Source organism: Microbacterium sp. ACRRU (assembly GCF_022346945.1).
In the GTDB taxonomy this organism is placed as follows: Bacteria; Actinomycetota; Actinomycetes; order Actinomycetales; family Microbacteriaceae; genus Microbacterium; species Microbacterium mcarthurae.
In genome coordinates, this window is sequence record NZ_JAKRNI010000001.1 from 112,481 (window position 1) to 170,151 (window position 57,671).

At 69.6% G+C, this 57,671-nt stretch carries 50 protein-coding genes and 1 riboswitch (2 of these 51 running past the window's edge); of the genes, 31 read left to right on the plus strand and 19 right to left on the minus strand.

Annotation, left to right across the window (positions count from 1 at the left end; translation table 11 throughout):
- Positions 1-44, minus strand: the 5' end (the start) of a protein-coding gene (locus MHY30_RS00540) for an NUDIX domain-containing protein (protein ID WP_374204579.1). The gene continues 682 nt to the left of window position 1, outside the view; the window shows 44 of its 726 coding nt (coding positions 1-44); its start codon is at positions 42-44; the stop codon falls past the left edge of the window.
- Positions 45-151: 107 nt separating this feature from the next.
- Between MHY30_RS00540 and MHY30_RS00545 the strand changes: the two genes are divergently transcribed.
- The 4 genes from MHY30_RS00545 to gcvP all read left to right on the plus strand — a co-directional run bounded on the left by MHY30_RS00545 (position 152) and on the right by gcvP (position 6,076).
- Positions 152-1,327, plus strand: a complete 1,176-nt coding sequence (locus MHY30_RS00545) for a MarP family serine protease (protein WP_239273417.1) — start codon at positions 152-154, stop codon at positions 1,325-1,327.
- Between the two features lie 63 nt (positions 1,328-1,390).
- A riboswitch (glycine riboswitch) is annotated at positions 1,391-1,485 on the plus strand.
- Between the two features lie 156 nt (positions 1,486-1,641).
- Positions 1,642-2,829 carry a glycine cleavage system aminomethyltransferase GcvT gene (locus MHY30_RS00550; protein WP_239273428.1) on the plus strand — a complete coding sequence of 396 codons (1,188 nt, stop codon included), beginning with the start codon at positions 1,642-1,644 and terminating at the stop codon, positions 2,827-2,829.
- Positions 2,826-3,200 carry a glycine cleavage system protein GcvH gene (gene gcvH, locus MHY30_RS00555; protein WP_239273430.1) on the plus strand — a complete coding sequence of 125 codons (375 nt, stop codon included), beginning with the start codon at positions 2,826-2,828 and terminating at the stop codon, positions 3,198-3,200. The genes MHY30_RS00550 and gcvH overlap by 4 nt, the downstream gene beginning before the upstream one ends.
- Entirely contained in the window at positions 3,197-6,076 is a 2,880-nt protein-coding gene (gene gcvP / locus MHY30_RS00560) for an aminomethyl-transferring glycine dehydrogenase (protein WP_239273440.1), read from the plus strand. The genes gcvH and gcvP overlap by 4 nt, the downstream gene beginning before the upstream one ends.
- 110 nt (positions 6,077-6,186) lie before the next feature.
- Here gcvP and MHY30_RS00565 read toward each other — a convergent pair whose 3' ends face one another.
- Positions 6,187-7,152 carry a hypothetical protein gene (locus tag MHY30_RS00565; RefSeq protein WP_239273442.1) on the minus strand — a complete coding sequence of 322 codons (966 nt, stop codon included), beginning with the start codon at positions 7,150-7,152 and terminating at the stop codon, positions 6,187-6,189.
- Positions 7,153-7,401: 249 nt separating this feature from the next.
- Here MHY30_RS00565 and MHY30_RS00570 point away from each other — a divergent pair, with 249 nt between their 5' ends.
- Entirely contained in the window at positions 7,402-9,138 is a 1,737-nt protein-coding gene (locus tag MHY30_RS00570) for an ABC transporter substrate-binding protein (protein ID WP_239273459.1), read from the plus strand.
- 19 nt (positions 9,139-9,157) lie between these two features.
- On the opposite strand, the gene MHY30_RS00575 is transcribed toward MHY30_RS00570, so the two are convergent.
- A complete protein-coding gene (locus MHY30_RS00575; RefSeq protein ID WP_239273469.1) occupies positions 9,158-10,015 on the minus strand; it encodes a type II CAAX endopeptidase family protein in 858 nt (285 codons plus the stop codon).
- Positions 10,016-10,178: 163 nt separating this feature from the next.
- On the opposite strand from MHY30_RS00575, the gene MHY30_RS00580 reads away from it, so the two are divergent.
- The 10 genes from MHY30_RS00580 to typA all read left to right on the plus strand — a co-directional run bounded on the left by MHY30_RS00580 (position 10,179) and on the right by typA (position 24,130).
- Positions 10,179-11,801 (plus strand): ABC transporter substrate-binding protein, encoded by a 1,623-nt coding sequence (locus MHY30_RS00580; protein ID WP_239273471.1) that lies wholly within the window; start codon positions 10,179-10,181, stop codon positions 11,799-11,801.
- 149 nt (positions 11,802-11,950) lie between these two features.
- The gene (locus tag MHY30_RS00585; protein WP_239273473.1) at positions 11,951-12,880 is read left to right on the plus strand and encodes an ABC transporter permease; all 930 of its coding nucleotides are present in this window, start codon (positions 11,951-11,953) and stop codon (positions 12,878-12,880) included.
- Positions 12,870-13,820 carry an ABC transporter permease gene (locus MHY30_RS00590; protein ID WP_239273475.1) on the plus strand — a complete coding sequence of 317 codons (951 nt, stop codon included), beginning with the start codon at positions 12,870-12,872 and terminating at the stop codon, positions 13,818-13,820. The genes MHY30_RS00585 and MHY30_RS00590 overlap by 11 nt, the downstream gene beginning before the upstream one ends.
- Positions 13,817-15,481 (plus strand): ABC transporter ATP-binding protein, encoded by a 1,665-nt coding sequence (locus MHY30_RS00595; protein WP_239273483.1) that lies wholly within the window; start codon positions 13,817-13,819, stop codon positions 15,479-15,481. The genes MHY30_RS00590 and MHY30_RS00595 overlap by 4 nt, the downstream gene beginning before the upstream one ends.
- Positions 15,482-15,519: 38 nt before the next feature.
- Complete coding sequence (locus MHY30_RS00600) at positions 15,520-16,065, plus strand: hypothetical protein (protein WP_239273492.1); 546 nt, start codon at positions 15,520-15,522, stop codon at positions 16,063-16,065.
- 225 nt (positions 16,066-16,290) lie between these two features.
- Complete coding sequence (locus MHY30_RS00605) at positions 16,291-17,271, plus strand: ABC transporter permease (protein ID WP_239273503.1); 981 nt, start codon at positions 16,291-16,293, stop codon at positions 17,269-17,271.
- Between the two features lies 1 nt (position 17,272).
- Positions 17,273-18,196, plus strand: a complete 924-nt coding sequence (locus MHY30_RS00610) for an ABC transporter permease (protein ID WP_239273512.1) — start codon at positions 17,273-17,275, stop codon at positions 18,194-18,196.
- Positions 18,189-20,372: an ABC transporter ATP-binding protein gene (locus MHY30_RS00615; protein ID WP_239273522.1), complete on the plus strand. Its 2,184-nt coding sequence runs from the start codon at positions 18,189-18,191 to the stop codon at positions 20,370-20,372. The genes MHY30_RS00610 and MHY30_RS00615 overlap by 8 nt, the downstream gene beginning before the upstream one ends.
- A 13-nt stretch (positions 20,373-20,385) precedes the next feature.
- On the plus strand, positions 20,386-22,065 hold the full coding sequence (locus MHY30_RS00620; RefSeq protein ID WP_239273533.1) for an ABC transporter family substrate-binding protein: 1,680 nt from the start codon (positions 20,386-20,388) through the stop codon (positions 22,063-22,065).
- 151 nt (positions 22,066-22,216) lie between these two features.
- Positions 22,217-24,130, plus strand: a complete 1,914-nt coding sequence (gene typA, locus MHY30_RS00625) for a translational GTPase TypA (RefSeq protein ID WP_239273543.1) — start codon at positions 22,217-22,219, stop codon at positions 24,128-24,130.
- Between the two features lie 150 nt (positions 24,131-24,280).
- Here the strand turns inward: typA and MHY30_RS00630 are convergent, their stop codons facing one another.
- Positions 24,281-24,832 carry a helix-turn-helix domain-containing protein gene (locus tag MHY30_RS00630; RefSeq protein ID WP_239273555.1) on the minus strand — a complete coding sequence of 184 codons (552 nt, stop codon included), beginning with the start codon at positions 24,830-24,832 and terminating at the stop codon, positions 24,281-24,283.
- Positions 24,833-24,896: 64 nt separating this feature from the next.
- Between MHY30_RS00630 and MHY30_RS00635 the strand changes: the two genes are divergently transcribed.
- From MHY30_RS00635 to MHY30_RS00660, 6 genes are all read left to right on the plus strand, one after another.
- The gene (locus MHY30_RS00635; protein ID WP_239273580.1) at positions 24,897-25,607 is read left to right on the plus strand and encodes an AzlC family ABC transporter permease; all 711 of its coding nucleotides are present in this window, start codon (positions 24,897-24,899) and stop codon (positions 25,605-25,607) included.
- Positions 25,604-25,918, plus strand: coding sequence for an AzlD domain-containing protein (locus MHY30_RS00640; protein ID WP_239273582.1), 315 nt, complete (start codon positions 25,604-25,606; stop codon positions 25,916-25,918). The genes MHY30_RS00635 and MHY30_RS00640 overlap by 4 nt, the downstream gene beginning before the upstream one ends.
- A 21-nt stretch (positions 25,919-25,939) precedes the next feature.
- Positions 25,940-26,332: a histidinol dehydrogenase gene (locus MHY30_RS00645; protein ID WP_239273584.1), complete on the plus strand. Its 393-nt coding sequence runs from the start codon at positions 25,940-25,942 to the stop codon at positions 26,330-26,332.
- 51 nt (positions 26,333-26,383) lie between these two features.
- Positions 26,384-26,704: a ferredoxin gene (fdxA, locus tag MHY30_RS00650; RefSeq protein ID WP_022878250.1), complete on the plus strand. Its 321-nt coding sequence runs from the start codon at positions 26,384-26,386 to the stop codon at positions 26,702-26,704.
- 3 nt (positions 26,705-26,707) lie between these two features.
- Positions 26,708-27,811, plus strand: coding sequence for a succinyldiaminopimelate transaminase (gene dapC / locus MHY30_RS00655; RefSeq protein WP_239273594.1), 1,104 nt, complete (start codon positions 26,708-26,710; stop codon positions 27,809-27,811).
- A gap of 221 nt (positions 27,812-28,032) precedes the next feature.
- Positions 28,033-29,331 (plus strand): citrate synthase, encoded by a 1,299-nt coding sequence (locus MHY30_RS00660; protein ID WP_239273603.1) that lies wholly within the window; start codon positions 28,033-28,035, stop codon positions 29,329-29,331.
- A gap of 250 nt (positions 29,332-29,581) precedes the next feature.
- On the opposite strand, the gene dapD is transcribed toward MHY30_RS00660, so the two are convergent.
- Entirely contained in the window at positions 29,582-30,493 is a 912-nt protein-coding gene (dapD, locus tag MHY30_RS00665; RefSeq protein ID WP_239273613.1) for a 2,3,4,5-tetrahydropyridine-2,6-dicarboxylate N-succinyltransferase, read from the minus strand.
- Between the two features lie 40 nt (positions 30,494-30,533).
- Here dapD and dapE point away from each other — a divergent pair, with 40 nt between their 5' ends.
- From dapE to MHY30_RS00680, 3 genes are all read left to right on the plus strand, one after another.
- Complete coding sequence (dapE, locus tag MHY30_RS00670) at positions 30,534-31,610, plus strand: succinyl-diaminopimelate desuccinylase (protein WP_239273623.1); 1,077 nt, start codon at positions 30,534-30,536, stop codon at positions 31,608-31,610.
- The gene (locus MHY30_RS00675; protein WP_239273625.1) at positions 31,607-32,830 is read left to right on the plus strand and encodes a hypothetical protein; all 1,224 of its coding nucleotides are present in this window, start codon (positions 31,607-31,609) and stop codon (positions 32,828-32,830) included. The genes dapE and MHY30_RS00675 overlap by 4 nt, the downstream gene beginning before the upstream one ends.
- Before the next feature lie 94 nt (positions 32,831-32,924).
- Complete coding sequence (locus MHY30_RS00680) at positions 32,925-33,098, plus strand: DUF3117 domain-containing protein (protein WP_076490128.1); 174 nt, start codon at positions 32,925-32,927, stop codon at positions 33,096-33,098.
- Positions 33,099-33,173: 75 nt separating this feature from the next.
- Here the strand turns inward: MHY30_RS00680 and MHY30_RS00685 are convergent, their stop codons facing one another.
- The gene (locus MHY30_RS00685) at positions 33,174-33,812 is read right to left on the minus strand and encodes a class I SAM-dependent methyltransferase (RefSeq protein ID WP_239273643.1); all 639 of its coding nucleotides are present in this window, start codon (positions 33,810-33,812) and stop codon (positions 33,174-33,176) included.
- Between the two features lie 71 nt (positions 33,813-33,883).
- Here MHY30_RS00685 and MHY30_RS00690 point away from each other — a divergent pair, with 71 nt between their 5' ends.
- Positions 33,884-34,258 (plus strand): twin-arginine translocase TatA/TatE family subunit, encoded by a 375-nt coding sequence (locus MHY30_RS00690; RefSeq protein WP_239273661.1) that lies wholly within the window; start codon positions 33,884-33,886, stop codon positions 34,256-34,258.
- Between the two features lie 3 nt (positions 34,259-34,261).
- Here the strand turns inward: MHY30_RS00690 and MHY30_RS00695 are convergent, their stop codons facing one another.
- Genes MHY30_RS00695 through MHY30_RS00705 form a run of 3 tightly spaced genes read right to left on the minus strand, consistent with a single transcriptional unit; the run spans position 34,262 to position 37,262 of the window.
- The gene (locus MHY30_RS00695) at positions 34,262-35,413 is read right to left on the minus strand and encodes an Mrp/NBP35 family ATP-binding protein (RefSeq protein WP_239273671.1); all 1,152 of its coding nucleotides are present in this window, start codon (positions 35,411-35,413) and stop codon (positions 34,262-34,264) included.
- A complete protein-coding gene (locus MHY30_RS00700; RefSeq protein WP_239273680.1) occupies positions 35,410-35,943 on the minus strand; it encodes a DUF1003 domain-containing protein in 534 nt (177 codons plus the stop codon). The genes MHY30_RS00695 and MHY30_RS00700 overlap by 4 nt, the downstream gene beginning before the upstream one ends.
- Positions 35,943-37,262: a magnesium transporter MgtE N-terminal domain-containing protein gene (locus MHY30_RS00705; protein ID WP_239273690.1), complete on the minus strand. Its 1,320-nt coding sequence runs from the start codon at positions 37,260-37,262 to the stop codon at positions 35,943-35,945. Before MHY30_RS00705 ends, MHY30_RS00700 begins: the two co-directional genes overlap by 1 nt.
- Positions 37,263-37,333: 71 nt before the next feature.
- On the opposite strand from MHY30_RS00705, the gene MHY30_RS00710 reads away from it, so the two are divergent.
- Positions 37,334-38,074, plus strand: coding sequence for a general stress protein (locus tag MHY30_RS00710; protein WP_239273692.1), 741 nt, complete (start codon positions 37,334-37,336; stop codon positions 38,072-38,074).
- Positions 38,071-38,748 (plus strand): alpha/beta family hydrolase, encoded by a 678-nt coding sequence (locus MHY30_RS00715; RefSeq protein ID WP_239273703.1) that lies wholly within the window; start codon positions 38,071-38,073, stop codon positions 38,746-38,748. The genes MHY30_RS00710 and MHY30_RS00715 overlap by 4 nt, the downstream gene beginning before the upstream one ends.
- Here MHY30_RS00715 and MHY30_RS00720 read toward each other — a convergent pair.
- From MHY30_RS00720 to MHY30_RS00745, 6 genes are all read right to left on the minus strand, one after another.
- Positions 38,742-39,149, minus strand: coding sequence for a hypothetical protein (locus MHY30_RS00720; RefSeq protein WP_239273714.1), 408 nt, complete (start codon positions 39,147-39,149; stop codon positions 38,742-38,744). The two genes, MHY30_RS00715 and MHY30_RS00720, sit on opposite strands and share 7 nt — an antisense overlap.
- 86 nt (positions 39,150-39,235) lie before the next feature.
- Positions 39,236-40,972, minus strand: coding sequence for a hypothetical protein (locus MHY30_RS00725; protein ID WP_239273725.1), 1,737 nt, complete (start codon positions 40,970-40,972; stop codon positions 39,236-39,238).
- On the minus strand, positions 40,969-41,331 hold the full coding sequence (locus MHY30_RS00730; protein WP_239273728.1) for a DUF6507 family protein: 363 nt from the start codon (positions 41,329-41,331) through the stop codon (positions 40,969-40,971). The genes MHY30_RS00725 and MHY30_RS00730 overlap by 4 nt, the downstream gene beginning before the upstream one ends.
- Positions 41,332-41,389: 58 nt before the next feature.
- Positions 41,390-43,171 carry a gamma-glutamyltransferase family protein gene (locus tag MHY30_RS00735; RefSeq protein WP_239273731.1) on the minus strand — a complete coding sequence of 594 codons (1,782 nt, stop codon included), beginning with the start codon at positions 43,169-43,171 and terminating at the stop codon, positions 41,390-41,392.
- Positions 43,168-44,586, minus strand: coding sequence for an aminopeptidase P family protein (locus MHY30_RS00740; RefSeq protein WP_239273740.1), 1,419 nt, complete (start codon positions 44,584-44,586; stop codon positions 43,168-43,170). Before MHY30_RS00740 ends, MHY30_RS00735 begins: the two co-directional genes overlap by 4 nt.
- 37 nt (positions 44,587-44,623) lie before the next feature.
- A complete protein-coding gene (locus MHY30_RS00745; protein ID WP_239273748.1) occupies positions 44,624-45,655 on the minus strand; it encodes an endonuclease/exonuclease/phosphatase family protein in 1,032 nt (343 codons plus the stop codon).
- A 103-nt stretch (positions 45,656-45,758) separates the two neighbouring features.
- Here MHY30_RS00745 and MHY30_RS00750 point away from each other — a divergent pair, with 103 nt between their 5' ends.
- Positions 45,759-46,619 (plus strand): PHP domain-containing protein, encoded by an 861-nt coding sequence (locus MHY30_RS00750; RefSeq protein WP_239273758.1) that lies wholly within the window; start codon positions 45,759-45,761, stop codon positions 46,617-46,619.
- Between the two features lie 49 nt (positions 46,620-46,668).
- On the opposite strand, the gene MHY30_RS00755 is transcribed toward MHY30_RS00750, so the two are convergent.
- Entirely contained in the window at positions 46,669-48,129 is a 1,461-nt protein-coding gene (locus MHY30_RS00755; protein WP_239273760.1) for a DEAD/DEAH box helicase, read from the minus strand.
- A gap of 152 nt (positions 48,130-48,281) precedes the next feature.
- On the opposite strand from MHY30_RS00755, the gene MHY30_RS00760 reads away from it, so the two are divergent.
- Positions 48,282-48,995, plus strand: a complete 714-nt coding sequence (locus MHY30_RS00760) for a ferritin-like fold-containing protein (RefSeq protein ID WP_239273787.1) — start codon at positions 48,282-48,284, stop codon at positions 48,993-48,995.
- Between the two features lie 30 nt (positions 48,996-49,025).
- Here the strand turns inward: MHY30_RS00760 and MHY30_RS00765 are convergent, their stop codons facing one another.
- Together MHY30_RS00765 and MHY30_RS15260 are read right to left on the minus strand one after the other, a co-directional pair.
- The gene (locus MHY30_RS00765) at positions 49,026-49,313 is read right to left on the minus strand and encodes a hypothetical protein (RefSeq protein WP_239273797.1); all 288 of its coding nucleotides are present in this window, start codon (positions 49,311-49,313) and stop codon (positions 49,026-49,028) included.
- A 9-nt stretch (positions 49,314-49,322) separates the two neighbouring features.
- Entirely contained in the window at positions 49,323-49,547 is a 225-nt protein-coding gene (locus tag MHY30_RS15260) for a DUF3107 domain-containing protein (RefSeq protein WP_239273799.1), read from the minus strand.
- 159 nt (positions 49,548-49,706) lie between these two features.
- Here MHY30_RS15260 and MHY30_RS00775 point away from each other — a divergent pair, with 159 nt between their 5' ends.
- The gene (locus tag MHY30_RS00775) at positions 49,707-52,931 is read left to right on the plus strand and encodes an ATP-dependent DNA helicase (RefSeq protein ID WP_239273809.1); all 3,225 of its coding nucleotides are present in this window, start codon (positions 49,707-49,709) and stop codon (positions 52,929-52,931) included.
- Positions 52,928-56,218, plus strand: coding sequence for an ATP-dependent DNA helicase (locus MHY30_RS15040; RefSeq protein WP_308192637.1), 3,291 nt, complete (start codon positions 52,928-52,930; stop codon positions 56,216-56,218). Before MHY30_RS00775 ends, MHY30_RS15040 begins: the two co-directional genes overlap by 4 nt.
- Positions 56,219-56,243: 25 nt before the next feature.
- On the opposite strand, the gene MHY30_RS00795 is transcribed toward MHY30_RS15040, so the two are convergent.
- Positions 56,244-57,671: the 3' portion of a phosphotransferase gene (locus MHY30_RS00795; protein ID WP_239273820.1), read on the minus strand. 21 nt of this gene lie beyond the right edge of the window; the window shows 1,428 of its 1,449 coding nt (coding positions 22-1,449); its start codon lies off the right edge, out of view; it ends in the stop codon at positions 56,244-56,246.

The window sequence follows — 57,671 nt, forward strand, 5'->3', positions numbered from 1 at the left end:
CGTACGTCCGCGTCACGGGATTCGGGTTCCGGGGTTCGTGTCATAGTGACCATATCTCCGGGATCGATCTTAGTGTCACCGTGACCCGAAGGGCAAAACGGCACTCTCTCAGCGGCTCCCCGTACCCTGAGGCGAGACCCAGGAGGTAGGGATGCCGCTCGTCGACATCGTGCTGATCGTGCTGCTCGCACTCGCGCTCATCGTGGGCATCGCCCGCGGATTCCTCGCCACGATCGGCTTCTTCGCGGGACTCGCGCTGGGCGGGATCGCCGCGTACTGGCTCATCCCTTACGTCGGGCAGTGGGTCACCGACCCCCTGTGGCGCGGTGCGGCCATCGTCGCGGCGGGCGTGCTTCTGCTGATGCTCGGCGCGGCCCTCGGGACCGCCGTGGGCAACGTCCTGCGCAGCGGCGTCGACCGCATCAAGCTGCGCGTGCCCGAGCGCCTGTTGGGCGGTGTCGTCAACCTGGCCGCGGCGGCGCTGGCCCTGTCGTTCTTCGCCGGTACCCTCACCACCGCCGGCGTACCGATCGTGTCGGCCGCCCTGGCGTCGTCGAACGTCGTCCGCACGATCGACCGGGTCACTCCCGACCCCGTCCGCGCCGCACTCGCCGAGCTGCGGGGAACGGTCTTCGCCGACGGGATCCCCCGCCTCGGCCAACTCATCCAGATCGGTCCGGTGCCCAGCGCGCCCGACATCGCGCTCGACGACCCCGCGCTCACCCGTGCCGCCCAGTCGGTCGCGCGCATCACGGGCACGGCGTACGCGTGCGGAGTTACGGCGAGCGGCTCCGGATTCGTCGTCGCGGACGATCGTGTCGTCACCAACGCCCACGTCGTCGCCGGTGTGGACGCCCCGCTCGTCGAGCTGCCGGGACGGGAAGCCATCGAGGGCCGCGTCGTGTACTTCGACCCGGTCGACGACCTCGCCGTCATCGCCGTCGACGGGTTGGATGCCGCTGCCCTCCCGGTCGTGCCCGCGCTGTCCGTCGGGTCCGCCGCCGTCGTGCAGGGCTATCCCTACGGCGGCCCGTTCACGTCGGGAAACGCGCAGGTCCTCTCCACCGGTACCGTGCCGGTGCCGGACATCTACGGGGATCAGTCGGCACCGCGCGACATCTACGCGCTCGGCGCCGTCGTGCGCCCGGGCAATTCGGGCGGCCCCCTGCTGACCCCGGCAGGCGAGGTCGCCGGAGTGGTGTTCGCCCGTTCCGAGACCGACGACGAGGTGGGCTACGCGATGACGCCCGCCGAACTCGACCCCGTACTGGCCCAACTGGGGTCGCTGTCGGCCCCCGTGGCATCCGGGAGCTGCACGCCGCGCTGACGCCCTGGGCTGTGCGGGCGCGTCGCCTCGGTTATGCTGGCGCCACAAGTCCACACCGGCCCCATGATCGATGCGGGAGAGCTCCGGCGAACGCAGCCGGGCACCGAAGGAGCAAGCCTCCCCGCCAATCTCTCAGGTACGCGTACCGCCTCGATCGGGCCACTCTGGAAAGAGACCCGGATGCCAATGGCCGGGTCCGCCGACGGTGAAAGCCCGCGTCTTCCGACGCCCGGGTGAAACTCTCAGGTCCATGACAGAGGGGGAGTTCTCAGGCGCCGTCCGGCGTCTGTCCGTCCTCGCGAACGGCAGAACTCATGACCGCTACCCCCGCTCCACCGCGCTCGTCGCCCTTGCACGATCGACACGAGGCCCTGGGCGCCTCGTTCACCGACTTCGGTGGTTGGAACATGCCCGTGCGCTACTCCAGCGATCTCGCGGAGCATCGCGCGGTGCGCGAGGCGGCCGGTCTGTTCGACATCTCCCACATGGCCGAGTTCTGGGTGCACGACGGGCGGGCGGCCGACTTCCTCGACTACGTGCTTGCCGGCCGCGTCTCCGCGATGAAGATCGGTAAGGCGAAGTACTCGCTCGTGCTGGCCGACAGCGGCGGGATCGTCGACGACGTCATCGTCTACCGCACGGGAGAGCAGTACTTCCTCGTGGTGGCCAACGCCGGCAACCGCGAGGCCGTCGCCGCCGCGTTCGACCGGGCGCGCGAGACCTGGCCCATCACGCAGGCCTTCCTCGATGGGCGCCCCGACGACGGCGACGATGCCGTGGTGCTCGGCGGGAGCCTCCCGCACGTCGAGGACGTCACCGACCAGATGGCCCTCATCGCCCTGCAGGGGCCGCGGGCGCGTGGCATCCTGTCGACGACCCCCGGCGTCGAGATCCTCGCCACGCCCCTCGACGAGCTCGGGTACTACGCGTGGACCGAGGGCACCTTCGAAGGCGCATCGCTGTTCGTCGCGCGGACCGGGTACACCGGCGAAGACGGGTATGAGCTGCTCGTGCCGCTCGAGAAGGCCGGCGCCCTGTGGGACGCCCTGCTCGTCCGCGGTGCGGATGAGGGTCTCGTGCCGTGCGGGCTCGCGGCTCGCGACACGCTGCGGCTGGAAGCCGGCATGCCGCTCTACGGACACGAGCTCTCGCGCGACATCACCCCGGCGCAGGCCGGTCTCGGTCGTGTCGTCGCCGTCGACAAACCGGCGTTCGTCGGCAAGGACGGGCTGTCGTCGGGTCCCGCCGACGCCCCCGTTCTCGTGGGGCTCGCCTCCGAAGGCAAGCGCGCGGGCCGCGCCGGCTACGCGGTGCTGCGCAGCGACGAGGTCGTCGGCGAGATCACCAGCGGCGCCCTCAGCCCGACCCTCGGCCATCCCGTGGCGATGGCCTATGTCTCCCCGGCTGCGGCCGCGCCCGGCACCACCCTGACCATCGACGTACGCGGCACACGCATTCCCGCGACCGTCACCGCCCTTCCCTTCTACCGGAGGAACGTATGACCGACCTGAACGCCCTCAGCTACACCTCCGAGCACGAGTGGATCGCCGTCGACGGCGACGTGGCCACCGTGGGGATCACCGACTTCGCGGCCGAGAAGCTCGGCGACGTCGTGTTCGTCGACCTTCCCGCCGCAGACTCCGCGGTCACCGCGGGAGACGTCTGCGGCGAGATCGAATCCACCAAGTCGGTCGGTGAGCTTTACGCCCCGCTCGACGGCACCGTCGTCGAGGTCAACGACGCCGTCGTCGACGACCCCTCCCTCGTCAACGCCGACCCGTTCGGCGAAGGCTGGCTCGTGAAGATCCGCCTCGGCGGCGACCTTCCCGGCGACCTCCTCGACCGCGCTGCGTACGAGGACCTCACCGCATGAGCCTGAGCACCGCCCCCCGAACGGATGCCACGGCGCCCGCCGCCTTCGCCGACCGCCACATCGGCATCGGCGCCTCGGACCGCGCCCGCATGCTCGAGGTCGTCGGCTACGACAGCGTCGAGCACCTCGTCGAGACCGCCGTTCCGGCATCCATCCACGTCCGTCCCCGCGCGACCAGCGATCTGCCGCCCGCCGCCACCGAGGCCGAGGCGCTCGCGGAACTGCGCGAGCTCGCCTCCGCGAACCGGTCGGCGCGACCCATGATCGGTCTGGGCTACTACGACACGTTCACGCCGTCGGTGATCCAACGCAACGTCCTCGAGAACCCCTCCTGGTACACCGCGTACACGCCGTATCAGCCCGAGATCTCCCAGGGGCGGCTCGAAGCGCTGATCAACTTCCAGACGATGGTCACCGACCTCACGGGACTCGCGACCGCCAACGCCTCGATGCTCGACGAGTCCACGGCGGTGGTCGAGGGCATGCTCGTCGCGCGCCGCGCCTCCAGGGCCAAGACCGACGTCTTCCTCGTCGACGCCGACGCGCTCCCGCAGACCAAAGCGCTGCTCGTCCACCGCGCCGCCGCCGTCGGTATCCGGATCGTCGAGACCTCTTTCGAGGGGGAGGTGCCCGAGTGCTTCGGCGCCTTCGTGCAGTACCCCGGGGCGACGGGGCGCGTCTGGGACTTCTCGGATGTCGCCACGGCCGTGCACGCCCACGGCGGACTGGTCGTCGCCGCGGCCGACCTCCTGGCGCTCACGCTGTTGCGCTCGCCGGGCGCCCTCGGCGCCGACGTGGCCGTGGGCACGACTCAGCGCTTCGGCGTACCCCTGGGCTTCGGGGGGCCGCACGCCGGTTACATGGCCGTGCGCGGAGGGCTCGAGCGCCAGCTGCCGGGGCGCCTCGTCGGAGTGTCGGTGGATGCCGCGGGCAACCCCGCCTACCGTCTCTCCCTGCAGACGCGGGAGCAGCACATCCGCCGCGAGAAGGCCACGTCCAACATCTGCACCGCGCAGGTTCTGCTCGCCGTGATGGCCGCGATGTACGCCGTCTACCACGGACCCGACGGGTTGCGGGCGATCGCGACCCGCGTCGCTCGGACCGCCGACGCCTTGGCATCCGCTCTCGTCGCGTACGACCTGCACCTCGCCGCGGACGCGTTCTTCGACACCGTCCGCGTGCGTGTGCCCGGCCGGGCACAGGACGTCGTCGATCGCGCGCGGGAGCGGGGCTATCAGCTGCTGTGGGTCGACGACGCCACGGTGGGCGTCTCGGTCGACGAGACGACGACGGATGCCGATGTCGCCGCGATCGTGGCATCCTTCGGGCTGCCGGCGGCTGAACTGCCGGAAGGCGAGGCGCTGCGCGCCGTGCCGGAGCGACTGCACCGCGAGGACGCCTACCTCACGCATCCCGTGTTCCACGCGCACCGCAGTGAGACGGCGATGATGCGCTACCTCAAGACGCTCGCCGACCGCGACTACGCGCTCGACCGGGGCATGATCCCGCTCGGCTCGTGCACCATGAAGCTGAACGCCGCGACCGAGATGGCCGCCGTGTCGTGGCCGGAGTTCTCGCGGGTGCACCCCTTTGCGCCCGAGGCCGACGTGCACGGCTACCTGGCGATGATCGAGCAGCTCGAACGCTGGCTCGCCGAGGTCACCGGTTACGACGCGGTGTCGTTGCAGCCCAACGCGGGATCGCAGGGCGAGCTCGCGGGTCTCCTCGCGATCCGCGGCTACCACCGTGCGAACGGTGACACGGAGCGCACGGTCTGTCTCATCCCCTCGTCGGCGCACGGCACCAACGCGGCCTCCGCGATCCTCGCGGGGATGCGCGTGGTCGTCGTCGCGTGCGACGAGGCCGGAAACGTCGATCTCGACGACCTGCGCGCCAAGATCGCGCAGCACGCCGACGCCCTGGCCGCCCTCATGATCACGTACCCGTCGACGCACGGGGTGTACGAGCACGACGTGCTCGAGATCACGCAGGCCGTGCACGACGCCGGTGGTCAGGTGTACGTCGATGGCGCGAACCTCAACGCGCTGCTGGGCTTCGCCCGTTTCGGCGACCTGGGGGGCGACGTGTCGCACCTCAACCTCCACAAGACGTTCGCGATCCCGCACGGCGGTGGCGGTCCCGGCGTCGGACCCGTGGCGGCGAAGGCGCATCTCGCGCCGTATCTGCCGTCGCACCCGTTCTCGCAGCGCGCCGATCACGCCGGCGGCGTGTTCGACGGTGGACCGGTGTCGGCCGCGCCGCACGGGTCGGCCGGCATCCTGCCCATCTCGTGGGCGTACGTGCGCATGATGGGTGCGGAAGGGCTGCGCCAGGCCACCGCGGCCGCCGTGCTGTCGGCGAACTACATCGCCGCGCGCCTGCGCGCGCACTACCCGGTGCTGTACGCCGGGGAGGGGGGACTCGTCGCGCACGAGTGCATCCTCGACCTGCGTCCGCTCAAGGAGCAGACCGGGATCACGGTCGACGACGTCGCCAAGCGGCTCATCGATTACGGCTTCCACGCACCGACCATGTCGTTCCCGGTCGCGGGCACCCTCATGGTGGAGCCGACCGAGAGCGAGGACCTCGCGGAGCTCGACCGGTTCGTGGATGCCATGATCGCGATCAAGAACGAGGCGCTCGCGGTGGCGGCGGGGGAGTGGCCGGCCGACGACAACCCGCTCGTGAACGCCCCGCACACCGCGGAGACCGCGGTCGCGAACGACTGGACACACCCGTACTCCCGGGAGACGGCGGTGTACCCGCAGCGCTCTCTGGTGCGCGGGAAGTACTGGCCGCCCGTGCGCCGCATCGACCAGGCCTACGGCGACCGCAACCTGGTGTGCTCCTGCCCGCCACCGGAAGCGTTCGCCTGACCCGGACCTCGTGCCGTGTCGGTGCCCGAGCCCGGGCGCGTCTGCGCGAGACCGCATCCCGCTGACATCCCCTGCGCAGTATGCGCGGGGGATGTCAGCGCAACGACGTCTCACGTGCCCTGACCGCCGGGCCGGAGGAGACGCGAGAGCGATGCCAAGGCTCCGAGATCGGGGACGGTTTCGGGAACCAGACCGACGCCGACAAGGATCTCGCGCAGCGCCGACGGGTGCGCCAGATCGTCCCAGGACCAGTGCACGACCGTTCGGGCGCCGCGTCGCCGCAAGCGGCGATCGCGCTCCTCTCGGGCGAGCGACGTGCGCGCCGGATCGCCGCATCGGCCGTCGTACGTCAGATGTCCGTCGGCTTCTCCGGCGATCCGCGCACGGTCCCACCAGAAGTCCGTACGGTCGGCGTCGCCGGGAGGGCCGATCCACCGTTGCAGCTCGGGCGCGGGGAATCCGCTCCATTCGATCGCGGCACGGCTGACCGATTCCCACGCCGACTCTGCGTCGCCGTCCGCACGTGCCAGGGCCCACCGTGCGTGCCGACGGCCGCGACCAGAGGCGCGCTCCTCGTTCACCGCGGCGAGCACCGCTGCACTCAGCCGTGGATCCTGGCGCACCGCGGCATCCGCCACCGCGAGTGCCGCTGCCGGGTGTCGGAATCGCGCCACGTCGACGCACGTATCGACCATGGATGTCAGCCGGATGCCCTGCACTTCCTCGACCACGCGATCGTCGTGGGCGCTGGTGTGCAGCCGTGCTCGCGCCACGCGTCGCGACTTGGACGTGTCGGGACAGAGCACGTGCACGGCATCCAGAGATCCGACGATCGGCAGCCCCCACAGCAGTGCCGCGGATTCCCGGTAGATCACGGCATCCGGATGCCGAAGGAGATGCGCGTGGATCCGCGCGAGATCGCGGTCCCACCGGGAGAGGCCCCTCCAGGCGGCGCTGTCGACGTACACGCCGCGGGCGACGGGTTCCACGTCTCCCCGCCGCACGCTGCGGGTCGAGTGGGTCAGTGCGGCGGCGGGGATCAGGGGCAGGGGAGAGGGGCGCAGGGTCCGAAGCACGGCCCCAGGCTGTGGGATCCGGCTACCGCGTCCGCTCTCTTCCACAGTTCCGGCTTCGGTACCGGCCGCATGGGGAGGAGGGGCCGCCACTGTCCGAGGCGGCCGAAACCGGATCCGGCCGACATCCCTGACGCCCAGCGCGGAGCGGATGTCGTCGCGATGAAGTCTCGTGGATGCCACGCGCCCGAACGCCGGGAGGGGCGGCGGCACTCAGGGGAACCCACAGGCTCTATTGGATAGGGTGCCCCTGTGCACCTCGGGCAGTACCAGCGAACCTCGACAACGCGCCGCCGCTTCGCCAGGCTGGCCGCCCTGGCCGCGGCCGCGGCCGTCGCCCTGACGGGCTGCACGGCTCCGGAGCCCGCGCCGGCGGAGGAGCCTCCGGCCCCCACGACGCTCACCGTCGGCGTGGTGGGAGAGCCTACGAGCTTCAACTCCGCCTCGGCCCACGGCAACACCCCCGCGAACCGCGCCGTATCGGCGTTCATCGACGAACACCTCGGTTCGCTCGACGGCACCCTGCAGGTCGTACCGAACGACGGGCTCGGCCGCATCACGCGCATCGAGGGCGACCCTCTCACGGTGAGCTACGAATTGTTCCCCGATCGGGTGTGGTCGGACGGAACCCCGATCACCCTCGACGATCTCCTGTTCGGCTGGGCCGTGTCGTCGCACTACTTCGATGACGCGACCTACGACGAGACGGGGGCCGTCGTCTCGGGCACGCGCTACTTCGAGACCTCAGAAACGGAGGACCCGAACGCGCAAACCTCTCGCCCTCTGCTCGACCGTGCCTCCGACACGCTGACCCTCACGTACGACGAGCCCTTCGCCGACTGGAACCGCCAGTGGCTGCTCGACCGGCCGGTGCACATCGTCGCCGCCCAGGCCGGGGTGAGCGTCCGCGACCTCATCACGGCGATCCTCACCACGCCCGAGGGTGACCCGGCGGCCCCCGTCGCCCCCAACCCGGTGCTGGCGGCCGCCGCCGCCGCGTGGAACACCGGCTTCGATGCCGCCGCGGACGGAGCGCTCGATCCGGCGAAGGCGGTCGCGTCGGGACCATGGACGGTCGGCGAGGCCACGCCGTCGTCGATCACCCTCGTCCGCCGCGATGACTACCAGGGCGGGCACTACCCGGGTCTGGAGGGTCTCACTCTGCGCTTCTTCCCCGACCGTGCGGCGCAGGTGGCGGCGGTGGCGGCCGGCGAGGTCGACGTTGCGAACATCGGAGATCCGGATGCCGCCGACCTGGAGGCCCTGGCCGACGCCGGTGTGTCCGTGCTCACCGGCCCGACGGCGCAGACGCTGCAGCTGCGGTTCGCCGCCGACACCCCGGACGCGCTCCGCCAGGCCCTGACGCTGTCCCTCGATCGGGAGGCGATCGTCACGGACGCGCTGGGGGAGGAGCGAGACGACGCGCGCCCTCTGCAGTCGTTCCTGTCCTCGCCCGCGACCGGCCAGACCTACGCCGACCTCATCGCGGGCAACGGCGCACCCGGCACGGGGGCAGACCCCGGCGCCGCACGCGCGGCCCTCGAGGATCGACCGGCTGTCCTGCGCGTCGCGCACGACCCGACCGACGAGATCGCGCGGGCCGTCTTCGCTCAGATGATCACCATGGGCGCCGAGGCGGGTATCGCGGTGCGCGCCGCGGCCGCCAATGAGGTCCCGGATGCCACCCTCGCCTGGGTGGGCGAAGACGAGAGCCTCTACCGCTCGGCGCGCGACCGCCTGGCCGAGGGGGTCACCACGGCCGAAGCGGAGCAGACCTTCGAGCAGATGACGCGCGACACGGATCCGGTCGACGTTCTCGAGCGGGCCAAAGAGATCGACCGGGCGCTGTTCGCCTCGTACGCCGGTATTCCGCTTCTGGAACGGACGGGCGCGATCGCCGTGGCCGAGGGCGTCGGGGGAGTGACCTACACCTCGGAGCCGGACGGCATCCCGCCGTCGTTCTGGACCTGGTCCGCGCCCACCCGCTGACCCTCGGCCATCGGGGCCGTCACGTGCCGGGCGTGGTCGTCGGGGTGGGTGTGGGAATTGGGGGCGCGAACACACCGGGCCACCACGCCGCCGCGAGCGGGTAGCCGACGAAGGCGACGACATCGATGAGCGTGTGCGCCACGACCAGAGGCATGACACGCCCCCATCGCTTGTAACACCACCCGAAGACGAGGCCCATCACCACGTTGCCGAGGGCCGACGGCCAGCCCTGATAAAGGTGGTAGCTGCCGCGGAGCAGAGCGGTCGAGACGATGATCCACGTCCACGACCACCCGAGGCGGCGTAACCGGTCGAAGACGTACCCGAGGAAGATGACCTCCTCGGTGAGGCCGGCGCGCAGCGCGGCGAGGACCAGTAGCGCGATCACCCACCACGACGAATCCAGCGGCGCGGGCACGACCGTGATGCTCTGTCCGAGGAGTCGGCCGACCGCATACACGCCGATGCCGGGAACCCCGATGAGCGCCACCAACGCGACACCGCGCAATACATCCGAACCGGTACGGCGGAAATCCAAGCCGATTCGGTGGAGCGCGTTCTTCCCCGGTTCCCACAACAGAAACAGCGCGAGAGCCACGAGGGCGAGCGAGAAGAAGATGTCGAGGAACTGGTAGAGCGCGTCCCAGAACGGCTCCGCGCTGCGCGACGGATTGAGCTGCGCTTGCTGTTGCGAGATCGGTCCCCGCGTCGCGGCGCGAAGGAAGGAGACGACCGAGTAGATGGCCGACTGTCCGACGCTCACCAGCAGGACGAGTGCGATCTCCCAGATCAAGCGATGGCGCGCATAACGGTCGGAGCGGTCGAGAGGCGCAGGAAAAGCGCCGCCAGTTCTGGGCGGCGAATCACTTTGCCACATCCGCGGCCTCCCGAGTAAATCCTTTGTAACGGTTCTGCCTCCAATTGGAAGCACGTCGTTCATGTTGCCTAGGGTGTTCCTATCCTGCCCCCCGGAGCCGTGCGATTCCGCACGACCCGTGTAAACGCTCCGGACGGGCCTCATTCCCTTCCCTGGAGGAACTGTGAAGCGCAACAAGCTTGCCCTCACCAGTCTCGCTCTGCTGGGTGTCGCCGGGCTCGCGCTCGCCGGCTGCTCGGCAGGCGGCGACGACTCGGGCAACACCGGCTCGGCCGATGCCACGGCCATCATCACCACGAATGGCTCGGAGCCCGAGAACCCGCTGATCCCGACCGCGACGAACGAGGTCGGCGGCGGCAAGATCCTCGACGCCATCTTCGCGGGTCTCGTCTCGTACGAGGCCGACGGTGCGCCGGTGAACGACATGGCCGAAGAGATCACGGTCGACGACCCGCAGAACATCACGGTCAAGATCAAGGAAGGCCAGACCTTCACCGACGGTGAAGAGGTCACGGCCGACAACTTCATCAAGGCGTGGAACTACGGCGCTCTCGCTTCGAACGAGCAGTACAACAGCTACTTCTTCGAGGACATCGTCGGCTTCAGCTACGACGAGGACAGCGAGCTCACGGGTCTTCAGCAGGTCGATGACTACACCTTCACCATCGAGCTGAACAAGCCGGCCTCCGACTTCGCGCTCCGCCTCGGCTACTCGGCGTACTACCCGCTGCCCGACGCCGCATTCGAGGACATGGAAGCCTTCGGTGAGAACCCGATCGGCAACGGCCCCTACAAGCTCGCCAGCGAGGGCGCCTGGCAGCACAACGTCCAGATCGACCTCGTCAAGAACGAGGACTACCAGGGCGTTCGTCAGGCGCAGAACGGTGGCCTGACCATCTCGTTCTACGCCTCGCAGGACGCCGCCTACGCTGCTCTGCTCGGTGGCGAGCTCGACGTCCTCGACGCCGTGCCGCCGTCCGCTCTCGCCAGCTTCGAGTCCGACCTCGGCGACCGTGCGGTCAACCAGCCCGCCGCCGTCTTCCAGTCGTTCACGATCCCCGGTCGCCTCGAGCACTTCTCGGGCGAAGAGGGCCAGCTGCGCCGCGCCGCGATCTCGCACGCGATCAACCGTGAGGAGATCACCTCGACGATCTTCCAGGGCACCCGCACCCCCGCCACCGACTTCACGTCGCCCGTCATCGACGGCTGGTCGGACGACCTCGAGGGCTCCGACGTTCTCGAGTTCGACGCGGAGAAGGCCAAGGAGCTGTGGGCTCAGGCCGACGCCATCTCGCCATGGACCGGTTCGTTCCAGATCGCGTACAACGCCGACGGTGGACACGACCAGTGGGTCGACGCCATCTCGAACCAGCTCGCGACCAACCTCGGCATCGACGCGTCGGGCGCTCCCTACCCGACCTTCGCCGAGCTGCGTGCCCAGGTGAACAACGACTCGATCACCACGCCGTTCCGTAGCGGCTGGCAGGCCGACTACCCCGGTCTGTACAACTTCCTCGGACCGCTCTACGCGACCAACGCGGGTTCGAACGACGGCGACTACTCCAGCGCCGAGTTCGACCGCCTGCTCGCCGAGGGCATCTCCTCGACCGACCTCGAAGAGGCGAACCGTCTCTTCGGCGAGGCCCAGACGGTGCTGTTCAAGGACCTGCCCGCGATCCCGCTGTGGTACTCGAACGTGACCGGTGGCTACGCCGAGACCGTCGAGAACGTCGAGTTCGGTTGGAATTCGGTGCCGTTGTTCCACGAGATCACGAAGGTCAGCTAACATCGCTTGATCACTCACCCGCGAGGCGGTGACGTATCCGTCACCGCCTCGCGTGGTGTGTTCCGGCCGTGCACTGCTCATCGGCGGTGCACGGCTTTCGTGCGGTGCCACATCCGAGGCATCCATCCATTCCCCGAAGGGAGACGAGGGTGGGCTATTACATCCTCAGACGACTCCTGCAGGTCATACCGGTATTTTTCGGTGCGACGCTGCTGATTTATTTCATGGTCTTCGCCATGCCAGGAGACCCGATCCTGGCCCTGTTCGGCGACCGGACTCCGAACCCGACTCTGCTCGAGCAGATCCGGGAGCAATACCACCTGAACGAGCCGTTCATCGTTCAGTACTTCTACTACATCACCGGCGTCCTGCAGGGCGATTTCGGCGTCAGCTTCTCGGGCCAGAACGTCAATGACATCCTCGCGCGGGCGATTCCCGTCACGCTGCGCCTGGCCGTGATGGCGATCGCGATCGAGCTGGTGCTGGCCATCATCATCGGCACCGTCTCGGCGCTGCGCAAGGGCAAGATCTTCGACAACGTCTCGCTGATCATCGCGCTCGTTTTCGTCGCCGTGCCCGTCTTCGTGCTCGCGTTCCTCGCTCAGTACTTCTTGGCGATCCAGTTCGGCTGGTTCCGTGCCACGGTGGGCGGCCAGAACGGCTGGGGCGATCTGTGGTTGCCTGCCCTCGTCCTCGGCTTCAGCCTGTATGCGACGAGCATGCGCCTGACGCGCGCGTCGGTGATCGACACGCTCAACCAGGACTGGGTGCGCACCGCCTACAGCAAGGGGCTGCCGCGTCGCCGCGTCATCCCGGTGCACGTGCTGCGCAACTCGCTCATCCCCGTGATCACCAACAGCGCGACCAACTTCGGTGTGCTGATGGTGGGCGCCACGGTCACCGAGGGCATCTTCGCGATCCCCGGTGTCGGCGGCACGCTCTACCAGGCCACCATCCGCCAGGAGGGCCCGACCGTCGTGTCCTTCGTGACGGTCTTCGTCGTCTTCTACGTGCTGATCAACCTCGTGGTTGATCTGCTCTACGGTCTGCTCGACCCGAGGATCCGCTATGCCAAGTGATCGCACCCCCACCCCGCACTACGTCGCCCCGGTGCGCGACGTCGTCGACACCGTCGACGCGGTCCGCGTCGGTGACAAGCCCCGCAGCCTGTGGGCCGATGCCTGGCGCGACATGCGTCGCCGTCCGACCTTCTGGATCACGTCGGCGGTCGTGTTCGTCGTCGTCCTGATGGCGCTGTTCCCGACCCTCTTCACGCAGGTCGAGCCCTACGGCGTCGGCTGCTCGCTCGCGAACAGCAACGCCGGGCCGACCGATGGTCACCCGCTCGGATTCACTCTGCAGGGCTGCGACATCTGGTCGCGCATCGTGCATGGTGCGCGCACGTCGCTGCTCGTCGGCTTCCTGGCCACGGCCATCGGCACCATCATCGGCACCATCATGGGCTCGTTCGCGGGTTTCTACGGCGGATGGCTCGACTCGCTGCTCTCGCGCGTCGGCGACATCTTCTTCACGATCCCCTACGTGCTCGCGGCCATCGTCGTCATGAGCGTCTTCTCCCAGAACCGCACGCCGCTCGTCCTGGCCTTCGCCATCGGCGGATTCGCGTGGGCATCGACCGCGCGCGTGGTGCGCGCCGAGATCCTGCGCGTGCGTCAGGCGGACTACATCACCGCCAGCCGGGCACTGGGTCTTTCGCGCTTCCGTACCCTGCTCTCGCACGCGCTCCCCAACGCTCTCGCCCCGGTCATCGTCGTCACGACGATCACGCTGGGTGCGGCGATCTCGGCCGAGGCGACCCTGTCGTTCCTGGGTCTCGGCCTGGGCAGCACGGTCATGTCGTGGGGTCTGGACATCGGACAGGCGCAGTCTTCGCTGCGCGTGGCCCCGATGGCGCTCATCTACCCGTCGATCGCCCTGACCGTCACGGTCCTGGCGTTCATCATCCTGGGCGAGCTGCTGCGCGACGCCCTCGACCCGAAGGCGAGGGCACGTCGATGAACGAACGTTCCAGCGCACCGCTGCTGAGCATCCGCGATCTCAAGGTCGCCTTCGACGCGGGCAAGACGTCGCGTCAGGTGCTGCACGGCGTCAGCCTCGACATCCACCCCGGCGAAACCCTCGCGATCGTGGGCGAGTCCGGGTCGGGGAAGTCGACGACCGCGTCGGCGATCGTCAACCTCCTTCCGGGCACCGGTCACGTCACCGGCGGATCGATCACTCTGGAAGGGCGCGAGCTGACCGACCTCAGCATCGCCCAGATGGAAGCCGTCCGCGGTCGCGAGATCGGCTACGTGCCCCAGGACCCGATGTCGAACCTGAACCCGGTGTGGAGCATCGGCTTCCAGGTCAAGGAGGCCATCCGGGCCAACGGCATCGCCTCCGGACGCAAGGAGGTCGAGCAGCGCGCCATCGAGGTGCTGAAGCAGGCCGGGCTGAGCGACGCGGAGCGTCGCCTGCACCAGTTCCCGCACCAGTTCTCGGGCGGTATGCGCCAGCGCGCCCTGATCGGTATCGGCCTCGCGGCGGACCCGAAGCTCCTGATCGCCGACGAGCCGACCTCCGCCCTCGATGTGACGGTGCAGCGCGTCATCCTCGACCACATGGCGTCGCTGACGCGTGAGCGCGGCACCTCGGTGCTGCTCATCACGCATGACCTGGGCTTGGCCGCCGAACGCGCCGACACCATCGTCGTGATGAACCAGGGCGAGATCGTGGAGTCCGGGCCCAGCCGCGAGATCCTCGAGAACCCGCAGCACCCGTACACGCAGCGGCTCGTCGCTGCGGCGCCCAGCCTGGCTTCGAAGCGCATCCAGGCACGGGTGGAGGACCGTGGCATCCTCCACGAGTCCGACCTCTCCGCTCCCGCCACGGTCAAGGTGACCGAGCTGGTCAAGGAGTACAAGATCCGCCAGGGCGGTTTCCGGAGCGAGCAGTTCCGCGCCGTCGACGGCGTGTCCTTCGAGATCCCGCGCGGCAAGACGCTGGCCCTGGTCGGCGAGTCCGGGTCGGGGAAGTCGACCGTCGCGAAGATGCTGCTCAAGCTCGAGGAGCCCACCTCGGGCACCATCGAGATCGACGGAGTGAACTCGGGTGGCCTGTCGTCGCGCGAGGCGTTCGCCTTGCGTCGTCGCATGCAGCCGGTGTTCCAGGACCCCTACGGTTCGCTCGACCCGCTGCGAAACATCGGATCCTGCATCGCCGAGCCGCTGGACATCCACAAGGTCGGCGACAAGGCGTCGCGCCGCGCGCGCGTGGCCGAGCTGCTCGACCAGGTGTCGCTGCCCCAGGAGGTGGCATCCCGATACCCGAACGAGCTGTCCGGCGGTCAGCGCCAGCGCGTCGCGATCGCGCGCGCCCTGGCGCTCAAGCCCGACATCCTCGTCCTGGACGAGGCCGTCTCGGCGCTCGACGTCCTCGTGCAGGCGCAGATCCTGCAGCTGCTCGCGGAGCTGCAGGGCGAGCTCGGGCTGACGTACCTGTTCATCACGCACGACCTCGCCGTCGTCCGCGTCGCGGCCGACCTCGTCTGCGTCATGGAGCGAGGCAAGGTCGTCGAGCAGGGCACCGTCGACGAGATCTTCGCGGAGCCGTCGCAGGAGTACACGCGTCGCCTGCTGGACGCGATCCCCGGCGCGACGCTGTCGCTCGGCGGCAAGTGACGCGGGACGAGCGCTTTCGGGGCGCGGATCACCCTCGGGTGTTCCGCGCCCCCTCCGCGGTGTTCGGTCTCGTGGTGGGCGCCGTCCTGGCGGTCGTCCTGCTGGCGGATGCCGCCCTGCGCGCGGGCGTGGGGGAGATGCTGCTCATCGCCCCGTGGCTGCTTCTGGCGCTGTGGGGGGTCTACGCGCTGCTGTTCGCGCCGCACGTGCGCATCGACAGGCGTGGCATCCGGATCCACAATCCCCTCAGGATCGCCGACATCCCGTGGGGGCGCGTCGCGGACATCGACATGCGATGGCAGCTCGAGGTACGTACCGACGAACCCCGCGTCTACAAGGCCTATGGAGGGCCCGTTGCGGGTCGTCCCGGACGGCCGGGTCTTCGAAGAGACGACGACCGCGACCGCCGCGAGCCGCCCGCGATCCGTGATCTCCGACTCATTCAGGAAGCCTGGGAATCGGCGGGCGCGCCCGACGCGGGGCAGCCTGTGCGGCGCAAATGGGACATTCCGTCGCTCATTTCCCTGGCGGTGCTGATCGTCTGGGTTACTATCTCTTTGTTCATCTCGGGAGTACTTCGTTGAGCGCGATGATGCGCTTGCCGTAGTTCCCTGTGACAAAGCGCTATGTCATCGCTTTGTTACGAACGTGAAAAGTGTGTTCCCCCGGCACCTTTCCCACGAGAACAGCGACGTAGGGTCGATCGAGATCCCACGTCGGGTGCTTTGATCGGCGGGGGTCTCGAAGGCGAGAGGATCCCCCCCCATGATGCACAACCGCCCTGCGTTCCGAACGGGTTCACGCGCGTCATGACGTTGTACGTCCTGCGGCGGTTTCTGAACTACGCCGTGCTCAGCCTTTTGGCGACGTGTTTGGCCTATGTCCTCGGGAGCGCGCTCCTGCGTCCGCAGGACCGCTTCTACGGCATGAATCCTCGGCCGCCGGAGGAGTCGATCATCGCGAGCCTCAACGCTCTGGGTGCGAATCCGGACGTGCCGATCATCGTGCGGCTGTGGAACTGGCTGGTCAATTTCTTCACGCAGTTCTCCCTCGGCACCACCATCGGTGGCCAGGAGGTGACCGCCGAAATCGCCGCACGCGCCGGCACGAGCCTTCGCCTGTTGCTGATCGGGTCGTTGATCGGCGCGGTCGTCGGTGTCCTCATCGGCGTGTGGGGGGCGGTTCGGCAGTACCGAGCCAGCGACCAGGTCACGACCTACGCGTCGTACCTGGTGTTCGCGACCCCGACCTTCGTCATCGGCGTGCTGCTCATGATCGCCGCGACGGGTTTCAACAACGCCGTCGGCACGCAGGTCATTCGCTTCACGGGCGAGTACACGGCCGGAATCGAAGGCTTCTGGCCCGTCCTGGCCGACCGCGCCGTGCACCTGCTGCTGCCAACGCTCGCCCTCGTGCTCATCAGCGCGGCTTCGTACTCGCGCTACCAGCGCAGCATGATGCTCGACGTGCTCGGCGCCGACTACATCCGCACCGCCCGGGCGAAGGGGCTGCCGCGGACCCAGGCGCTCTTCCGCCACGGCGTGCGGATCGCCCTCATCCCCATGTCGACGTTCTTCGCCTACAGCTTCGGCACCCTGATCGCGGGCTCGACGATGCTCGAGATCGTTTTCTCCTGGCGCGGGATGGGCCAGTTCCAGCTCAACGCCGTGACCCAGCAGGACATCAACGCCGTCGCGGGCTCGACGCTGTTCGTCGCCGTGCTGGTGCTGCTGTCGTCGACCCTGTCCGAGGTGCTGTACGCCGCACTCGACCCGAGAGTGAGGAGCTGACATGACCATGCAGGAAGAGGCCATCGACGGCACCCTGGATGCCGTCAGCCCGGTGACCCGGGATCGCAAGCCGCTCTCCCGGGGAGCGCTGGTCCGTGCGCGACTGCGGAAGATGCCGCGGTTCTGGGTCGGGGGCGGCATCCTCGTCTTCATCGTCCTGTGGGCCTTCATCGGGCCGCTGCTCTACCCGTACGGGCCGAGCGAGCGCGACTTCCTCAATGTCGGACTCGGGCCCACGCAGCTGCACTGGTTCGGCACGAACGGCATCGGTCAGGACATCTACGCCCAGACCCTCGTCGGGTTGCAGAAATCCCTCATCATCGGCGCTCTCGCCGGTATCGGCGCGACCCTCATCGCCGCCGCGGTGGGCTCGGTCGCCGGCTACCTCGGCGGCAAGGTCGACGCCGTGATCGGTTGGGTCATCCACCTGCTGCTGGTGATTCCGTCGTTCTTCATCCTGGTGCTGCTGAGCCCGCTGACGCGAGGGCTGTCGTGGCTGGCGTTGACGTTCTTCCTCGCCGCCTTCAGCTGGATGATCCTCGCCCAGGTGGTGCGCAACCAGACGCGCTCGCTGCGCAACCGCGACTTCGTGCGGGCGGCCCGCTACATGGGGATGCCCACGCGGAAGATCCTGGGGCGGCACATCATCCCGAACATCGCCTCGCTGCTGATCATCGACGCGACCCTCGGCATCGTCGCGGCCATCATGGCCGAGACGTCGCTCAGCTATTTCGGCTTCGGCGTGCAGCCGCCGGACGTGTCGCTCGGCACGCTGCTGGCCGCGGGCACGTCGGCCGCCGTCACCCGGCCCTGGCTGTTCGTCTACCCCGCAGGCGTGCTCATCGTTCTGCTGCTGGCCATCAGCCTCATCGGCGACGCGTTGCGCGACGCCATCGACCCCACGTCCGGAGCGAACCGTGACTGATCCCCGTTCCGCCACCCTCGCGTCCTCGGCTGGCCGCTCGCCCCTGCTGTCGGTGCGCGATCTCAGCGTCACGTTCCCGCAGCGCGAGGGCAACGCCGTCCGTGCCGTGCGCGGCATCTCCTACGACGTGCACGAGGGCGAGTTCCTCGGGATCGTCGGAGAGTCGGGGTCCGGCAAGTCGGTGTCGTCGCTCGCGGTCATGGGGCTCCTGCCCTCGAACGCGCGTGTCGAAGGCGACATCGTGTACGACGGACGCTCGTTGCTGTCGATGAACGACGCCCAGCTGTCGAAGGTCCGTGGCGCCGAGCTCGCGATGGTGTTCCAGGATCCGCTGTCGGCCCTGACGCCGGTGTACACGGTGGGCGACCAGATCTCCGAGGGGCTGCGTCTGCACGACCGCGCGCTCACGGCGCAGGCTGCGCACGCCCGCTCGGTCGAGCTGCTCAAGCTCGTCGGCATCCCGGATGCCGAGCGCCGGGCGCGCGCCTACCCGCACGAGTTCTCGGGCGGGATGCGTCAGCGCGCAATGATCGCGATGGCGATCGCGAACGACCCCCGCGTGATCATCGCCGACGAACCCACGACAGCGCTCGACGTGACCATCCAGGCGCAGATCCTCGAGGTGCTGCAGAAGGCGCGCGAGGTCACGGGCGCGGCGGTCGTTCTCATCACCCACGACCTCGGCGTCGTCGCCGGCCACGCCGACCGGGTCGCGGTCATGTACGCGGGGAAGCTCGTCGAGCGCGGCTCCGTCGACGAGATCTTCCACGATCCGCACATGCCGTACACGGTCGGTCTGCTGCGCTCGGTGCCGAACATGCAGACGGCCGGCTCGCACCGTCTCGTCCCGCTCGAGGGACGCCCACCGTCCCTCGCGGACCTGCCGCGCGGCTGCCCCTTCGCTGCACGGTGTCCGATCGCGATCGACGCCTGCCACGAGGTCGAGCCCGAGCTCGTGGCGCACGGCGTCGTCCCGGATCATGTGTCCGCCTGCATCCGTGCCGATGAGGTCGCCTCGGGGGCGCTGCCCCGGCCCGACATCTTCCCGCGCCCGGTCGCACTGGGGGAGATCCCGCCGTTGCGTCCGGACGTCACGCCGGCGGTCGAGGTGACCGACCTGGTCAAGCACTTCCCGCTGTTGAAGGGAGCGGTGTTCCCGCGCCGGATCGGCACGGTGCGCGCGGTCGACGGCGTCTCGTTCTCGATTCAGCCGGGACGCACCATGGGACTCGTGGGAGAGTCCGGGTGCGGCAAGACCACGACGATCCTCGAGATCATGGAGATGGTCGCGCCGCAGCAGGGCTCGATCCGGATCAACGGCACGGATGTGGGGACCGTGGGACGTCGCGACAAGGCGACCCTCCGCAAGGACATCCAGATCGTCTTCCAAGATCCGATGGGCGCGATCGACCCGCGTCTTCCCGTCGGAGAGGTCATCACCGAGCCGCTCCTCGTGCAGGGCGCCTCACGGGCCGAACGCGACCGCAAGGTCACCGAGCTCCTCGAGCTGGTGGGGCTGGACCCGGCGATGGCCGACCGGTATCCGCATGAGTTCTCGGGCGGTCAGCGTCAGCGCATCGGCATCGCCCGCGCGCTCGCGACCGACCCGGCCGTCGTCGTGCTGGACGAACCGGTCTCGGCGCTCGACGTCTCGATCCAGGCGGGCGTCATCAATCTGCTCGAAGACCTGAAGGAGCGGCTCGGGCTGTCGTTCCTGTTCGTGGCGCACGACCTCGCGGTCGTCCGTCAGATCGCCGACGACGTCTCGGTCATGTACCTCGGACGAATCGTCGAGCAGGGGCCGGTGGACGCGGTGTTCGACGACCCGCGGCATCCGTACACGAAGGCGCTCATCTCGGCGGCGCCCATCCCGGATCCGCGCATCGAGCGCTCGCGCACCCGCATCCTTCTCGACGGCGACCTCCCCAGCCCTACGCAGGAGATTTCGGGATGCCGCTTCCGCACGCGCTGCCCGCTCTACCGCCTGCTGCCCGACGCCGACCGGCGCCGGTGCGACTCCGACGACCCGGCCCTGCGCCCCTCGGCGCGGTCCCGGGTGGCGTGTCACTACGCCGAACGGTCCGATCTCGTCCTGGAGACGGCGTCGACCGGATTCCCCCCCACGTCCCCGACCGATGGCACCACGTCGTCGGGGGCCCTCCCTGATCACCAATGAGAGGACTGATCACATGAAGATCCGCAAAGCGAAGGCTCTCGGCGCGCTCGCGCTGCTGAGCGCCGCCGCCCTGGCGATCGCGGGTTGCGCGCCGGGCAACACCGCCGCGCCGTCGGCAGACCCCGAGGCGCAGAACTCCCTGCCCTCCACCGCATGGACGCGCGCCGCCGCCGCGGACGTGCAGGACGGTGGCAATCTGCGCCTCGCCGTTGACTCGCTTCCGGTGAACTGGAACATCTACCACATCGACGGCAACGAGCGGAACACCAACGACATCGTCGCCACGATGCTCGGCGGACCGTTCAGGATCAACGAGTCGGGTGAGCCCGTTCTGGATGAGAACTACGCCTCGTCGGCCGAGCTCGTCAGCGAAGACCCGCAGGTCGTCGAGATCACGCTGAACCCGGATGCCGTCTGGGAGGATGGCACGCCGATCACGGTCGCCGACTACCAGGCGACGTGGGCTGCGAACAACGGCACGAACCCTGAGTACGTTCCGGTTTCGACGACCGGGTGGGACCAGGTCTCCTCCGTCGAGCAGGGCGAGAACGAGTTCGACGTGAAGATCACGTTCTCGTCAGTCTTCGCCGACTGGCAGTCGCTGCTGGGCGGTCCGCTGAAGGCCAGCATCGGCAACGACCCGACCGCCTTCAACACCGGATACACCACGCAGGCGATGCCGTCGGCCGGACCGTTCAAGGTGCGCTCGATCGACTCCACGGCCGGCATCGCGACGCTAGAGCGCAACCCCAACTGGTGGGGCGAGACGCCCAAGCTCGAGACCATCGTGTTCCAGGCGGTGAGCCAGGACCAGCAGGGCTCGTCCTTCAGCAACGGTGAGATCGACGCCGTCGAGATCTCGGCCAACGCCGACCTCTACCAGACCGCTCAGAACGTGCAGGGCGCCCAGATCCAGGCCTCGAACGGTCTCACCTGGACGCACATCACCATGCGCGCTTCGGACGGCCCGCTCGCCGACGAGAATGTCCGCAAGGCCGTGGCATCCATCGTCAACCGCGAGCAGATCGCCAACACGGCGAACTCGCCGGTCGGCGTTCCGGCCATCACGCAGGGCAGCTACATCTTCATGCCCGGCCAGGACGGCTACACCGACGGCGCCCTGCCGTACGACCCCGACGCCGGGGCGCAGTTCCTCGAGGACGCCGGCTACACCAAGGACGGCGACTCCTGGGTCAAGGACGGCACCGCTCTGGAGTTCTCCGTGACGGTTCCGGCCGACACCGCCACCAACATCCAGCGCGCCGAGCAGATCCAGGCGGACCTCGGTGAATTCGGTATCCCGGTCGAGCTCGTCTCGGTCCCCGTGGGCGGCTACTTCAGCGACTACATCATTCCCGGCGACTTCGAGATGGTGACGTTCTCGTGGGTGGGCACCGCCTACCCCATCTCGTCGACGCGTTCGCTGTTCACGCCCGTGGACTCCGAGCAGAACTTCACCGGCATCGCGGATGAGCGTCTCGCCGGCCTGTGGGAGCAGGCCAACAACGAGCTCGACCCCGAAGCGCGTCTGGAGATCGCGAAGGAGATCGACTCGGTGCTGTGGGAGTCGGTGCCGATCATCCCGATCGCGCCGCTGCCCAACGTCTGGGCCGTGTCCGAGGGCCTCGTGAACTGGGGTGCGACCCAGTTCGAGACCATCGACTGGACGATCGTGGGCTTCGCCAACAGCTGAGCCCGGGGGAGGGGCGGGATCCTGCGGGGTCCCGCCCCTTTTGCATGCTCGCGCGCTTCCTGAACGCCGCCTGCCGGGAGTGTCGCGGGCGCCCGGTAGACTGGGTGGGCCCGATTCCGGGCGCCACCCCGAATTTTCCTGGAGACCCTCCATGGCGCACGCCCTTCGTCCTGACCTCCGAAACGTCGCGATCGTCGCGCACGTCGACCACGGCAAGACGACCCTCGTCGACGCCATGCTCCGCCAGACCGGCTCGTTCGGCGATCACGCGCACGTCGAGGAGCGCGCGATGGACTCCAACGACCTCGAGCGCGAAAAGGGCATCACGATCCTCGCCAAGAACACGGCGATCACCTACAACGGTGAGCACACCGACGTGCCGGTGACGATCAACGTCATCGACACCCCCGGGCACGCCGACTTCGGTGGCGAGGTCGAGCGCGGCCTGTCGATGGTCGACGGCGTCGTGCTGCTCGTCGACGCGTCCGAGGGTCCGCTGCCGCAGACGCGCTTCGTGCTGCGCAAGGCTCTCGAGGCCAAGCTCCCCGTCATCCTGCTGGTCAACAAGACCGACCGCCCCGACGCTCGCATCGCCGAGGTCGAAGAAGAGGCGCACGACCTGCTGCTGGGTCTCGCGTCCGACCTCGTCGACGACGTGCCCGACCTCGACGTCGATGCGCTCCTCGACGTCCCGGTCGTGTACGCGTCTGGTCGCGCGGGTGCGGCATCCCTCACCCGGCCCGACAACGGGTCGCTCCCCGACAACGACGACCTCGAGCCGCTGTTCGGCGCGATCCTCGAGCACGTCCCGGCTCCGTCGTACGACGACGAGGCGCCGCTGCAGGCGTGGGTCACCAACCTCGACTCCAGCCCCTTCCTCGGCCGCCTGGCGCTTCTGCGCATCTTCAACGGCACGCTGAAGAAGGGTCAGACCGTCGCGTGGGTCCGCCACGACGGTTCGCACTCCAACGCGCGCGTCACCGAGCTGCTCATGACCAAGGCGCTGGAGCGCTTCCCGGCCGAGTCCGCGGGCCCTGGCGACATCGTCGCCATCGCCGGTTTCCCCGACATCACGATCGGTGAGACCATCGCCGACCCCGAAGACGTGCGTCCGCTGCCGGCCATCACGGTCGACGACCCCGCGATCTCGATGACGATCGGCACCAACACTTCGCCCCTCATGGGCAAGGTCAAGGGCCACAAGCTCACCGCCCGTATGGTCAAGGACCGCCTCGACCGCGAGCTCATCGGTAACGTCTCGCTCAAGGTCGTCGACATCGGACGACCGGATGCCTGGGAGGTCCAGGGTCGTGGCGAGCTCGCGCTCGCGATCCTCGTCGAGAACATGCGTCGCGAGGGCTTCGAGCTCACCGTCGGAAAGCCCCAGGTCGTCACGCGGCGCGGCGAGGACGGCAAGCTCAAGGAGCCGTACGAGCACCTCACGATCGACGCCCCGGAAGAGCACCTCGGTGCGATCACGCAGCTGATGGCCGCCCGCAAGGGTCGCATGGACAACATGACCAACCACGGCACCGGCTGGGTGCGCATGGAGTTCGTCGTGCCGTCGCGGGGCCTGATCGGTTTCCGCAGCGAGTTCCTCACGATCACGCGCGGTACCGGTATCGCCAACGCCATCTCGCACGGGTACGACGACTGGGCCGGTTCCATCACGACGCGCCAGAACGGCTCGATCGTGGCCGACCGCCAGGGTGTCGTCACCCCCTTCGCGATGATCGCGCTCCAGGAGCGCATGAGCTTCTTCGTGCAGCCCACCGAAGAGGTCTACGAGGGCATGGTCATCGGCGAGAACTCGCGCGCCGACGACATGGACGTCAACATCACGAAGGAGAAGAAGCTGACGAACATGCGCTCATCGACGTCGGACTCCTTCGAGTCGATGACCCCGCCTCGCGTGCTGACCCTGGAAGAGTCGCTCGAATTCGCCCGCGACGACGAATGCGTCGAGGTCACGCCCGAGAAGGTCCGCATCCGCAAGGTCGTGCTCGACGCGACCGAGCGCGGTCGCGCCGCCTCCCGCGCCAAGCGTCAGGATGCCAACGCCTGAGCGTCCGCATCCCGCAACGGCCCCGTTCAGCTCGCGCTGTGCGGGGCCGTTCTCTATGCGGGGCCGTTCCCCTCTTGAGTGTCCAAGACACGCGGACGCGCGCCGCGGCGCTCCGCGGGTCTTGGACACTCAACAGGGAGGGACTGCCGCTCAGAGCGACTCGGACACGAGCACGGCGCTCGTCCCGGGGGTGAGTGCCTCGAACACGTGCGGGGCGTCTCCGGGGTAGGACAGGTAATCGCCCGGATGCAGCTCGAACGGGGCGCCGGCGGGCCCGACGCGACCGCGACCGGTCATGAGGATGCAGTGCTCCACCGTGCCGTGGGGGTGCGGGTCCGAGCGGCGTACGCTGCCCGGCTCGGCGCGAAGGAGGTAGATGTCGCGGCGCGCGTGCGGCGGACTCGCCGAGAGGAGGACGGCGAGATAGTCCGCCGACATCGCGGGGACAGCGGTGGATGCCTCGCCCGCGCGAATGAGCGTGGGGGAGCGTACCCCTTCGTCGACGAGGACTGCGAACGGCACGTCCAGGGCGGTCGCAAGGGCCCACAGCGTCTCGACGCTGGGATTGCCGCCGCCGTTCTCCAGCTGCGACACCGTCGCCTTGGCCACGCCCGCGCGTCTCGCCAGTTCGGACGCACTGAGGTCTCGCCGCTCCCTTTCGCGGCGCAAGGTCACCGCGATGCGGTCGCCGAGATCACTCACGCGTTCATTATGTCTGACGAGCGTTCGACTTGACGAACAGGGTCATTCGTTCGAGACTCTGATCATGCGTTCACTGGAACGAACGGTCTCGCGCGCCGCAGCTCGTCAAGGCATCGCCGTGGCGCTGGCGACGAGTGCGTATGGCATCTCGTTCGGCGCCCTCTCCGTGGCATCCGGTCTCGATGTCTGGCAGACCTGCGTCCTGAGCCTGCTGATGTTCACCGGGGGATCGCAGTTCGCATTCGTCGGCGTCATCGCGGCCGGGGGAGTCGCTGCCGCGCCCGCCGCGATCGCCTCGGCGGGTCTGCTGGGTGTTCGCAACGCGGCGTACGCCATGCGGATGTCGCCCGTGGTCGGGCCGAGCCGCTGGCGGCGGGCCCTGGCGACGCCCTTCACGATCGACGAGTCGGTGGCCGTGTCGCTCGCCCAGTCCGAACCGTACCCGCGGCGCGTCGGTTTCTGGGTCACGGGCGTTGCGATCTGGATCGGGTGGAACCTCACGACCCTCGCCGGCGCCCTTGTCGGCGATGTCCTCGGCGACCCGCGGGCCTGGGGATTGGATGCCGCCGCCGCGGCGGCCTTCCTCGCGCTGCTGTGGCCGCGCCTTCGGGGTCGACAGCCGATCGCGGTCGCCCTCGGCGCCGCGGTCGTCGCCGCGTTGCTCACGCCCTGGGTGCTGCCCGGGATCCCCGTCATCGCCGCGGCGGGAGTCGCGGTGGCGCTGGGGTGGTTCGACCCGCGACCCACCGCGCGCGACGAGAAGGGGATGCCATGACCCTTTGGACCGCCGTGCTCGCGGCATCCGTTCTCTGCCTCGCGCTCAAAGCGGTCGGCTATCTGCTGCCGCAAAGCTGGCTCGACGCGCCCCGCCCGGCCCGTATCGCCGATCTGCTCACGGTCGCGCTGCTCTCGGCGCTCGTCGTGGTGCAGGCACTGGGGGCGGGCACCGCCATCGTGGTCGATGCGCGCGTGCCGGCGGTGATCGTCGCCGCCGTGCTGCTGTGGGTGCGGGCGCCGTTCCTCGTGGTCGTCGTCGCCGCCGCAGCCACCGCGGCGCTGCTGCGCGCGCTCGGCTGGGCCACATGATCCCGCGCCTAGACTGACCACGTGGGTTCAGGGATCGTGCGTGCCATCAGCTGGGTCGTCGCGTTCTTGGTCGGCGCGTTTTACGGGACGGCCGCCACCGTCGGTCACGCCTTCCGGCTGGGCTTCGTCCCGGTCGGCCTCATCCTCGCCGTGATCGGCTGCGCCGCCCTCCTGGTGGCTCTGCGCACTCTGACGCAGGACCGAATCAATGCGATCGCGGGTGGACTGGGCATCATCGCCGCGACATTCGTCTTCTCACAGGTGGGTCCCGGTGGCTCGGCCATCGTCGCCGCCGCGACGCCCGACACGGAGTGGATCGCGATCGCCTGGACCTTCGCCGGCCCGATCCTGCTCGCTGTCGTGGCATTCTGGCCCGACGTGTCGGTACGTGCCGACGCGGCCGAGGAATCCTAGGCCACCGGTGTCGAGCGGAGGCCGCGTCGCGGGCACGCGTAGACTGATCCCGTGACTTACGTGATCGCCCTCCCGTGTGTCGATGTGAAGGACCGCGCGTGCATCGACGAATGCCCCGTCGACTGCATCTACGAGGGTGAGCGCTCGCTCTACATCCACCCCGACGAATGCGTCGACTGCGGCGCGTGCGAGCCGGTGTGCCCCGTCGAGGCCATCTACTACGAAGACGACCTCCCCGAAGAATGGTCGGACTACTACAAGGCGAACGTCGAGTTCTTCGACGACATCGGCTCCCCGGGCGGTGCCGCAAAGGTGGGCGTCATCGCCAAGGATCACCCGGTCATCTCGGCGCTGCCGCCGCAGAGCCACTGACCCGTGGGCGTCGCGGACCTCGCCGACTACCCCTGGGATGCGGTCGCACCGTTCGCGGAGCGTGCTCGCCGTCACCCCGCGGGCATCGTCGACCTGTCGATCGGCTCTCCCGTCGACCCGACGCCTGATGTCGTCGCCGCCGCCCTCGCCGCGGCAACCGATGCACACGCCTACCCGCAGACGATGGGGACGCCCGCGCTGCGCGAGGCGATCGTCGGCTGGTATGCCCGCCGTCGCGGAGTGCCCGGCCTGACGCCGGCGCACGTCCTTCCAACCGTGGGCTCCAAGGAGCTCGTGGCGCTCCTGCCGTTGCTGCTGGGCCTCGGACCGGGCGATGTCGTCGTCCACCCGCGGGCGGCCTACCCGACGTACGAGGTCGGTGCTCGCCTGGTGGGTGCGGAACCGGTGGCATCCGATGACCCCTCCGACTGGCCCGACAACACCCGCCTCGTCTGGATCAACTCTCCGGGCAACCCCGACGGCCGCGTGCTCTCGACCACGGAGCTGACGAATGCCGTGACCCGGGCGCGGAGTCTGGGTGCGGTGCTGGCGTCCGACGAGTGCTACGCCGAACTCGGGTGGGACGCCCCCTGGGACGCCGAGGGGGTGCCCAGCGTCCTCGATCCGTCGGTGGTCGGCGACGACCTGACGGATGTGCTGTCGGTCTACTCGCTGAGCAAGCAGTCCAACCTCGCCGGCTACCGCGCGGCTTTCCTCGCCGGTGACCCGCAGCTGGTGGCGCGTCTGCTCACCGGCCGCAAGCACCTGGGACTCATGCCTCCGGCGCCCGTGCAACGCGCGATGACGGTCGCGCTCGGCGACGACGCTCACGTTCAGGAGCAGCGCGCCAGATACGCCCGGCGCCGTGCCGTCCTCAAGCCCGCCGTGGAAGCCGCCGGCTTCCGCATCGACCGCAGCGAGGGCGGTCTGTACCTCTGGGCGACGGAGGGACTCGACGCGTGGGAGAGCGTGGAGCGCCTCGCCAATCTCGGAATCCTGGTGGGTCCCGGTCACTTCTACGGAACCCACTTCCCGCAGCACGTGCGGTTCTCGTTGACCGCGACCGACGAGCGCATCGAGGCCGCCGCGGAGCGTCTGACGCCCTGACCGTCGGCGGCAGGAGGATCCCTCCATCCGGAGGGGAAGTCCTTTGGCGATGTCATCTGTACGTCCTCGCCCCTACTAGGCTGTAAAGGCACTGCGAGCGGGTGACCCTCCGCCGGGTGCCGAGTCGGAGGCCGCGTGCGGACACCGGCCGAGAAGACTGCGGGTGCCGGGTGCTCCCACGGTTCAATCCACAGGGCGACCAGAAATCGCAAGGAGGCGCGGTGAGCGACGCGGGTACCGAGCACGACAAGGCCACCCTCTCGGTGGGGGGCACCACCGCCGAATTCCCGGTCCTGCGGGGCACCGACGGGGTTCCGAGCATCGACATCGTGTCGCTGACGAAGCAGACCGGTCACACGACGCTCGACTACGGCTTCGTCAACACCGCTTCGACCAAGTCGGACATCACCTACATCGACGGCGATCAGGGCATCCTGCGTTACCGCGGTTACCCCATCGAGCAGCTGGCTAAGAACAGCACGTATCTCGAGGTGGCATGGCTCCTCATCTACGGCGAGCTGCCCTCGGCATCCGAGCTCGCCGCGTTCGATGAGCGCATCCGCCGTCACACGCTGCTGCACGAAGACCTCAAGCGCTTCTTCTCCTCGCTCCCGCCGACCGCGCACCCGATGTCGGTGCTGTCGGCGGCCACGGCGGCGCTCTCGACGTACTACGAGTCGGAGTCCGACCCGCACAACCCCGAGCACGTCGAGCTCAACACCGTGCGCATGCTGGCCAAGCTCCCCGTCATCGCGGCGTACGCGCACAAGAAGAGCATCGGGCAGGCGTTCCTGTACCCCGACAACTCGCTCGGATTCGTCGACAACTTCCTGAAGCTCAACTTCGGTGTGCTGAGCGAGATCTACCAGGTCAACCCGGTCATGACGAAGGCCCTCGATCTGCTGCTCATGCTGCACGCGGATCACGAGCAGAACGCGTCCACCTCGACGGTGCGTCTGGTGGGCTCCACCGGTGCCAACCAGTTCGCGTCGATCTCGGCCGGTATCCAGGCCCTGTCTGGCCCGCTCCACGGCGGCGCCAACGAGGCCGTGCTGCAGATGCTCGGTCGCATCCGCGACTCGGGCGAAAGCGTCGAGCGCTTCGTCGAGCGCGTGAAGAACAAGGAAGACGGCGTGAAGCTCATGGGCTTCGGGCACCGCGTCTACAAGAACTACGACCCGCGCGCGAAGCTCGTGAAGGGCGCGGCGGACGAGGTTCTCGAGGCGCTGGGCGTGAGCGACCCGCTGCTCGACCTCGCGAAGGAGCTCGAGCAGATCGCGCTCGAGGACGACTACTTCAAGGAGCGTCGCCTCTACCCGAACGTCGACTTCTACACCGGCGTCATCTACAAGGCGATGGGCTTCCCGACCCGCATGTTCACCGTGCTGTTCGCGATCGGCCGCCTTCCCGGCTGGCTCGCGCAGTGGCGTGAGGCCATCACCGACCCGCAGACGAAGATCGGTCGCCCGCAGCAGCTGTACACGGGCGCGGCGGAGCGCAACTACCCCGGCGTCGGCTGAGCCCGCCGACGCAAAGCGCCCCGTCCCTCCGTCGGAGGGCGGGGCGCTTCGCTGTGCGGCGGGATGCCACCGTAGGGGCCGCGGCGGCCGGCACGCATAAACGCGATCCCCGCGCATAAACGCGAGCACCACGCGTTTCGGCGCGCGAGAAGCGTTTATGCGTGGGCACCGGCCGCGGGGCCGCGCCGGGTGTGCGGGCCGCGCCGGGGGCACGGGCCGCGCCGTGCGCGCCGCGCCGGTGCGGGCCGCGTCAGGCGTGCAGCGCCGCGTTCAGCGTTACGCCCACGCCGCCGCGCGCCGACGCCTCGACCGCGCCGGTGAGCGAGTTGCGGCGGAACAGGATGCCGTCGCGCCCGGACAGTTCGCCCGCCTTCATCGTTTCGTCGCCGACCTGCACCTTCGTGCCCGCTGTGACGTACAGGCCCGCCTCGACCACGCAGTCGTCGCCCAGCGAGATGCCGATTCCGGCGTTGGCGCCGAGCAGGGTGCGGGCTCCGATGGAGACCCGGTGGGTGCCGCCGCCGGACAGGGTGCCCATGATGGACGCACCACCGCCGATGTCTGTGCCGTCGCCGATCACGACGCCCTGCGACACGCGACCCTCGATCATGGAGGCGCCCAGCGTGCCGGCGTTGAAGTTCACGAATCCCTCGTGCATGACCGTCGTTCCGGGCGAGAGGTAGGCACCCAGCCGCACACGTGAGGCGTCGGCGATGCGCACACCGGCGGGTGTGACGTAGTCGAGCAGGCGGGGAAACTTGTCGAGTCCCTGGATCTGGATGCCGTGGCGAAGCAGCACGGGCCGCAGACGTGTGGCGTCGTCGGGGTGCATCGGACCGGCCGTGGTCCAGGCGACATTCGGCAGGTGTCCGAAAATGCCCTCGAGCGAGATCTCGTTCGGACGAACGAGCCGGTGCGACAGCGCCTGCAGCCGCAGGTAGGCGTCGACGGTCGAGGTCGGGGCGGCATCCGCGTCGATGGTGAGCGTCACGACCTCGATCCGAACCGCTCGCCGATCGTCCGTGCCCGTGAGCGCCGCGAGGTCCTCGGTGCCGGACGCGGTTTCGCCGAGCGAGGGCGCGGGGAACCATGCGTCCAAGACCGTGCCGTCGGAGGCGATGGTCGAGAGTCCGGTACCGGTGATCAGTCGTTCATTCGTCACTCCCACAGGCTAGCGAAGCACCCTGGGTAGGATCGGACGCATGCCCCCGCTCGACCTGTCCGCCTCATCCGTCGAGATCACCCGCGCGATCTGTGACATCCCGAGCGTTTCCGACGACGAGACCCCGTTGGCGGATGCCATCGAGGCGGCCGTCTCGGGACACGCCCACCTCGAGGTCATTCGCGACGGAGACACGATCGTGGCCCGCACGAATCTCGGCCGTGCGCGGCGCGTCGTCATCGCTGGTCACATCGATACGGTGCCGATCAACGACAACCTGCCGACACGCGACATCGTGATCGACGGGGAGAACTTTCTCTGGGGCCGCGGCACGGTCGACATGAAGGCCGGTGTGGCGGTGCAGCTGAAGCTCGCCGTCGAGCTGTCCGAGCCCTCGGTGGACATCACATGGATGTGGTACGACCACGAGGAGGTCGACTCCGATCTCAACGGGCTCGGTCGGCTCGCACGCCACCGGCCGGACCTGTTCGCCGGCGACTTCGCCATCCTGGGCGAGCCGAGCAACGGTGAGGTCGAGGGCGGATGCAACGGAACGCTGCGTGCCCTCATCCGCACCGCCGGCGTGCGCGCCCACAGCGCCCGGTCCTGGATTGGCGAGAACGCGATCCACAAGGCTGCTCCGGTGCTCGCTCGCCTCGCGGAGTATCGCGCGCGCGAGATCGAGGTCGAGGGCCTGGTGTACCGCGAGGGGATGAACGCGGTCCGGATCACCGGCGGGGTGGCCGGCAACGTGATTCCCGACGAATGCGAGATCGAGGTCAACTACCGGTTCGCTCCGAGCCGCGACGCGGCTGCGGCCGAGAGAGTCGTGCGCGACGTGTTCACGGGCTTTGACATCGATATCGTCGACGTGGCCGTCGGGGCGCGCCCGGGACTGGATGCCGCGCTCGCACAGGAGTTCGTCGCGGCCGTCGGCGCGACCCCCAAGCCGAAGTACGGCTGGACCGACGTCGCCCGCTTCTCGGCCCTCGGCATCCCGGCCGTCAACTACGGTCCGGGGGATCCTCACCTCGCCCACCACGACGAGGAACGCGTCCCGGTCGCGCAGATCGACGCGGTGGAGCGGGGTCTTCGGTCCTGGCTGACCCGATCGTGAGCGCTCAGGCCGCGACCCTGACACGGGCACGGTCCTGGGGGGACTGGCCCGTCGTCGGCCGTATCGCGGTCATCTACGTCGGCGCTCGCATCGTGACGACGCTGTTCTTCCTTCTTGCCGCCGCTCTGTCGGGTCCGACCTCGCGGTACGGGATCGCGCCGTCGCTCGGGGAACTGGCCCTGGGCTGGGACGCACAGTGGTACTGGCTGGCCGCGGTTTCGGGCTATCCGACCGATCTGCCGCTCACGCCCCAGGGCGGCGTCGCCGAGAATGCGTGGGCGTTCATGCCCGTGTACGCGTACCTCGCCGCGGGCCTGGGAACGCTCCTGGGATCGTGGGGCGCCGGTGCGGTCGTCATCTCGCTGCTCGCGGGATTCGGAGCCAGCCTGGCGCTTCACCGTCTGCTGCGGGATCGGATCGGGGACGGCGCCGCGCTGTGGGCGGTCGCGTTCTTCGCGTGCGGCCCGCTCGCCGCTCTCTTCCAGGTCGGATACGCGGAGTCGTTGTTCCTTCTCTTCCTCTTCCTCGCCTTGCGGTGCGTTCAACGGCGCCAGTGGGGCTGGCTGTACGTGCTCGTCCCCACCATGGGGTTCACGCGTCCCGGCATCCTCGCGTTCGCGCTCTTCCTCGCGCTGTACGGCGTGCATCGGTTCTTCCGGCGCCGGACCGATCCCCTTCCGCGTCGCGACGTCGTGCACGTCGTGGCGCTCGGGATCGTCGCGGTCGCGGTGGGCTTCTCGTGGCAGGTCCTCGCTGCCGTCGTCACGGGCGACCCCGGTGCCTACCTCGCGACCGAGTTGGCATGGCGACGGAACTGGCTCGGCGACGCGGGCGGGCACTTCGTCCCGGTTGAGGGGTGGGTGCAGGCCGCCGGGTTCTGGTTCACGCAGTGGGGGCTGGGTGCCGGCGTCGGATACGTCGCCCTCGTTCTCCTCGTCCTCGGTGTTGCCGCCATCCTCCTGTTCGCCCCCCAGGTGAAGCGCCTCGGCGTCGAAGTGCGCCTGTGGTCGGCGAGCTACCTCATCTATCTGCTGCTTGTCTTCTTCCCCCAGTCGAGCATCTTCCGGTTGCTCGTTCCCGTTTCGCCGCTGTGGGGGGCGCTCGCCGTTCCCCGCTCCCGCGCATGGCGGCTGACGGTCCTCGGGGTGGCGTTGCTGGGGCAGTGGTGGTGGATCTACAACATGTACGGTCTCGCGAACACCTACTGGCAGATCCCCTGAAGCGCGGAGGACAGGGCTCCCGGCGCGCGTCATCTCGGGCCTCCGCGCAGACCGACTAAACTAGCGCTAGACCAACGACGAAAAGGGGGCCGCGATGGCAGCCATGAAGCCGCGTACCGGTGACGGACCGATGGAGGCCGTGAAGGAGGGCCGGCTGATCATCGTGCGTGTTCCGCTCGAGGGCGGCGGGCGCCTGGTGGTGTCGGTGAACGACGCTGAGGCGAAGGAACTCTACGACGTTCTCGGCGGTGTCGTCGGCGCAGCCTGACGCATCCTGCACGAAGGCCGGTCCCTGGTGGGCCGGCCTTCGTCGTTCCATCGAGGGGTGAAGACTGCGGCAGGCTCAGGTGATCGGAGTGACCGTCGTCAACTGCAGGAGGCCCTCGCCCGTGGTGGAGAGCGCGCCGAACACGGCGGGGGAGGTCTGGACCTCCTGGATCAGCGAGCGGTAGGCGGTCGTGACGGTGTCACGGCGGACCGGATCCGCCACGGCGCCGCCCGCGAGTACCCGGGGGACCAGGACCGTGCCGCCCGCGCGCACGAGGCGCAGCCCGTGCTCGACGTACTCGATGACGCCTTCGGCGTCGGCGTCGATCAGGACGATGTCGTAGGAGGCCTCATTCATCCGGGGCAGCACGTCGGCCGCCCGCCCGGTGATGAATCGCGCTCGAGCCGCGGGAATACGCGCCTCGGCGAACGCGGCGCGGGCCGCTCCGAGGTGCTCGGGCTCGCTATCGATGGTGGTCAGCGTGGCCCGGGGTGAGCCGTGCAGCAGCCACAAGCCGGAGACGCCGCCGCCCGTTCCCACCTCGACCACGTTCAGCGCTCGAGAGGCCGCGGCCAGAACCGCGATCTGGGCGCCCACCGCAGGGCTGATGGGAGCCGCGCCGAGTTCGAGCGCATGCGCGCGTGCGCGCGCGATGTGCTCCGGTTCGACCGTCGACTCTTGAACGAATCGCTCGTTCGCTTCGTAACCGCTCACCAGGACCTCCCCGTTCAGGCTAGACGTGTGGGTCGGCCGGACGGCCGAGGCGCGGCGGGTAATCTGAAGTCATGTTCTTCGGCCTCACCATCGAGAAGCTCTTGCTGATCGGTGTGATCGCTGCGCTCATCATCGGCCCCGAGCGTCTGCCCCGGTACGCCGAGAGCCTCGCCCGCCTGACGAAGCGGGCCAAAGAGACCATGCAGGGGGCGAAGACCCGCATGCGCGACGAGATGGGCCCCGAGTTCGACGAGGTCGATTGGCGCAAGCTCGATCCTCGTCAGTACGACCCTCGGCGCATCATCCGCGAGGCTCTCCTCGACGACACTCCGACGGCTACGATGCGGGCGGCAGGGGCGGCCGCTCTCGCAACCAAGACCCCGTCATCCGACAAGCCGGTCTTCGTCGCCGGCGAGGCCCCGCCGTTCGACGACGAAGCCACCTGACGCTCAGCGCAGCCGGATCGGCAGCGCCCGCCCGGACAAGCCGCGAGGGCGAGTCGCGAGAGCTCCCGCTGCGGCGTTGATCGCCACGGAGGCCGCGTCGTCGGGGTTGGCCAGCACGACGGGGCGCCCGTCGTCCCCGCCTGTCCGCAGCGCCGTGCTCAAAGGGACGGATGCCAAGAGCGGCACGTCGGTGCCATCGCTCGACAGCGCGCGGGCGACGGCCTCGCCCCCGCCGGAACCGAACAGGTCGAGCGTCGTGCCGTCGGGGAGCACCATGGCCGCCATGTTCTCGATGACCCCGACCGGGTTCTGACCCGTCTGCCGTGCGACCAGACCGGAGCGAACCGCGACGTCGGCGGCGGCAGCCTGAGGCGTTGTGACGACGAGCACGTCGGCGTGGGGAAGCAACTGACCCACCGAGATCGCGACATCGCCCGTACCCGGCGGCATGTCCAACAGCAGCACATCGAGATCGCCGAAGTAGACGTCCGTGAGGAATTGCTGAACGGTGCGATGGAGCATCGGGCCGCGCCACGCAACCGCGCCCGCGGCATCCTCTCCCGGGCGTCGCAGGAACATGCCGATCGAGATGACCTTCACGCCGTAGGCGACGGGCGGCAGGATCAGATCGTCGAGCCGCGTCGGGGCCGGGGGAAGACCGTCGTCGTCGACCAGCCCCAACAGGCCCGGAATCGAGAAGCCGTGCACGTCGGCATCCACGAGTCCGACGCGCAGACCGCGAGCGGCCAGCGCGACGGCCAGGTTGGCGGTGATCGTGGACTTGCCGACGCCGCCCTTGCCGCTCGTCACGGCGATGACGCGCGTGAGCGAATCGGGACCGAACGGCATTTCGCGGGCCGCCCGACCACCGCGGAGCCGCTCGGTCAGGGCGCGGCGTTCGTCGGGGGACATGACCCCCACGGCGACCTCCACCCGGGAGACGCCGTCGACCGATGCCGCGGCGGCGCGCACATCGCGTTCGATCCGGTCCGCGGCGGGGCAGCCGACGATCGTCAAGGCGATGCCCACTTCGGCGACTCCCTCACGCACGGCGATCTCGCGCACCATGTCGAGTTCGCCGAGGGGGCGGCGCAGCTCCGGGTCGGTGACGGCGGCGACGGCGGAGCGCACGCGGTCGACGACCGCATCCGTCACGGGGTGGCCGTTCTCGGCTCGGACGCGTCGTGCTCGTCGAGGCGCTCGAGAGCCGCCTTCAGCTCGGCGCGCAGGCTCTCTTTGGTGATCACGTCGTCGGTCAGGTCGCGCACCGCCATCCGCAGCGCGACGATCTCACGCGCCAGGTACTCGGTGTCGGCAAGATTGCGCTCCGCGCGCTGGCGGTCCTGTTCGATCTGCACGCGGTCCCGGTCGTCCTGCCGGTTCTGGGCGAGCAGGATGAGGGGCGCCGCGTACGAAGCCTGTAGGGAGAGGACGAGGGTGAGGGCGGTGAACCCGATGGCCGCGGAGTCGAACCGCAACTCCTCGGGCATGAGGGAGTTCCACCCCATCCACAGCACGCAGAACAGCGTCAGCGAGAGCAGGAAGATGGGCGTGCCCATGGCGCGGGCGACCCACTCCGTGAACCTGCCGAAGCGATCGCGCGATGGCTGCGGGGTGCGGGGCGCCAGCATCCCCGAGCGGCCGCGGGGAGCGTCGAGGCCGGTCTGTCGTTGTGCACGTGCCATCAGCGCCTCCTCGGGGTCTGGGTCGGGATCTGGGGAATGCTCGCGGTGGCGAGCGGTCTGATCGTCGTCTTGGGTTTCGGATCATCGCTGTCGTGCGTGCGCCAGTCATCGGGCAGCAGATAGTCGAGGACGTCGTCGACGCTGACGCAGCCGACGAGACGGTGAGCCTGATCGACGACCGGCAGCGACACGAGGTTGTAGCTTGCGAGCAGACGCGCGACCTCGGCGGCGGTGGCGTCCGCGGGCACCGGCTCCAGGGTGTCGTCGATGATCGCTCCCAGCCGCTCGTGCGGCGGGTAGCGCAGCATGCGCTGGAAGTGCACGGTCCCCAGGAGGCGCCCGGTCGGCGTCTCGTACGGCGGAAGTGTGATGAACACGGATGCCGCCAGCGCGGGGTGCAGCTCATGACGGCGGATCAGCGCGAGAGCCTCCGCCACCGTGGCATCCGCCGACAGCACGATCGGCTCCGGGGTCATGAGACCACCGGCGGTGTCGGGACCGTACTGCAGGAGGGCGCGGACGTCGTCCGCCTCCTCCGGCTCCATCAGTTCGAGCAGCTGTTCCAGGCGCGTCTCGGGGAGCTGGCCGAGGAGGTCGGCGGCGTCGTCCGGCTCCATGGCATCCAGGATGTCGGCGGCGCGCTCGTCGCCGAGCTGTTCGAGGATGTGCACCTGCTCGTCTTCGGGCATCTCTTCGAGGGCATCGGCGAGACGGTCGTCGCTGAGCTCTTCGGCGACTTCGATGAGGCGCTCTTCGGGCAGATCGAGGAGGGTGTTGGCCAGGTCGGCGGGCTTCAGGTCGGAGTAGGTCGCGACGAGCTGTTCGGCGGACTGCGCCTGACCGGGGGTCTGCTGCTCCCGGACCTCCCGCCAGGTCGCGAACGTGGTCGCGCCCTTGGCGAAGGGGGAGGCGCTGGTGCGCGGACGGCGGAGGAACAGCTGCCCGACGTCCCACTCGCCGAGGCGGTTGCGTTCGATGGCGACGTCTTCGATGACAGCCTCGCCCGAGCCGTCGACAAGGTGGACGCGGCGTCCGAGCATCTCAGCCATCACGCGCACTTCGCCTCCGCGCTGCTGGAAGCGCCGCACGTTGATGAGGCCCGTGGTGATGACCTGGCCGGGCTGAATGGAGGTGACGCGTCCGATCGAGACGAACACATGTCGTCTGCCGGGGATCTCGACGACCAGGCCCACGACGCGCGGCGCGGCGGACGCGCGGTAGATCACCACGACGTCGCGCACCTTCCCCAGGCGGTCGCCCGCGGGATCGAACACCGTGCAGCCCGCCAAGCGGGCGACGAAAACCCTTTGCGTGCTCACCGTCCCAGCGTAGTCCGCGAACCCTCACGCGAGCCGACCGTGCCGCCGGGGCCGCGTGACAAGATGGTGAAATGAGCATGTTCGCGGGGCCCGGCGGTGCGGGTCGGGACGAGGTCGGCGAGAAGGTCGCTTCGTTCCCGACGTACGAGAAGGCGCAGAAGGCCGTGTCGTCGCTCATCGCGGGCGAAGTGCCCGCCCGCGACATCGCCATCGTGGGAAGCGGCCTGCGTTCCATCGAGCGGATCACCGGACGACTGGGCTACGCCACGGCGGCGCGTTCCGGTGCCTTGAACGGCCTGATGCTGGGTCTCCTGTTCGCGTTCATCTTCGTCCTCGGTACTCCGACGGTGCAGATCTCTGCATTCATCGGTGTCCTTCTGGTGGGCATGGCTCTCGGCATGCTGCTGAGCCTCGGGACCTACTCGATCGTCCGTCGCCGCCGCGACTTCGCGTCGGTCATGCAGGTGACCGCCGACCACTACGACGTGTGCGTTGCCGCACCGAGCCTGGCCAAGGCGCGCGGCATCCTCGGGCCCGCTGCGGCGGTCCGGACGGTCGTCGCGCGTCCGACGGCTCCGGGGAACGACGCGCCACCGCAGTATGGCGAGCGGATCCAGAATCCTGGTGGCGCGTCACCGGCTGTCCCTCCGCGCCCGCCCGTGCCGACGCGCCCTACAGATGACGAGCCACCTCGTTATGGTGAGCGCATCGCGCCCCCCGCCGCACCGGAGGAGGCCCCGACGCCGACCGCGGATTCGCCGCCGTCTTCCGGTTCCGACCCCGAGTCCGGCACGTCGCGCGACGACCGGTGACCGTGCGGGAGGTCCGCATCCCCGTGGCGCTGACGAAGGGTGACGCCGAGGTGTCCGGGCTGTGGTCCGGCGTAGATGCCGCGGACGCGACGGTCGCGCTCGCCCACGGAGCCGGCGCGGGCATGACCCACCCGTTCCTCGAGGGGCTCGCAGCCGCGCTGGTGGACGACGGCTTCTCGGTGTTGCGATTCGTCTTCCCGTACGTGGAGTCCGGACGACGGATGCCGGGACCCGCCGCACATGCCGTGGCCACCTGGGCGGGCGTGCAGGCGTGGCTTGCTGCCGAGGGTGTCGAATCGTTCGTCGCGGCAGGGAAGTCTTACGGGGGACGCATGGCGTCGCTCGCCACCGCCGCCGGCTCGCTCACGCCCGCAGGCCTGGTGTACCTCGGCTACCCGCTGCACCCGCCGGGTCGACCTGACAAACCGCGCGCGGAGCACCTCCCTTCGATCGTCGTACCCCAGTTGTTCATCGAGGGGGAGAACGACCCCTTCATCGATCCACGGGCGCAGTTCGACGAGGTGGTCGCGACCTGCCGGGACGCTCGAGTGGAGTGGATCGCAGCGGCGAATCACTCGTTCGAAGTCAAGGGCAAGCGACAGTCGGCACAGGAGATCGGGGCGCGTCTCGCGGAGCCGGTGGGGGCGTTCACGCGGGCGGTGCGGGGTCACTGACGCGCGGGCTCATCCGTCTCCGGCTCTTCGGCGCCGCAGCGCGAGATGGCGAGAAGTTCGACCGCTTTTGTGCCCGGCGAGACTGACTCTTCCACCGTGATGGTCATGCGCGGCGACTTCCGCACCATATGCACTTGAGCGAAGCTGACGGGAATTCCCAACGGGTCTTCCTCCCACCCATCGCCGAGGAGCTCGGGCACACGGCCGACGAACGCGCGGACGTCGAAGTCGTCGCTCACGGAAATCGCCCACTGCCCGGTGAAGAACGCCCCCGGCCGGGTGCCGAACGCCAGCTCCTCGTCACACGGATAGGGTACGAATTCCGGCGTCTCCGAGATTTGCTTGGGCTCGGGGATGAAGGCGGCAACCTGCCGGAGGACATCGAGGGTCTCCTCGCGCACTTGTGAGTAGGAGGGCATCGGCTCGGCAGCGCAACCCGATGTCATTACCAACGCTGTAGTAGATATTGCCGCGAGAACCGCCCGTCTCACTTCTTCCTCCCGTGTTCATCGATTATCGAGCGCACCGCGTCCAGCACGGTCCCGTTCACCCTCTCGTCCCCGCTCATCAGAGCCGTGTGATGCGTGACGCTGTCTGCCACGATGCCGGGGAGGTAGAACGGATTCTGTGTCATGACGTACCCGGCAACGGCCGCGACGTCCGGGCCCGGTAACCCGGAATCGACGATCTGCACCCCGGGGATCGATTCCGGTCTGACGGTGAAGCCCACGGGGCCGACACCGACTCCCGCGTAGTAGCGGTTGATGTCGTCGGGTGCCTGCGTCGCGAAGTAGAGGGTGTCGGGGTGCGGCTGGTAGGGGCCGATCGCGCCGACACTGGCCGCGAGGAACCGCGCGTCGACGGTGCCGTCATGCTTCTCTGCTTCACTGCCGACACCGCCGCCGTAGGAATGCTCGTAGCTCATGGTCCACAGCTCCGGTTGGGTGGCGTTCACGCCGCGGAGGAAGCGGGCGTACTCGGCGCCGCGTTCCTCGGCGAAGTGGTTCCATTGGGGGCCCGAGTCGATGACGTCGTCCAGTTGCGGCATCGGGCCGGTGAGAACCGTGAACGCGACGACCGATCCGCCCGACGCGCCGACCTGCCACCGAGCGAAATCCGTCACGGGCTCGTCCTTCATGAAGGCCTCTGCGTCCGCGTTCGTTCCCGGGACGACGAAGAGCGCTGCCCGGGCCGAGGAAGGATCGCCGGTCACCTCGATCAAGGAACCGTGCTGCGGATCCCAGGCGTAGAGCGACTTCGACCCGTCCGCCACCTTTTCGAAGTAGGCGATCTCGCGATCCAGTCTGCGGCGTTCTGCACGTCGCTCGGCGCCCTCCCTCGCGGTGAACTTTCGACGCGGAACGGGAGCAGACGTGAGGTCGTCCCGTTGTCGTCGCAGCCCGTCCAGATGTTGCTGCGCCCGGAGGCGGTTGCACGCCACGCGAGCGTGGAAAGCAACGCCGTCGAGATTTCCGATGAGAGCTGGCATCGCCGCACAGAGGTGGGCGGCGACCCGCGGGTCGAGGCTCGACCACCATCGGGCAACGACATCGGGCGACATCCGGCCGACGATGACGGCCCAGTCCGGATGCGTCGAGAGCAACAAGTGGGGGTCGGGGGTCGAGGCGATCTTCTCGAGCAGAAGCACACCCGCGGTGTCGGTCGGGGCAGTGAGGGCGGCCGACGCTCGAGGACCGGACCACCCCGCAACCGCTGACCAGGACACGTCAGGGATCGCCCGGAGCTCGTGCGCACACCGATCGGTGGCATCCGTGTAGGAAGCGACGAGAGAGCGTGTCTCGTCGTCGACGTGCCGCACCCATCGGTGGGTGGCGATGTCATTCATGGCTGCGCCCCGGTCGCTCTCGCCTTCCTGCCAGACGGCGGGGGGCGCGGCGGCAGCGTCGAGAAGGGCGTTGCGCGCGCGAGCCAGCTGGTCGAGATCGTCGGCGAACCGCTCGAGAACGGTGCACGCGGCGCCCAGGCCGCCGGCGATCTCTTGCGCAGCAGGTCCTGTGACGTGCAGGGACTCGTGCGATGGATCGGCCTCGGGAGCGCGATAGGTCTCGGGCGCGAAACTCCAGGCGAACAGCGCTTCCTGGAGCAGCACCTCGAAGCGGTCGGCCTTCTGTCGCAGTGCCGCCGCCGCCTCGCGCACACGGCCGGGCGCAGCGGGCGGCGCCGGCACGGCGGGCGGCGCCGGCACATCCATCGCGTCGCTCACACTCGCCTCTTCCCGAAGACGATCGGGTCGAACGGGTTCCCGGAGGGGGCTCCGGTGGCGGAGCTGCGCGCATCGGTCGTCGCCGCCATCTCGTCGTCGGCGTCGAGATAGGCGAGGACCGCGGACTGCAGCGCCGCGACCGCGGCGCGCCCCCGCCCGACGATGCGGTGGGCGAGGTCGATTCGTGTCTCAGCGACCTCGAGGAAGGCGGGATGGGCGGGAACCGCCCGGGCGAGGGCGTGTGCAACCGAATCGGCGGCGCGGCGCAACGCGGTGGCGACCTCGTGGAGGTCGTCGAGGGAACGGGTCATGCGCTCGGCCACCAGGAGGACCTGCGGGGGGTCGATGGAGTACGACATGCGCGGGATCGTAGGGATCCCGTCGCGACCGCTTTTTCACCCTGTGGACAAGAACGGCTCAGCGGCCGACGGCGTACCCCTGCATTCCCCGAGGGTTGGCGGCCCCCCAGAGCAGCCCGTCAGCGTCGCGACCGACCGCACTCACGCGGCCCAGGGCCCAATCACCCGCTCGGCGCACACGGTGGCCCCGGCGCTCCAAGTCGCGCACCACGTCGTCGCCGATCCGGTCCTCCACCACCGCCCCGAGGGGGGTCCACGTGCGAGGCCAGAAGGAATCGGCCAGCGCCGTGGTGTGGAGGGTGGGTGCGTCGATGGCCTGCTGTGGCTCGTAGCCGCCGACGAGCACGCGCAGCAGCACCGGGAGCTGCCACTGATCCTGCTGATCCCCGCCCGGCGACCCCATCGCGATGATCTCGGACCCACGCGTGAGCATCGTCGGCGTCAGCGTCGTGCGCGGACGCCGGCCGGGGGTGAGGGATGCCGGGTGTCCCGGCAGCAGCCACGTCGCCTGCAGACGCGTCCCCAGGCAGAACCCGAGACCGGGCACGCTCGGCGACGATTGCAGCCAGCCGCCCGACGGCGTCGCCGAGATCGTGTTGCCCCACCGATCCACGACGTCGAGGTGACAGGTGTCGCCTCGTGTCTGACCGCGGCGATCGACCGTGGGCTCGCCGGTCGCGGCGGTCACCGGACCCGCCTCGGTCCGGAGCGGGGGGAGGACGGGCGTCCGGCCGTCCGGAGAGCCGGGCCGAAGACCGGCGCTCGCCGTCCCGTCCACCAGCGCGCGCCGTTCGTCGATGTACTCCTCGGCGAGCAGGGCGTCGACATCGACCGCGTCATCGGCGTCACCGAACCATGCGTCGCGGTCGGCGTAGACCAGCTTCTGCACTTCGAGAAGAGTGTGGGCACCCTCGGGCGTGGAGGGGTCGATGCGTGCGTCCGCCCACGGCTCCAGTAGTCGGAGTGCCTGCAGAAGCGCGGGCCCCTGAGTCCAGGTCCCAGCCTTGAACACCCGCCATCCGCGGAAGGTCGCCGACACCGCCGGTTCGAACGAGGCACTCCAGCCGAGGAGGTCTTCAACGGTGAGAACGCCGGGGTGATCCCCACCGTCCGCGTGACGGTGCGGGGTGCGGAGGAACTCTGCCGCACGTGGCAGCACCTCTGCCATCCACACGTGTCGAGCGGCGTCGATGCCCGCACATCGATCGTCGACAGGCAAGGCCGCCGCCGCCAGGCTCTCCAGGACCGTGGCGTACGCGGGGTTGCGCACGACGGTGTTCGGCGCGGGCACCGAGCCGGTCGGCATCCAGAGATCCGAAGACGTCGGCCAGTGCTCGCGGAAGAGATCGGCCACACGGGAGATCGTCACCGCCGCGCCCGCGACGAGCGGATGGCCGTCGCGGGCGTAACCGATGGCGTAGGCCAGGACATCCGCGAGATCCCACGTGCCGTGGTCGCGCAGTAGCAGAAGCCAGGCGTCGACGGCGCCCGGCACCGCGGCAGCGAGGCCCCCGGCACCGGGGACCAGGTCGAGGCCCCGTTCGCGCAGAGCTTCGATCGACGCACCGGCCGGCGCCGGGCCCTGCCCCATGAGCACGACGGGCTCCGCGGTGCCGGCAGGGCGAATCAGCGCCACCAGGTCGCCGCCGGGACCGTTCAGGTGCGGCTCCACCACGTGGAGCACGAACGCAGCAGCCACGGCGGCGTCGAAGGCGTTGCCGCCGCGCTCCAGCACGGACTGGGCCGTGGCCGTGGCGGTCCAGTGGGTGGATGCCGACATGCCGAACGTTCCCCGGAGCGTGGGGCGCGTGGAGAACGCCGCGGGGGGAGTGAACGTCACCGGGACAGCCGCGCGATCCAGTCCTCGACCTCGTCGGCCGTCCGAGGGATGCCGGCCGACAGGTTCACCGGTCCGTCGGCGGTCATCACGATGTCGTCCTCGATGCGCACACCGATGCCGCGGTATTCCTCGGGCACCGTCAGATCGTCGATCTGGAAGTACAGGCCCGGCTCGATCGTGAAGACCATGCCGGCTTCCAGAAGCCCGTCGTAGTACATCTCGCGACGCGCCTGCGCGCAATCGTGCACATCGATGCCGAGGTGGTGACTGGTGCCGTGCACCATGTAGCGACGGTGCTGGCCGCCGCGCTCGGCATCCAGAGCGTCCTCGGCCGAGACGGGCAGGAGGCCCCACTCCGCGACACGCGCGGCGATGACCTCCATGGCGGCCTCGTGCACGCGTCGGAAGGGCACGCCCGGACGGGCGGCCTCGAAGGCGGCGTCCGCTGCCTCGCGCACCGCCTCGTAGACGCGGCGCTGCACCTCGGTGAAGCGCCCTGACACCGGGAGTGTGCGCGTGATGTCGGCGGTGTACAGACTGTCCACCTCGACACCCGCGTCGATCAGGATGAGATCGCCCGGGACGACCGCGCCGTCGTTGCGCGTCCAGTGCAGGTAGCACGCGTGAGGGCCGGAGGCGGCGATGGTGTCGTAGCCCACGGTGTTGCCGTCCGCGCGCGCGCGGCGGTGGAAGACCCCTTCCACCACGCGCTCGCCGCGGGGGTGCTCGATGATGCGGGGGAGCTCGGACACGATGTCGTCGAATCCGGATGCCGTGACCTCGACGGCCAGGGCCAGCTGCGCGAGCTCGAACTCGTCCTTCACCAGGCGCAGCTCCGACACGAACCGCGTGAGATCGTCGTCGACGCCGACCACACGGTCGTCGTCGGCCGCCACGAAATCGTCGACGTGTGCGGTCGCGAGACCGAGGTCGGCGGCCACGCCGTCGAGTGCGGGGCGGGGACCGATCCAGAACTCGCCGATCGTGGCATCCGCGTAGAACTCCGGAGTGGTCCGGTCGGCGCGCTCCCGGAAGTAGAGCACGGCCTCGTGGCCGTCCTCGCGCGGCTCGAAGACGAGAACCGAGTCGGGCTCGGCATCCGCTTCCCAACCGGTCAAGTGGGCGAAGGCCGAATGGGCGCGGAACGGGTAGTCCGTGTCGTTGCTGCGTTGCTTGAGGGAGCCCGCGGGCACGACCAGGCGCTCACCGGGGAAGGCCTCGGACACACGGAGGCGGCGGCGTGCCGCCCACGCGGACTGCTCGCGGGGCGAGGGAAGGGTCTCGGGACGATCGGCCCACCCCGTCGAGATGGTGTCGAGGAAGCCGCGCGGGAAGGGGGCCTTGCGGTTCGTCGTGGTCTCGGCGGGCTGCTGCACTTCGGGAGCGATCGTGTCGCGGTCGGCGGGGGAGTCCATTCCTCCAGTCTCGCACCGCCGACCCGCGAACGCACCGTCAGCCGGCCGTGCGCTCCAGTTGCACCACGATGGGACGGTGGTCACTGCCCGAGCCATCGAGCGATCGCATCACGACCGAACCGGTCACGGTCCAGTCGGGCGTCACCATGACGTGGTCGATCGGAGCCCCCAGAAGAGCCGGCACGTCCGTCGGCCACGTGCCCACGCCGCCGTTGCCGCTCACGGAGGCCGCGTCCTGACAGCGGCCGAGCGTGCCGCCGTCGACACCGAGCCCCGTCATGTGGTCGAGGGTCGCGTTGAAGTCGCCCGCCAGGATGACATTGTCGGTCGCACACTGATCAGCGAGCCACTGCAGGTCGGAGCGCCACTGCGACATGTACTCCTGGCGCGGGGCAACGGCGTGCGCCGCGACGATGATGGGCCCGTCGCCCGAGACCGGCATGGCCACGGCGCTCGGCACCGTCGAGGTGTTGCTGGAGCCATCGAGCGAGGACTGGATCACGCTGTAGTCGCCCAACTCGGGGCGGATCAGCACGGTCGTCGACGTGGCATCCCATCCGGTGATGCCGTACTCGCCGTACTCGGCGTGATGCGCCCACATCGGTTGGCCGAGGTCACGCATCAGCTCGGCGACACGCTCGCCGGTGTCGATCGTGGTCTCGGGCAGGGTGACGATGTCGGCCTTCATGCCGACGGCGAACTGCGCGATCGACTCGGCCGAGGTGGCCTCGCCCGCGGTGTTCCACGTCATGACACGCACGCTCGTGTCGGTCTTCTCGGGCAGTGCATCGGTGCCCATGCCGCGCTGGAACACCAGAGCCCCGTTCACCCCCGCGGCGACGACGAAGACCAGCGCGAGGGCGAGTGCGAACGCGCGCACGGGGCGGATGAGGGCGCACAGCAGCGCCAGGGCCGCGGCTGCCGCGAACACCGCTGCCAGCGGGACGCGGAACGAGATCACCTGGGCCAGGGGGAACGTGCGCTCGAGGCCGAAAGCGGTCGGCCAGGTCAGAGCCAGGGCCGCGGCGGCGCACACGAGCGCGAACACGATTCCGAACAGCCGACGCACGCACCCGACCCTAGATCAGGCGGCTGAGAGATCGGCGGATGCCTCCTGTCCGCGGCCTCCACGACGACCGCGAGCCGGCACCTGCGGACGGTACGCTCGTCGGGTGGAGCGCGATCGACGATTCGAGGGACCGAGCGACCTCCACCTCCATTCCACGCACTCCGACGGCACGGAACCGCCCGCTCTCGTGATGGCGGCCGCGCACCGGCACGGGCTGCGGACGGCGGCGCTCACCGACCACGACACGACCTCCGGTTGGGCCGAGGCGGCTGAGGCAGCGACATCCCTGGGGATGACCTTCGTGCCGGGCATGGAGCTGTCGGCCCGTCACGAGTGGCGGAGCGTCCACCTTCTCGCCTACCTCGTCGACCCCGACGACGACGGGCTGCGGTCCATGACCGACCGCATCCGCTCGTCGCGGCTGGACCGCGCTCAGATCATGGCCGACCGGATCTCGCGCGACTTCGACATCGGCTGGGACGACATTCTCGCCCAGACGACCGACGGGGCGACCGTCGGCCGACCGCACATCGCCGACGCGCTCATCGCCCGCGGCATCGTCGCCGACCGCACGGAGGCATTCGCCGGCATCCTGCACCCCGCCAACGAGTACTACGTCGCCCTGTACGCGCCGGACCCCGTCACGGCGGTCGAGCTCATCATCGGTGCGGGGGGAGTGCCCATCATCGCCCACCCCGCCGGCCGCGCGCTCCTGCCACGCCCCGTGCTCGAGGCGATGCTCGCGCGAGGCCTCGCCGGTTTCGAGCTGCACCACCGAGAGAACCTCCCGGAGGCCACGGCGACGCTGGCGCGACTGGCGGCGGAACGAGACCTCATCGTCACCGGTTCGAGCGACTATCACGGGCTCGGCAAACCGAACCTTCCGGGCGAGAACACCACCGACGAGGCGATGGTCGCACGGCTCATCGCAGCCGGCTCGGGTTCTTCGCCCGTCTACCCCTGAAACGACGCCGACGCCGCCCCCCGGGGAGAGCGGCGTCGGCGAGGACGGGTCAGGCGACGGGGGCGGTCGAACCGCCCCCCGACCCGCTGCCGCGACGACGGCGGCGGCGACGGGGGGCCGCGTTCCCGTCGTGATGTTCGCTTCCTCCGCCGTCGTGGGTGCCGGAGCCCTCCGGGCGGGGAGCCGCGGCGGAACCCTGCTCGCTCGTCGAGGGCGAGCCGCTCGACGACCCGCGGCGGCGTCGGCGGCGGCGCGGAGTGCCCTCGCCCGCGGCATCCGTGCTCTCGCTCTTCTCGGCCTTGGGAGCGGCGGCCGCCTTCGGTGCGGTGACCAGCCGGCCCTTGGTGCCCTCGGGGATGTCGAGATCGGTGTAGAGGTGCGGGCTCGAGGAGTACGTCTCGATGGGTTCGGGCTGACCGAATTCGAGGGCGCGGTTGATGAGCGCCCACTTGTGCAGGTCGTCCCAATCGACGAACGTCACCGCGATGCCCGTCTTGCCCGCGCGCCCGGTGCGCCCGGCGCGGTGCAGATAGGTCTTCTCGTCGTCGGGGATCGTGTGGTTGATGACGTGCGTGACGTCGTTCACGTCGATACCGCGCGCGGCGACGTCGGTGGCGATGAGCACGTCGCGCTTGCCGGCCTTGAACGCGGCCATCGACCGCTCGCGCGATTCCTGGCTCATGTCGCCATGCACGGCGGCCGCGTTGAAGCCGCGATCGCTCAACTCATCGACGAGCTTCTGCGCGGCGCGCTTCGTCCGCGTGAAGATCACGGTCTTGCCACGCCCCTCGGCCTGCAGGATGCGGGCGATGACCTCGTCCTTGTCGAGCGAGTGCGCGCGATACACGAGGTGCTTGATGTTGGCCTGCGTGAGACCCTCATCGGGGTCATTCGCACGCATGTGGATCGGGTTCGACATGAACCGGCGGGCCAGAGCCACGATGGGCCCCGGCATCGTCGCCGAGAACAGCTGGGTGTGGCGGACCGCGGGCACCTTCTGGAAGATCTTCTCGATGTCGGCGAGGAAGCCGAGATCGAGCATCTTGTCGGCCTCGTCGAGGACGACCTCGACCGCGCCCGAGAGGTCGAGCAGTCGCTGGTTGCTCAGGTCGATGAGGCGACCGGGGGTGCCCACAACGATCTGCGCGCCGGCCTTCAGCTGATCGATTTGACCCTCGTACGCCTTGCCGCCGTAGATCGCCACGACGCTGGTCGCGCGATTCTGGGTGAGCATGTCCATGTCCTCGTAGACCTGGACCGCGAGCTCGCGGGTGGGGACGACGATCAGGGCCTTCACACCGGGCTCCGGGTTCAGGCCGAGACGCTGAACCACAGGGATGCCGAAGCCGAACGTCTTGCCGGTTCCGGTCTTGGCCTGGCCGATGATGTCCTGACCCGGAAGGCCGAGGGGGATGGTCTGTTCCTGGATCGGGAAGGCATCCACGATGCCCTTGGATGCCAGGGCGTCGACGATGTCCTGATCGACGCCGAGCTCGGCGAAAGTCGTCATGTGAGCGTGCCTGTTCCGGCGGTGAGAGACCGCCTGGGGAGTCGGATCCACGCCCTCCACTCGTCCACAGGCGCGGGGCCCCGATCCATCGCCGGGGCGAGTCCACTCTACCCGGCACGTGTTTCGGGGGTCCGACGCCTAGGCTGTAGAGCGTGTTCGAGTGGTTCCGTCGTCGTAGGCCGGTCGGTCGCACGCTGCAGTTGCGCTCGCGCGGCGACCTCGGTGACGCCATGCGCGTCGACTTCGCCGAACTCGCGCCCGACATCGAAACCTTCCTCGGCCAGGCGGCGTACCTGCAGCTCGGTTTCTTCGAGACGCTGAGCGAACTCATCGCCTCGACACCCGAGCTCTCCGAGAAGGAGTCGCTCTCCCGCGCCGCGGGGGCTGCGCTCATCAAACATCAGGAGATCGTCGCCCTCATCCGCGAGCGGGGTGCCGACCCGACGCAGCTCATGCTGCCCTTCCGCGAGTCCCTCGACGCCTTCCGCCGCAACACACACGGGGTGCGGCCGCAGGAGACCATGCTCTCGGTGCACATCACCGCCGGCATGCTCGACGACTTCTACCTCGCGCTGTCGTCCAGCTACGGCGACACCGGGCGCCGTGTCGCGCGCATCCTGCAGGCCGACGACGATCGGCAGGCCATCGTCGACATCCTCGGCGCCACGATCGAGAGTGACGAAGAGTGGCGGTGGCTGCTGGCCCTGTGGGGTCGTCGCCTCGTCGGCGACACCCTGCTCGTCGCGCGCGCCGCGCTGGCGCACCCCCGATTGGACCGCGCCGAAGAGGCGAAGGTCGAACCGGTGTTCACCGAGCTCATGGGCGCCCACGCCCGGCGGATGGATGCCATGGGACTGGCGGCCTGAGCGCGTCGCGGTGACCTGCGGCGGGCGCGGTCAGATGCCGTGGCGTCTCCGCGTCGCCTCGTCGCTGCGCAAGCGGGCGCGCGAGAGGGCGGGGACGAGGGTGAGAGCGGTCGCTCCGGAGGCGAGGATCGCGACAATCCAGGGCACGACGGAATCCACGCCGAACCCGGCCCACGTGACGACCGTCCACGAGACGCTCGCGGCGGCCGCCGCGGCGAGCGGGGCGAGAGCGGCGCCGCGTGTGTCGCGGTGCGGCAGAGCGAAATGCACCGCGAGACCGACGACGCCGCCGAGGATCAGCCCGAGGAGGATCTGCACGGCCGTGCGTCAGGCGACGAAGCCGACCCGGCGGGCCTCTTCCGTGCCCAGCTCGATGAAGGCGAGATTGGCCGTAGGGACGATGTAGGAGTTGCCCTTCACGTCGGTGAAGGTCACGTGGCTGGCCGACTGGTCAAGAGCGGCGGCGATCGACGACTTCACCGCGTCCGAGCCCTCGTTGGTCTCGAAGTTCAGTTCACGACCGGTGTTGGTGATGCCGATGCGGATCTCCACGATGCGTCCTTTCCGCCCGGGCCTCTCGGTCCGCCCGGCGCGATGCTCCGACTCTACGACACCCTCCGAGGGGGGTTCCGCGTCAGCGGTCCGGCTTCGCGGACGGCGAACGGGCGGGTCGTCGAGCCGGTGTCGGAGGCCGCGGCTAGCGTGGTGGACATGCAGGATCCGGACTCCACGACGGTCGCCCTCGAGGGTGCGACGGTCGCTGATTCCGGCTCCGGTGACGCCGCGCCGGGCGCGCTCGACGCCCGCGGTCGATGGGCGCCGCGCGCGTTGCGCCGGGCTGAACTGGACGCTGAGCAGCGTGTCGTCGTCGACTGGGCCCCCGAAGCGAGCGGAGCCGTCGTCGGCGCGCCGGGGTCGGGCAAGACCTCGACGCTGCTGGCGCGCGTTCGGGCCCTCGTCGACGCGGGCGTCGACCCTGACGATGTCCTCGTGCTGACGCCCACACGTGTGGCGGCCACGGCGCTGCGCGATCCTCTCGCGGTGGCGGTCGACCGGGCGACGTCGGGTGCGATGGCTCGTTCTTTCGCGTCGTTCGCGTTCCAGATCGTCCGAGGCGCTGAAGTGCGCCGCGGTGCCGAGCCGCCGCAGCTGCTCACCGGCGGCGATGAAGACCAGATCATCCGAGAACTCCTCGAGGGCGACGCCGTCGACGAGACCGAGGGGCGCTCGCGCTGGCCGGAGTGGCTCGGGGCGTCGATTCGCGCGACGCGAGGGTTCCGGGGCGACCTGCGCGCTTTCCTCGCCGAGTGCACCGACCTCGGGATCGCTCCGGAGGATCTTGCCGGCCTGGCCGAGCAGCACGCGGTCCCGGTGTGGGCTGCGATCGGGTCGTTCGCCGCCGAGTATCGGGCGGTGCGGGCCGAGATGCGCGGATCGCACCGCGACGCCGCCGATCTCGCGCGCGAGGCCTTCGCGGTTCTGCACGAGGCCGCCCGGGATCGTGCCCTCCTCGGTCGCTTCGCGACGATCCGCTGCATCCTCGTGGACGATGCGCAGGAGCTCACCGCCGGCAACATCGATTTGCTGCGCGCGTGTCGCGAACGCGGGATCGGTGTCGTCGCGTTCGGGGATCCCGACGTCGGTTCCGGAGCGTTTCGCGGGGCGACGCCCGAGAACTTCGCCCGTCTCGCCGCCGAGCTGGGCGCTCTCGTCGCGCTCGGCGCGCCGCACCGGGGGACGGGGGAGCAGATCGATCTGGTCCGCTCGGTGGCCGCGCGAATCGGGGCGGCCGGGGTGGTCGCTCATCGACGGCCGCCGGCGGGTGCCGCTCCCGAGGGGTCGGTGCGGACCTTCCTCCTGCGCTCTTCGGCCGAGGAGGCCGACGCCATTGCCCGCCTGCTGCGCGAGCGTCACGTTCTCGACGGTGTGCCGTGGAGCGCGTGCGCCGTGATCGCGCACGACTCGCGACAGGTTGCGTCGCTGGAGGCGGAGCTGGCGGCTCGAGAGGTGCCGGCCCGCGCGAGCGGACCGGGGCTGGCCCTCGGCGTCCAGCGCACGGTGCGCGACCTCGTCGCGCTGGTCGAACTGGGCATGCGCGATCCGGATGCGTGGACCGCGGATGCCGTTCTCGACGTGCTCCTCGGCACGTACGGCGGCCTCGACCCCATCGAACTCCGCCGGTTGCGGTCGGCGCTGCGTCAAGAGGAACTCGCCGCGGGTGGTGCACGTCCGGCGGCGGAACTGCTGGCGTCGGGCCTGCGGCATCCGCTCGAGTTCGAAACCATCGACACGCGTGAGGCTCGTCGAGCCGCGAAGCTGGGGGAGACGCTCGCCGCGCTGCGCGCGCAGGCGGCGCAACGTGCCACCGCCCACGAACTGCTGTGGACGGCGTGGGAGCGCAGCGGACTGTCGCGCTCGTGGCGTGAGGCATCTCGCGGGCATGGGCCCCTCGCAGAGCAGGCCGACCGCGATCTCGACGCGATCGTCGCGCTTTTCCAGGCCGCCAAGCGCTTCACGGAGCGCGAGCCCGACGGCGAGGCCGCGGTCTTCCTCCGCGCGGTCGTCGACAGCGACGTCGCGGAAGACCGGATCGAGCAACCCGCCGTCGCGGATACCGTTCGGGTGCTGACGCCCGCCGCGGCCGCGGGTTCGGCGTTCGACACGGTCGTCGTCGCCGGGGTGCAAGAGGGCGTGTGGCCGAACACGCGGCTGCGCGGCGGGCTCCTCGAAACCTGGCGGTTGGCGGATGCCGTGCGGTTCCCGGACCTGCCGGCGCCGGGCATGCTCGACCGCCGGCGCGCGGCGATGCACGACGAGCTCCGCCTTTTCGTACGGGCACTCTCGCGCGCGGATCGGCGCCTCATCGTCACGGCCGTCGATGACGACGACACCGGGCCGAGCGTCCTGTTCGAGATGCTGCCGGCGCCCGAACCGGCGTCGGCCGTTCCGGAGCACCCGCTGTCATTGCGGGGCCTTGTCGCTCGCCACCGCCGCACCCTCACCTCCGCCCGCACGGCCGCCCGCGAACGTCGACACGCCGCCGGACAGCTCGCCCTGCTCGCCGCCGCCGAGGTCGCGGGTGCCGCCCCCGAGCAGTGGTACGGGGTCTCGGCACCCAGCTCCACGGCGCCCCTGCGCGACCTCGCCCGCGAGGACGTTCGTGTGTCGCCCTCACGCCTGCACGCGTTGGAACAGTGCGAACTCGACTGGGTGATCGGCGACCTGGGGGGCGATCGCGGCGGCACTACGGCCGGGATCGGGACGATCATTCACGCCGCGCTCGAAACGGCCGCGGCCGGAACCGAAGACGCCCTCTGGGCCGTCGTCGAGGACCGGTGGGGAGAGCTCGTCTTCGACGCGGCCTGGCGCGAGCGCGCCGAACGGGTGCGCGCACGCGACCTCGTACGACGACTCGCCGCCTACCTCCGGCGGTTCGACGACGCCGGCGGGCGTCTCGTCGGAGCCGAGCGCCACTTCGAGGTCCCGATCCCGATCGAAGAGGCGACAGAACACGGGGCCGTGTTGAGCGGCGACATCGACCGGGTCGAGATCACCCCCGAGGGCCAGGTGGTCATCGTCGACCTCAAGACGGGAAAGAACGAACCGCAGACGGACGCCAAAGTGGCCGACAACCCGCAGCTCGCGGCATATCAGCTCGCTTTCTCCTCCGGCGCGATCGAGCAGGTCGCCGGGATGCCGCCGGGCGGAGCGAAGCTGCTCGTTCTGCGTCCCACCGCCGCGACCAAAGAGTACGCCGAGCCGAAACAAGCGCCCTTCGACGACGACGCCCGCGCCGAGTTCGTCACGCGAGTGCAGCGGGCCGTCGGCGTGATGCGCGGGCACCGCTTCGCCGCGCCCTACGAGGTGCACTGCCGTGACGAGTTCTCGTTCGGCTTGTGCCGCATTCACACCGTCTCGGCGGTGAGCGCGTCGTGACCGCGGTGTTGTCGGCCGCGACGATCGCGGCTGCGCTCGGGCAGTTCCCGCCCACGCCGGAACAGACCTCCGTCATCGAGGCCCCGCTGTCGCCTGCGCTCGTAGTCGCCGGCGCCGGGAGCGGCAAGACCGAGACGATGGCCGGTCGGGTCGTGTGGCTGGTCGCGAACGGACTCGTCCATCGCGATGAGGTCCTCGGGTTGACCTTCACCCGTAAGGCCGCCGGGGAGCTCGCCGAGCGCATCCATCGCCGCCTGCACCGGCTGTCGGAGTTCGAGGCCCGCGGCCTGCTCCCCGTGCTCCCCGAACTGCACGCGTCGGGGCGACTGGGGATCTTCGCCGAGGTGGCGAAGAGCGAGGGCGCACGCGGAGATGCGGAGCGGCTGCGCCTGCTCGACGATCTCGCGCGCGATCACGGTGTGTCACCGGACTCGGTTCGAGACGACGATCAGCTGCTGCACCGGCCCACGGTCTCGACGTACAACAGCTTCGCCGACTCGATCGTCCGCGAGCACGGACTTCGGATCGGGCGCGATTCCGAGTCCGCGGTGCTGTCGGAGTCCGCCGCGTGGCTGCTCATGCGTCGAGTGGTGTTCTCCTCCGACGACCCGCGGCTCGAGGAGCGCCAGGAATCGCCGCGCACGCTCATCGACGCGGCGCTGCGCATCGCGCGCGACGGCGTCGACAACCTGGTCGATCTCGAGCGTCTGGCCGCTTTCCCTGACGACTTCGGCCGCATCGTCGAACGCCCTTCCACCTCCGCTCGCGTCACTGTCTACAAGGACGTCACCGAGGCGGCGTCCCGCGTATCCGCGCTCGGCTTGCTCGCCGAACTCGCCGGCGCCTACGGGCGTGAGAAGGCGCGCCTCGGGGTGATGGACTTCGCGGACCAGGTCGCGGGGGCGCTGCAGATCGTGCGAGAGCACGGGGCCGTCGTGGACGAGCTGCGATCGCGCTATCGCGTCGTCCTCCTGGACGAGTACCAGGACACCTCGGTGGTGCAGACCGACCTGCTCTCCACGCTCTTCGCGGGCACGGGAGTGATGGCCGTGGGTGATCCTCACCAGGCCATCTACGCGTGGCGCGGAGCAAGCGCGGGCAATCTCGGGGGCTTCCCGGCGGCGTTCGCGCACGAGGGGGGATGCCAGTCCTTCTCTCTCTTGACCAGCTGGCGCAACAGCGCGCGCGTCCTCACGGCGGCGAACGCCGTCCTCGCCCCCCTCGCTCCCCGTTCTCCCGTTGCCGTGCAGGAATTGCAGGCGCGACCCGCCGCCCCCGACGGGATGGTGGAGGCGTTCTTCGAACGCGACCTCGACACCGAAGCCGATCGCGTTGCCGCCTGGTTCGCCGGGGTTCGCGCGGCGCGGGCCGCCGATGGTCGGCCGACCACGGGGGCGCTGCTGTTCCGAAGCAAGAAGCACATGGTGAGGTTCGGCGACGCGCTCGGACGCCGCGGCATCCCGCACCGCATCCTCGGACTCGGCGGGCTGCTGACGACCCCGGAAGTCGTGGACGTGGTGTCGGCCCTCCGTGTGATCAGCGACCCCGAGGCCGGGTCTGCGCTCATCCGGCTGCTCTCGGGACCGCGCTGGTCCATCGGCTTGGCTGACCTCCGCGCGCTGGCGCAACTCGCGCGACGGCTCGCGACCCATGACGCCGCGCTCCAGCCGCTCGCCCCCGAGGTCGTCGATCGTCTTCGAACCACCCCGGGTGCCGACCGGGCGTCTCTCGTGGACGCGCTCGACTTCGTCGCCCGTCAGACCGACGGACACGGCTGGCTCGCCGACATCACGCCGGAAGGGCGCGAGCGGTTGCGCGAGGCGGGGGCGGTCTTCTCGGGCCTCCGCCGCAACATCGGTGCGCCGATCCCGGAGCTCATCCGACTCATCGAGAGTGAGCTGCGGCTCGACGTCGAACTCGCGGCCAACGAGGCCCGAGGTCCCGCCCGTGTGGCGTCGGCGCAACTGCGCGCGTTCGTGGACGAGATCCGCGGCTTCCTCGCGGCGGATGAGTCGGGATCGGTGACCAGCCTCCTGGCCTGGCTGGACCACGCCGAGCAGGCGGACGAGTTCGCGCCCCGCACCGAGCCCCCCGAAGACGACGTGGTGCAACTGCTGACCATCCACGGGTCCAAGGGTCTGGAGTGGGATGCCGTCGCCGTGGTGCGGCTCGTCACCGACGAACTGCCCTCTCTCGCCCGCGACACGAAGGGATGGCTGGGGTTCGGCATCCTGCCTTCCGAGTTCCGCGGTGATTCGGCGTGGCTGCCTATGCTCGGGTGGCGGGCGGCGGAGACGCAGCAGGAGCTGAAGGCCGCCATCGACGCTTTCGTCGAGGCGAACCGTGCGCGCCAGCTCGACGAGGATCGCCGACTCGCTTACGTGGCCTTCACCCGTGCCCGCGACCATCTGCTGCTGTCGGGTTCGAGCTGGTCGGGCACGAAGCGTCCTCGGCGGCCGAGTGTCTTCCTCGAAGAGGCGACGACCGCGCTCGGCATCGATCTCGCGGTGGGCGACGATCCGGGTGACGACCCCTACGACGGCGAACGGCGTCTGCTGCACTGGCCGCTCGACCCGCTCGGGGCGCGGCGCACGGCCGTCATGGCGGCGGTCGACGAGGTCGTCGGGGCTCGACTGGCGCCGGCGGCCGACCCGGACGCCGATCTCGAGCTGTTGCTCGCCGAGCGGGCGGATCGCCTGCGTCCCACGCACACCCCGGCGCCGACCCGTATCCCTGCATCGAAGTTCAAGGACTTCGTCGCGGACTATGGCGGCGCTGTCGACGAGTTGCGGCGTCCTCTGCCGGAGCGCCCCTACCGGCAGACCCGCCTCGGCACGCTCTTCCACGCTTGGGTCGAGAAGCGTTCGGGAATCGTGGGGGCCGGAAGCGGGCTCGACGACGGTGCCCTCTGGGACGACGAGGACGACGGCGCCTCCGCCGCCGACGCCGCGGAACTGGAGCGATTGCGAGAGATCTTCGAGCGGTCGGAGTGGGCGCAGCTGCAGCCGCTCGAGGTCGAGACCGAGATCGATTTCGTCACGACCCGTCTCGACGGGCGTCCGCACGTGGTCGTCTGCAAGCTGGATGCCGTGTACCGCCGTGGTGATCGCTACGAGATCGTCGACTGGAAGACCGGCCGGCCGCCGACGACCGACGCGGAGCGGCGATCACGCATGCTTCAGCTCGAGCTCTACCGCGAGGCGTACCACGCCAAGCACGGGGTACCGTTCGACCTCATCGACGTGACGCTGTACTACGTCGCTGATGACATCGTGCTGCGGGGCTGAGCCGGCGCCGGACGGCCCGAGAGGCTCAGGCGCCGCCGTCGCGGGCGACGCCCCACCGGCGGAGAGCCGCACGGCTGGCACGGGCGGCGTCTTCTTCGTCGTCGATGGCCTCGTGCAAGGTCGCCGCGTCGATGACGTCACCCTCGCCGTCGGACCGACCGGCGTCATCGTGGTCGGCGGGTGTCATCGAGGGCTTTGGAGAAAGATCCTCCGTGCCCTCGGCGGCCGGTGCGTGCGCCGCCGAGCCCGTGGCCGGTGCCCACCCCGACAGATCCACGGGCATCGTCGCGCCCGCCTCGGGCTCCTCGACATCGTCCACACCGAAGTCGGCGCGACCCCCGGTCATGCCATGCGAGTCCTTCGCCTGCGCTTCCGCCAGCGCGGCGGCCGCGGCCTGTCGGTCGCGTTCGGCAGACACGTACAGCGACAACGCCTCGGGGTCGTACGCATCGGTCTGCATCGACGTGTCGACGGTGGCCGCAGCGGACGGCGGGACGCGTTCGACGAGGGCCAGAGCATCGTCGATGTCGGACCGCGTGGAAGGGACGATGTGGTCTCCGCGCACACCGTCCGCGAGCGCCTCCAGCAGTGCAACGGCGTCGTCGACGACCGCGGCCTCGCCGGCATCGTGACCGTGCACGAGCCACTTCGCGAACTCGAGCTCCGCGTACAGCCGTGCCCGCTCGCGCAGCAGCGGATCGGGGGAGCGCTCTCCCGCGGCCGCGTACCCCTCGTAGACGTCCTCGGTGGCCGTCGGCGCGGACGCGAGCCAGCGAAGGTCGACGGCGGGATCTCCGACGCTCAGCCCGGACCAGTCGAGGATGCCGCTGACGTGGGGAACGCCGTCCGCGTCGTCCATGAGCAGGACCGACACGCTCGTGGCGCCACCGAGCACGACCGCCGACTCGAACCTCCAGAGGTCCGGCTCGTGCAGGGCCCGCCGCCACCGCATCATCAGACCGTCCGGCACACGGCCGGTGGCATCGGCCCGGTCGAGCAACCGAGCGACGTCGTCTCGCACCTGCTCCGGAGTGCGAGCGGGGAGGCCGTCTGTGCGCACGAACGAGACCGGCAGTGCGTGCACCGCGGCGAGGGCTCCGCCGATAGCCGGTGCATAGCCGGGGCCCTTGGGGAGGTCCGCGGGGTCGATGCGGTACCCGTCCACGAGATCGACGATGAGCACGCGGTTGAGGCCGGACCCCGTCTCGCCGACGACCTCGGGCGCTGCGAACGGAAGCAAGGCCCGCACCCCCGGGGTGAGGGCGTGAAGCGCACGAGACTCCGCGGCGAGGTCGGCCGCGGTGTCTTCGGTCGCCGGCATGCGCACCACGACCGTTCGGCCGTCGTCCAAGGAGATGAGAGCCGAGTCGAACCTCCCGCCGGTGTTCTCGGTCAGCGGGGCGGCGCTCGTCACACCGATGCGGGGCAGGGCCGCCGTGGCGGACGCGGCTAG

Bases quoted from the DNA above. Each gene is read 5' to 3' on its own strand.
- MHY30_RS00545 (WP_239273417.1), top strand. From the start codon at position 152: ATGCCGCTCGTCGACATCGTGCTGATCGTGCTGCTCGCACTCGCGCTC.
- MHY30_RS00550 (WP_239273428.1), top strand. From the start codon at position 1,642: ATGACCGCTACCCCCGCTCCACCGCGCTCGTCGCCCTTGCACGATCGA.
- gcvH (WP_239273430.1), top strand. From the start codon at position 2,826: ATGACCGACCTGAACGCCCTCAGCTACACCTCCGAGCACGAGTGGATC.
- gcvP (WP_239273440.1), top strand. From the start codon at position 3,197: ATGAGCCTGAGCACCGCCCCCCGAACGGATGCCACGGCGCCCGCCGCC.
- MHY30_RS00575 (WP_239273469.1), bottom strand. From the start codon at position 10,015: ATGTGGCAAAGTGATTCGCCGCCCAGAACTGGCGGCGCTTTTCCTGCG.
- MHY30_RS00590 (WP_239273475.1), top strand. From the start codon at position 12,870: ATGCCAAGTGATCGCACCCCCACCCCGCACTACGTCGCCCCGGTGCGC.
- MHY30_RS00595 (WP_239273483.1), top strand. From the start codon at position 13,817: ATGAACGAACGTTCCAGCGCACCGCTGCTGAGCATCCGCGATCTCAAG.
- MHY30_RS00605 (WP_239273503.1), top strand. From the start codon at position 16,291: ATGACGTTGTACGTCCTGCGGCGGTTTCTGAACTACGCCGTGCTCAGC.
- MHY30_RS00610 (WP_239273512.1), top strand. From the start codon at position 17,273: ATGACCATGCAGGAAGAGGCCATCGACGGCACCCTGGATGCCGTCAGC.
- MHY30_RS00620 (WP_239273533.1), top strand. From the start codon at position 20,386: ATGAAGATCCGCAAAGCGAAGGCTCTCGGCGCGCTCGCGCTGCTGAGC.
- typA (WP_239273543.1), top strand. From the start codon at position 22,217: ATGGCGCACGCCCTTCGTCCTGACCTCCGAAACGTCGCGATCGTCGCG.
- MHY30_RS00635 (WP_239273580.1), top strand. From the start codon at position 24,897: ATGCGTTCACTGGAACGAACGGTCTCGCGCGCCGCAGCTCGTCAAGGC.
- MHY30_RS00640 (WP_239273582.1), top strand. From the start codon at position 25,604: ATGACCCTTTGGACCGCCGTGCTCGCGGCATCCGTTCTCTGCCTCGCG.
- dapE (WP_239273623.1), top strand. From the start codon at position 30,534: ATGCCCCCGCTCGACCTGTCCGCCTCATCCGTCGAGATCACCCGCGCG.
- MHY30_RS00680 (WP_076490128.1), top strand. From the start codon at position 32,925: ATGGCAGCCATGAAGCCGCGTACCGGTGACGGACCGATGGAGGCCGTG.
- MHY30_RS00690 (WP_239273661.1), top strand. From the start codon at position 33,884: ATGTTCTTCGGCCTCACCATCGAGAAGCTCTTGCTGATCGGTGTGATC.
- MHY30_RS00700 (WP_239273680.1), bottom strand. From the start codon at position 35,943: ATGGCACGTGCACAACGACAGACCGGCCTCGACGCTCCCCGCGGCCGC.
- MHY30_RS00710 (WP_239273692.1), top strand. From the start codon at position 37,334: ATGAGCATGTTCGCGGGGCCCGGCGGTGCGGGTCGGGACGAGGTCGGC.
- MHY30_RS00730 (WP_239273728.1), bottom strand. From the start codon at position 41,331: ATGTCGTACTCCATCGACCCCCCGCAGGTCCTCCTGGTGGCCGAGCGC.
- MHY30_RS00740 (WP_239273740.1), bottom strand. From the start codon at position 44,586: ATGGACTCCCCCGCCGACCGCGACACGATCGCTCCCGAAGTGCAGCAG.
- MHY30_RS00755 (WP_239273760.1), bottom strand. From the start codon at position 48,129: ATGACGACTTTCGCCGAGCTCGGCGTCGATCAGGACATCGTCGACGCC.
- MHY30_RS00775 (WP_239273809.1), top strand. From the start codon at position 49,707: ATGCAGGATCCGGACTCCACGACGGTCGCCCTCGAGGGTGCGACGGTC.